Genomic DNA, 54,445 nt, shown 5'->3' on the forward strand with positions numbered 1-54,445 from the left:
TTATAGTGATTGATCCTGAAAAAATAAAAAAAACATATAATACTTTTGCTGAAATTAATAAACTAACAGCAGAGCAACGTGCATATTTAAATGATTTAGAGAAACAAAATCAGAAATTATATGACTTAACAACTAAATTAACTGTAGCGGATTTACAAAAATCAATGATTCTTTTCATGCAAAATGATTTGCATACATTTGCTAACCAAGTAGATGGAGAAATTGAGCTAATGAAACGTTACAAAGAGGATTTGGATCTAATAAATAATAGTATTACAAAATTATCGACTGAAGTTGATGCCAATAACACTCAGTCTCAAAAAGATACATTAAGACGATTAAAAAGTGTAACAACTCAACTCGAAGAACAAGTTTATAAATTCTAATATTAAGAACATAGGTTTATCAAAAAGATTATATTGCAACTGAAAATAAGGAGGAGATCAAATGATGAAATTTCCATTTAAGGTTATAACTTTAGCCACTTTAGCAACGGTTATAACTGCTACGAATGGTAGTACTATTCATGCACTTGCACAAGAACAGACAGCTCAGGAACAGAAAATAGAAAATTATGCGTTAGGACCTGATGGATTAAAGAAAGCGTTGGCTGAAACAGGCTCTCATATTCTTGTAATGGATTTGTACGCAAAAACTATGATTAAGCAACCGAATGTAAATTTATCCAACATTGATTTAGGTTCCGGAGGAGGAGAATTAATCAAAAATATTCACCTAAATCAGGAACTGTCACGAATCAATGCAAATTACTGGTTAGATACAGCGAAGCCAAACATTCAAAAAACAGCACGTAATATTGTAAATTATGATGAGCAATTTCAAAACTATTACGACACATTAGTAGACACTGTAAAAAAGAAAGATAAGGTGAGCCTCAAAGAAGGAATAGGGGATTTAATCGATACAATTCATACAAATTCAAATGATGTTACGGAAGTCATTAAGATGTTAGAGGCTTTTAAAACAAAGTTGTATACAAATACTGTAGATTTTAAAAATAATATTGGTGGTCCAGATGGACAGGGCGGATTGACGGCTATATTAGCGGGAAAACAAGCACTAGTCCCACAACTTCAGGCCGAAATTGAGAATTTACGTTCTACACAGAAATCACATTTTGATAATGTATTAGCCTGGTCAATTGGTGGTGGATTAGGAGCTGCTATTTTAGTTATTGGAACGATTGCAGGAGCGGTAGTAATTGTTGTGACGGGTGGTACAGCTACACCAGCTGTTGTGGGTGGTCTTACAGCTCTAGGAGCCGCTGGTATCGGTTTAGGAACAGCTGCTGGTGTCGAGGCATCTAATCATATGAATTCTTATAATGAAATTTCGAATAAAATCGGAGAATTAAGTATGAAAGCTGATCTGGCTAATCAAGCGGTTATTTCACTTACTAATACCAAGGATACTCTAACATATTTGTATCAGACAGTGGACCAAGCAATCATGTCTCTAACAAGTATTCAGCAACAATGGAATAAAATGGGGGCTAATTATAAAGATTTATATGATAATATCGATCAAATGCAAGAACATAAACTTTCGTTAATACCTGACGATTTAAAAGCTGCTAAACAAAGTTGGAATGATATTCATAAGGACGCAGAATTCATTTCCAAAGACATTGCTTTTAAACAAGAAAAAACAAACTAAAAATCAATATATATTCATAGGAGGAATTAAAGTGAATAATAATTTTCCTTATAAACTACTTGCTGTATCGACGTTTTTAACCCTGACAACAACTACTGTAGTTTCACCAGTAGCTGCTTTTGCAAGTGAAAGTAAAATAGAACAAACGAGTACGGAAGATATATCTCTTTCTGTAAACAGCGAAAAGATGAAAAAAGCTTTGCAAGATGCTGGGGTATTTGCAAAATCCATGAATGATTACTCTTATTTGTTAATTAATAATCCAGATGTTAACTTTGAAGGAATTGATATTAAAGGATATACAAATCTACCTAGTCAAATAGCACAAGATCAAAAGAATGCAAGAGAGCATGCTACAAAATGGGATGCGCACATAAAAAAACAACTTTTAGATACCCTTACAGGAATTGTAGAGTATGATACCACATTTGACAATTATTACGATACATTAGTAGAAGCAATTAATGAAGGAGATGCAGATACATTAAAAGAAGGCATTACAGATTTACAAGGTGAGATTAAACAAAACCAAGCATATACACAGAATTTAATACAAGAACTAGCTAAGTTAAGAGATAGTATTGGAGAAGATGTCCGAGCATTTGGAGGTCATAAAGATATCTTGCAATCGATTTTAAAAAATCAAGCATCTGGAATAGATGAAGATGAAAAACGCCTAAATGATGTTTTAGAGCAAATAAGACATTTTAAACAAGTAGAATCGGATGGAATAATAACTGTATCATATCCCTCAATCCCTACATGGATTGCTGGAGGTGTAATGATAGGGGTAGCAAGAAATAATTTAGGTACGTTAGAGCCGTTATTAGCTCAATTACGCCAAACGGTTGACTATAAAATAACATTAAATCGTGTAGTTGGGGTTGCGTATAATAATATTGCTGAAATGCAAAATGCAATTGGATCAGCTATTAATGCTCTTACCTATATGTCAGCACAATGGCATGATTTAGATTCTCAGTATTCAGGAGTACTTAATCATATTGATAAAGCATCCCAAAAGGCAGATCAAAATAAATTTAAATTTTTAAAACCTAACCTGAATGCAGCAAAAGATAGTTGGAAAACATTAAGAGCAGATGCATTTACATTAAAAGAAGGAATAAAAACATTAAAAATGGATCCTGTTTCTTCAAAAAAATAGGAAAGTACGGTTTTATTGTAAAGTTTGCTAAAATATAGAGACTTTAAAAACATACTGTTAAATTATTAAATGATTCGTTATATACTAAAAAAGGTGAAATTGTATCAAGAGCTTCACCTTTTTTTATTGTAGTTGAGTTGTAAGAGCAAGTTTCATCTTGTTTCAATTATGAAAGGGCTTCTTTGAGTCGATTAGTGTATATATAGCTTATTTTGCTATGTACATATTTAATCGACTTGAAGAAGTTCTTTTTGTGTTGCCTTCAAGTTAGGAATCACTTGTATATAGAACATCGGAGGCTAATAGTACACTAAATGAAAAAAGCACATAATTTGTGCTCGTTTTTCTTATGAAACAATAGGGGGTTATTTAAAGGAAACGATCTATGATTGCAATTGTATGGAATATCTAAACATTCAAAAGTTAAATACATCCGAACAAATTAAATTTATGCATAATGGACAAATGGTATTAAGAACATTACAAGACATATGTAATGCGAGAAAATTTACTATCATCGCTTGTACCGTAGTAAAGATATTAAAATAAATAGGCACGAGGGCTTATATTTAGATATTACAACTAAAAAATAATGTGAATAACTAGCACAGCTATTAGGCTTTTTTCATTTAGAAAAATACTATGGACATTATTAAAGATCATTATTATTAAATTTTTTTGATTAGATCTGACATTTTATTAACACTCATATTACTAATAATAAAATCTATTATAAATATATATCTTATATATTAAAAAGAAATAAAGATAAAACTATTATAGGTTATCAAAAATAGGGGAAACTCTACTCCCACAAGGGAAAATTTAATGTTAGCACGTAAAAAATCATAAATAGTAAAAAATGTATCCGTAGATTCAATAATTATAAGACTTTCAATTCTACAAAAAAGCAGAAAGAAAATCATATGTTTCTACATGAAATCGGAAAGGAATTGATACAAATTACTTTATATTTATCCAACTATGGAAATAGGCTTCATTTTCTTTATTTTGTTAAATAAGCAGTATTTAACGTTCAATTATCCACATTTTATTCAGAAAATGTAGTTATTTGTTAACATAACTCACTATTTACACATAACTCACATTATTATTGATGATTTTTATTAGATATATACAACAACACTAGTAGTTACAATGATGTCAGAAAAATACTATTCACATTCGAGTATATTTGTCCTCATATCCACTGTTTTTATAATTTTATTTTTGATTTTTTGTAGGTATTATGAGATAGGTTTTATTACATTAGAAGAATATTCCCTAGTACTATGTGGAGAGTTATATAGTGCTAGAAGAGAATTTGTATAGAAGTGCATAAAAAAAGGACTTCATTTTACATGAAGTCCTTCTGATTTTGTATTTATAAATAGAGTAGTAGAAAAGGAGTATAAATGAAACAACTACGAATAGCCCTCTAATTTCGATTTTTTCAAAAATAGAGAGCTCGTTACTATTATTTTATTTCCATTGCGTGTAGCACCTGATCTGGAGCTGTTATTGTTACACCAGCACGTACTAAACGTTCAAAGGTACGCATAAACTCTAGTAAATTAAACTGTTTTGGTAGCTCAATCACACGCAGTTGTTCTTGCGGTAGTTTATCAATTGCTTCAATAAACCATTCACGTACATCACTTGGAATTGTGCGTTCTTTATGGCCACGAACTTTTAGTTTTTCGCGCATTTCAATTTCTAAAGCGATATATGCATGGAGATTCACTCCCTGATCATATGCATATTTTCTAAATAACGTTTCTTCCTGGTATTTTAGATAATTACGGTGATAAGATTCTTCTGTTACTGGTACCGCAAACTTCTGCTTCAATAATGCATGCACATTTTTAAACATCTTTTTAATGTTACGAAGAGAGTACATAGAATAATGTAGGCCGAAATTAAAGATAGCTTGCTCACGGTCACTATTTCTCTCTTTTGGTATATGCTGCGCAATAAGAGGGTAGATACCTTCTTTTGCTGCTGTATCGAGAATTTGATATTGAGATGTTTGATGCAATAGTTTCTTCAACGTATATACAATCTTCGTTGGATATCCTTCTTTTCGATCAACCATGTCACGTAGTCCGCGAATTACACTGCGAATTTGACGATGACAAGTATGCTTTAATACATGAATGAATTTATTCATGTCTGCAGACAATTCACCGATATTCATCTCTTGTAGGACTGCTTCGATAAATTTCGCTTTTCGAGCATAGGTAGCTTTTGGTGTAAATGGATCCCTATGTTGTTCTTCTCCAGCTTCTTTCGAACATAAGAAGTCTGAATGGATAGACAGATATAATGTCGTATATCGTTTTGTATGCTTTACACCTTTTTGCATTTTGCAAATTTTGAATAGGGGATTCCCCGTACATGGTAATACAGTTGTTAATTCCTCGATAACCGCACGGATCTGATGCGGATATTTTTTATGTAAGAAACGATACATCCCACCGAAGTGAGTTTTGTTTCCTCTTTCGTCCTGCTTGTCCAAAGAACGCTTTAATGTTGTTTCCGTATGTTGTTGCATTGCGATGTCTAAGAATAGTTTCTTAGCTGCTACAGATAGCTTAAAGAAATCCTTTGTAAATACAACAGGGCTAATATATACGTACGGATTTGCTTTTTCTGTTTCCTCATTCATAAAATGAGTGAGTTTGATTGTATAACGGCCATCTACTCCATTTTCGATGGAGATAATGTTATGTAAGTTTAATTTCTTTAATGCGATATAGAATTGAGAGTGTTGGATATAAGCAAATTCTTCTTTATATTGCTTGTAATCTTCCCACATCATATGTATGGTTACATTTGGAATGACACCGTTTGTATAGCATTTTTTATGTAAGTACAAGAACACTTCAAGATCAGCATTCGTAATACCGTATAATTTATGTTTTCGTCCTGCTTTTTCTGCAAGTGTAGACATTGCTCGACGTGAAAAAGATGGTTTGGCTTTTTCGACAAAACCTTCTACATCCGCAATACGCTCTTCGTATGTCATGTGCTGCAGAATATCTTCTAAATATGTATCTTTATAGCTGTAGTATTTCTCCTCAAATGTTTCCACAAACTTTTGCCAAGATTTGAGTGTTACTAAAACTGCGTTTGTTGTTTTCCCATTTAAGCTACGTTGATTACGTATCACAAATGCTTTTCCCATCTTTTTCACCTCCGTTCTACAAATTCAGAAATATATGTCAAAATACTATAAAATATACCAATTTTGATTATAGCAAAATGAAAATTGCTGAAATGTGCTCCTTTAAGAAGAAAATTAGTAACTTGCAACAGCTTATGAAGCTAGTTGTATCAAGGGATAAGAGAATTTCATGATTTTTTTTTGTGTTAAGGATACCGCAAACGTGTTGCAAGTTGTTTGATATGTATAAAAGTAAGTGAAAAAGCAACTAAACCCTTGGTATATAAAGGATTATAGTGAAAATGGTAGGGAAGTTAGGGAAAGGATACCGCAAACATGTTGCAAGTTAGTAAACGTAATCATTAAAAATGAATTGTAATAATTACCCTTGATATAAAAGGACTTGTTGATATTTATAGAATGAAAGTAGGGAAAGGATACCGCAAACAGTGTTGCATCTTGTGAGAAAAATAAGGGCATGCATACCGCAAACGTGTTGCAAGTTGGATGATATGTATAAAAGTAAATGGAAAAGCACTTAAACCCTTGGTATATAAAGGTTTAGAGTGAAGATGATAGAAAAGTTAGGGAAAGGATACCGCAAACATGTTGCATATTATGTATGTAACTTATTAAAAATATGAGATAAATAGCTTAAAAACTTTAAAATGACATGATTTTTTTAAAATTACTTAGTTGAGAAATAAATTATACTGTTGCAAGTTGAAAGAGATAGGGAAAGGATACCGCAAACGTGTTGCAAGTTGATTAGAAATAGGTAAGAGAAAGAGCAAACGTGTTGTAAGTTGAGAAATATAAGGCAAACAAAGCGCAAAAAGAATGTAAGTAAGGGAAAATAGGTAAGAGGAGAACAAACTGTTGCAAGTTGAAGGGTTAAGGAAAGCAAGGCGCAAAAGAAATGTAGGAAGAAGAAATAGGGAAAAGAAAGAGCAGCATGTTGTAAGTTGAGAAATATAAGGCAAACAAAGCGCAAAAGAAATGCAAGTAGGTAGAAATAAGGAAGAGAAGGAGCAGTATGTTGCAAGTTAAAGAGTTAAGGAAAGCAAAGCGCAAAAAGTGTGCAAGTTGAAAGAAATAGGTAAGAGAAAGAGCAAACTGTTGCAAGTTAAAGAGTTAAGGCAAACAAAGCGCAAAAGGAATGTAAGTAAGGGGAAATAGGTAAGAGGAAAAACAACCTGTTGCAAGTTGAGGAGTTAAGGAAAGCAAAGAGCAAAAGAAATGCAAGAAAAGAAGAATAGGGAAAGAAAGAAACAAAAATTTGTAAATATCTGTTACAATAAATTAAATATAATAGTAGTTAAGATTTTTATACTGAGAATTATTTTATTGTGATCCATGGTTTAGGGAGGAAAAGAAAGTGGATAACTTATTACAAATGTTTCGAGATGCATTGTTAATCTCTGAGCCAATTTATAAAACTAACGAGCTAGTATGGAATAAGTGGAATGCATACTTTAAAGATGTTGAAAACAATAATAATAAGGTACTTACATCACCCCATGCTTCTCCATCATTTACTGCATTAGTATCTTGGTTAGAGAAAAAGCAAGAGTCCGGAATTACATTAGTACAAATTTATGCGAAAATTGATTCTTATAAAGAAGAAATATATAAAGAAATTGAATTATTTATAGAAAAAGAATTTCAAGATGTAGTACATTCTAATTCCGTGATATTGGAAAATGATCAAAATATAGATAAGCCAAATATAGTGAATCACGAGGATTATTACGAGGTAAATAACTCTGCTGTTTATTATAAATTAAGAGATGGGATTGCAAAGAATCAATTTGAAGAAGATGAAATAAGTAAGGTCTTACAATATCCCATTGAAACGAGGTCTTCTAATGGTGTAGCTCAACTTTCTTCACACAAAGATGAAGATTTAAGACTTACCAATATAGAAGAAGCAGCTCGATGGAATACCCTTGTAGATGACGTAATGAGTAATATGGATGATTTAACGGCAGATTGCTTAGATGCAATCACAATACAGTGGATTAATGAAGCAAAATCTCCAGATGATTTTATTGACTTTTCTTATGAACAAGTTTTAGAGATGTGCAATATTCCAAAAACAGTTGTTAAAAATAAAGAATACTATAGAGCGGAAGATAAAATTAAGATAGCAAAGAGAATTGCAGCTTTAGCAAGTATTTTTATCTATTTAAATGATGATAATGAAGTCGTTGTATTAAATGACCGTGATGATGAGGGGGAACGTTTAGAATTAAAGCGTGAAGTTATCAAAAGATTATTTGTATTAGATTCAGTTGTTTTATGGAGACATAGTGTTACTAATGAATACATGGGCATTGAATCTTGTCGTATTAAGCCGGGTAGCTTTTTAACTAATTATTTGTATGGATCAAATAATACAACAGCCCTATTGTCTAAAAAAGCACTTGAATACAATAGTTATAGACACAAATATCATAAAAGGTTAATTCGATACTTAACATGGCAATGGAGAATTAGACAAATGTATTCATCATTGAAAAAGCCATATTCTATAGGTGGGGACAAAGGACTACTAGCAGTAATGGATATCCCAAAAGATTGGAAGCCGAATCGTATTAGAGAACAGTTAGAAAATGTTCTAATGGATTTAGAAAATGAAAAAGTAATCTCTCATTGGGAGTATAGTGATCCACTGGATGAACAACAAATTGGGAAACGTAATTGGTTTAAAAATTATTACACTAACTTAGGAATAACGATTTTACCACCTGAAGAAATGCTACAGTCAATGGATAGGGTAATAGGAAAGAAGAGTATAGAGGAACCACAAGAGAAGTTACCGGAAGTAACAGTTGTTAAAGAAATAAAGAAGACTGTAGAATCAGTCGAACAAATAGAGAAAAAGATCCGTGACCAAATACTGAAAGTACACAATGAAAAAAAGGTAAGCATTCGTGAAATAGCAGATGAAATGAGTATTTCTCCATCGACATTATCTAGATTTTGTAATTATAAAACAAAACGTTTATCTAAAAAGGCGTTAGAAAAGTTAACGAAATGGTGTGAAAGACAAGAAATATTAGAAAAGATGTAACATAGACTAAATATTTCTTTTAATAATATTCAAATTAAAAATACACATACATTATGTATGTGTATTTTACTTATTATCACTAATAATAGTCTGAATTTTCTTTATTTATGGTGGTTTTGGCAGGTGAAGATCCTACTGGAAAGTCATTATAGTTATGCTGTTTAATCCACTGCAATTAAATTTCTTGTCTTATCGATATGGTTCAGTAAAATACGATACTCTTCTTCATACATAGTTATACGTTGTAGAAGAGATTGATTCTCTGTTTTTAAATCTTCAATTTGATTTTGTAACTTTGTCAATTCATTCACATCTTTATAATTTTGTAGAAAGAGAATAATATCATCTAATGTAATAGACAAAGATTTTTTTTCTTTTTCTGATGGGGAGAGGGGAATGTTGTTTCCCATTTTTCGGTCTTGTTTTGCTTGTTGTATTTCTTCTTGGTATTGTTTTCTCACATATGAATTCCAACGAAATCCACAAGCTGCGGGTGTTCTAGCTAGTAGTTTTGCTACTTCTTTGAATGCAGCTAACTGTGTTCCACCGTTACGAATATTCTGAAGTACTGTTGATGCGAGAAGTAAATCGTTATCATCAGTCCAGGAATCTTGTCTTGAGATTACCACGTTTTAACCCCCCTTATATGTTTTATATTATATATATGCAATTACTCAAAATGATAGAAGTTCAACTTCTCTTGAAATAATTGGGAGTAAGTTGGTAGAAGTATGTATGATTTTACATGCAAAATTGCATTTAAGGTTGACTATTCCACAAAGTGTAACTACACCGGTTACGGTAATGTAACTGAATTAATAAAGTTGTTGGTATGAATTGGTTGTATTAATGATGTATAAACAAATATTAAGGAATGAATGGAGTTGAAAATATAGTCCTACATATAAAACGTTTGTATAAAAAGAAATTAGATAATATACATTTTTTATAACTATATATTAATAAAAAGATGTGCACGTTTTGAAAATTTTTAAGGGAATTCTAGTTTCTTCAATTGCATTAACAGCATTTAATGGGGTAGGCGGACTACTTCCAAATGAAAAATCAGAAGTTGCCTATGCGGCTACTTACAATTATTCAAATAAGCAATTGAATTCTACTGTACATAAGCAAGTTACTAAACAATTAATTTTGAAATTTAAAAATGAAGCGAATTTACCATATCAGGATGGAATAGAAAAATTCATTAAAGAAGAAAAACAAGATCCTGAATTAATTGGAATTTTAGCTGAATATCCAAATGTAACTATAAATCGACTTTTTAATTCTTTAAATCCTAAAGAAATTAAAAATCTTGGTAAAGAAATAAAAGATTCCGATCTTATTTCTTCTAATTTGCTAAACTATTATATTGTTGAAACTCAAGATGATATTGATGTACAAGCATTACTTACAAAATTTGAAAAATCATCTCTTGTTGAAACGGCGTATTTACAGGAAGAAGAGGCGCCACCAGCAGAGCGTTTGCCAAACTTATCTGTTAATCCATATGATGAGCCTAGACTTACAAGACAAGGTTATCTTGAACCAGCACCATTAGGAATTAATGCACCTTATGCCTGGAGCATAAAAGGTGGAGATGGAAAAGGAACTACTTTCGTAGATATGGAGTATGGGTGGTTATTTAATCATGAGGATTTAGTGAATCAAAAGATTGAACTGATATCTGGACAGAATAAAAGCGAGCACCATGATCATGGTACCTCAGTCTTAGGAATTGTTTCGGCAGAGGATAATAACATAGGTGGAATCGGGATCGCACCGAAAGCTAAGGTAAAGGTTGTATCTCAGATTAGGGATAACGGAAATTATAATACAGCTGATGCTATTTTAAGCGCGGTTAACAATATGCAAGCTGGAGATATTCTTTTACTAGAGGCACAAGCAACTTACGATGGATATGGAGATAAGAACTATTTTCCTGTGGAAGTAAAACCAGACATATTTGATGCAATTCGTATGGGAACAAATAAGGGAATTATTATTATTGAAGCAGGTGCAAACGGCGGAAATGACTTGGATCAATTTAGAGACCGTAATGGTAAACAAGTTTTAAATCGTAATAGTCCTGATTTTAAAGATTCAGGGGCAATTATGGTTGGGGCAGCTTCTGCAAGGGTTCCTCATAAGCGTTCATATTTCTCTAATTACGGTAGTAGAGTGGATGTGTATGGATGGGGGAATGCAGTAGATACTACAGATGCTAAACCAAGTGAATTTATAACAAATCTATATACATCTAGTTTTGCTGGAACATCTAGCGCATCACCTATTATTGCTGGTGCTGCAGCATCAATTCAAGGAATTGCAAAAAATAATCAGGGGAGAGTATATACACCAAGACAGCTTAGGGATATTTTAAGTGATTCTAGCACCGGAACGAAATCCAATGATCCAACTTCTGATAAAATTGGTGTTTTACCTGACTTAAAAGCTATTTTATCTAAACTTGGTTTTTCACCAAACTTAGGTAATGATTCTTCCATTGTATTTCCTGAGGAACAAGAAATAAATAAAGGAAATAAGGGAAATGAAGGATCTACTATAACATTCCCGAAAGAAGATACCGCTAATAGTGGAGAGGACTCTAGCTTTATTTTCCCAGAATAATAGAAATACTTCCTATTAAGCATGGGGCAAAATAGTTTACTCAATAAGAACAAAGGATATGAATTCAATAGAAATATGAATTTATATCCTTTTTATTTTAAGCTGTTTTTACTACCTTACAAAAACGTAATGTTAGCGTAATGGAAATGAATTTTCGCAGCCAATAGATTAGGATATAATTTTTGTGAGAAAAGATATGAGGTGAATAATATGAAACGAATAGTGCTTATGTGTAGCATTTTTGTGATGTTTACTGTGTTGTTATCCGGGTGTAATTTAAATCGTCTTGGTACAGATACATATTATGTGCAAATTACCAAGGATGGTGAAAAATTAAAAGAGAAAAATGTAAATGGGGATACGACTTACGAATATAAATTACCTGGATTTGATAAGGATGGTAAAGAGAAAGAAATGGAGTTTACAGCGTTAAAAAACCTTCGTAAAGAAGCGTTTTTACGTATATATTACTCTGAGAAAAAAGGTGTGAAATCTTGGGAAGAAGTTAAAAAAGACGAACTCCCTACAAAGGTAAAAGAAAAATTAAAGGTGGATTAATATATAATGCTTTGTTAGAGCAATATATCCTCAAACTATTAGAATGTATATTGTGAAATAGGCTAACAGTTATTGTCAGTCTTTTACTTTTGCACGAAGAAAATATAAAAGGCATTTAACAGACAAGTGTTGGATTATTAACAATTATTTATGATCCAAAGCTACAATATATCTACTCCTGAACTATAATAATTTTAGGTCAGAAATAAGCTTCTAATTTTGTGAGGAGTTAAGTACTAAAAAAGCTTAATTTTGTTTACGTATTTATAGTCGTTTAAAGGATTTATGATTGGTTATGATATAATAAAATTCAAGTACAATAAGGGGGATTAATTAAATGATTTTTCAAAGCATGATAACAGCTATTATAGAAAAATTACAAGAGACGGTGAATCCCTATTGGATAATTGTGTTTGGATCAACGGCTGAGAATAGAGAACGAGAAGATAGCGATATTGATATAGCTTATGTAAGTGACACAACATTAGGGAACTATGAACGTTTTTTATTAGCACAGGATTTAGCTAACATTGTTCATAGAGATGTTGATTTAGTTGATTTATCCGAAGCTTCTACAGTTTTTCAAGCTCAGATTATACATACAGGAAAGACAATATTTTGTTCTGATGAAGAACGGAAAATCATTTTTGAAATGAAAACCTTAAAAATGTATTCAAAATTGAATGAAGAACGACAGATAGTATTTGATGATATAAAGAAAAGAGGTTCTATATATGAAGAATGAGGTTATTTTAAATAAAATTTCTACAATAGAGCGTTGTATAAAAAGAATCCAAGATGTATATGGAAATGACCCTGAAAATTTAGAGGACTTTACAAAACAAGATTCAATAATATTGAATATACAAAGAGCTTGTGAAGCGAGTATTGATCTAGCAATGCATATTGTTGCAGGTGAAAAATTAGGACTACCCCAATCTAGTCGAGAGGCCTTTGATTTATTGGTTACAGCAGGATTACTTAGCGCTGATCTAGCAAATAAGTTAAAGGCAATGGTTGGATTTCGTAATATTGCTGTTCATGATTATCAAAGTGTGAATTTAGATATTGTTCGTCAAATTATTGAAAAACATTTAACTGATTTTAAACTATTTACAAAAGAAGTAATGGGGATATTGGAATTTTAGGCAAAAGAACAGAATAATAGGGCTGAGAAAGAAAGTAATTCTATGATTCCCAAACCAGCTATTGAAACAATCACTTAATTTCGTAAGAAGAAACGCGGTCATAAGATGAATTTGTTTATGTTGTAGTGAGGCTTTGTATGAGATGTGTGTAGATAATAGTAGGAAAAATATCCATATACAATTTTATCAACAAATAAGTAAATATTTTTAAAACTAATTTTTATACATATAATGTATACCCAAAACAAAAAAGTTTCCTCTTGGAAACTTTTTTTGTTTTGGGTAAATTTATAACGATTAATTAATATTCAGTTTTTGAAAAAAATGATGAATCATGTCAAATCATCTTCATTTACACGAACATGAACGTAGTATAAAAATGAAGCATATCCAAAATAATTAAAGGGGCTGAAAAAATGATTAAAAAACTTATTATTGGTGCTATTGCTTTAGGCACAACAATAGGAGTGAGTAAATCTACATTTGCTGCTACAATACATTCTCCATCACAGTTTAAAGAAACTCGAAATGTTCATGTGCAATCCCTATATTCTCCATGGCAGTATTTAGGACAAACTTCAAGGAAACTTCAAATTAAAAGTAAGGATCCAAAAGTACTGGCTTTTGAACTAGCAAAAGAAGCACCATTTTATGAAGAAGAATTAGTAGACATATGTTCTGTAATTTTAGATGCAAATGTAGATATTGTATATTGGACAAGTAAGGAATGGGTCAGATTTGAAGAAGGAAATTATCAATTTAAACATGAAATTAAAATTTTTAGAGATAAAGAACGTCAGCAATTAATTACTGCACTAGAATCTTAGATCTTTTACAAAAAAGAAGCTATCTTTAGTATGCTATTCTCCCCTCATAGTAGATAGGAAAAAGAAAACACATTAACCTATTTATTATGGAGGGGATTTTTCTATGGGGTAAATTAGAATTACTTGCTATATAAAATGAAAGGAAAAGGAAGTTGGTTTATACTTAAAAGAAGATGTAAAACTGTTAGGAAAGAAATAGACATTTATTATCCAATTGTAAGACGTTAAATGAAATGATTCGAAACTTTAGGTATTAAAGAACTAGAAGAAGAACGTGGGAAAACAAAAGGGTAATGTTTAGGTAGAATGAAACCTAAAGGTTCGGGTACTAAGACTAAACGATTGGAAGAAGAGGATGGGATGTTAGAAAAATGAAGGAAAGTATGTTACGAAAGTAAAACTTTTAGGATAATGCACATAAAAAAGACTTCTTCATCTATGTTAAGTTCGCAAATATATACAATCTTATAACCATCAAAGATTTCAAGAGAAATTAAATAACCTGAGTCCATACAAATATAGACTCAGGTGGGCTTAGCTGCGCTTTGAAAATACTGTCTACCTGACAGGACCCCCTCTGTTTATTCTTCAAATAAACAAACTGAAACAAGACTATTTAGAAGTATTAGTGAATCCTCTCTTTAATTCTTATTTCGTGTCTCTTACCTTTAACAAGTACAAACAGAATTTATTAATTTATATTATCTTTAAAACATTTATAAATTTGATGCTATAAAAGCAATAGAATTATGTAATAAGTGAATCAAAAAAACAACCCCAAAAGCAGGCATTGTAACCTGATATTTTTCATTCTTTTTTTTATATACCCAATAAGCATAGTTATATAAAAGACCAATTATCGTTGTACCAACTAAATAAGTGATTCCATATCGATGATTTAATCCAAATATAATTGAAGCTATTAAAATGATAAGGTAATCGCGATTTTTAATGTAAGGAATCCAACTTAATAGCCAAAATAAAAATACTTGAAAAACTACTGTTTCATATATAGGTGCCGCTAATACCCCTAATAAAACTTGAAGAATAAGAGGTGCTTCTGTTATTGGGTTTTTTTGTATTTCAGGTAAGAATAGATCTAATGGTATTACAAATAAAAATGATCCTAATAAAATAAGAAAAATAAAAGAAATGGTAGGCAAAGTAAACATAAATCTATTTATTTTTTTGAGCATATATATTTCTCCTATAATCTTTTATTACATCTATACGAAAAGTAATAAATAATTGAGTCTCTTTTTGTTTGACATGTTTTCGTCTACTATTGATGAAAACCGTTCTGTAATTAAATTCTTGGCTTATATGTAGGTGTAGCAATATATTAAAACTATATTGTTAATATCAAAATATTAAAGAGCTAAGTGAGATATTAAGGTCACACCAATTTTAGGATGAATATAATATCAAGCCCGTTAAGGAAATATGCTGTATAGGACAAGCTTGTACTGTTTATTTTACTATATGAATATTTAAGTACATATAGTTATGGGAAAGTATGTATTTTTGCATTTTTTAATACAAAAGTTTTTTATTAAAAATTTACTTTCTGCGCTATCTCATATGAATTTAAGACAATTGAAGAGTAAAGGCCAAAAGAGTCTAAGTTTAATTTGTACAGGTAGATATTAAAATTCTATAGAAAAATAAGGGAAAAAGTTATAAAATAGGAGATTGGATTAAACTTTCCAATTTTTTTGTGCAAGATAAAGATGACTAAAGATGTGGCTCTTAAAAATTCTTGTTTATATATAAAACTAACGATAGTATAAAAAATCCTCAATGAAGGAACTTCAACAAATCTAATGTGAAAATTTTTAGGCGATAAATATGAAATTTAAAATATTCTTAGTAGTCCATTAAATATTATAGCAATTATTATAGGCAAACCCTTTAATATAATCGATTTAGAAGAAATCAGTACAAATAGAAAAGATGAAGTAGTAGAAGTATTACGACTTCCTTTTAGCTGGACATATAAAAGATGCAATTGTGAATGAAAAAAATTGGAACGTTTGGTTGAACGATTAGTATGCTATTTTAAAGTTTAAATTAATAACAGAAAGAGAACCTCTTAATATGTTACTACTTTGTTTTTGTATTGTTGAAAATAAGAAAGGTGAAATCAATGAAAAAATATTGGCATAAGCTATCGTTGCTTCAAAAAAATGTATTACTAACGGTATTAGTAATTCTGACCCTTGTTGGAAGTATGGGAGCGTTAAGTTTTAATATGTTTCAAAATAGTATGATGTCTATATTTGAGAGGCAGTCTTTTGAAACAGGTGATGCGGTATTAAATCAATTAGATCTAGAAATAGTAAGAGATGTAGCAAAAGACCCCACAGCTCAAAGAGTGAAGAAAGAAAAATTGACAGAGCAATTAGATAAATCTATAAAAGATATGAAAAGTGTTGGGCAAGCATATGTTACAGGAGCCAAGCTAAATGATAAAGCTGAATTACAAATAGTAGCTTTGGATACAGAATTAGCAAATACTGTTTCTGTAAAACCAGGTGAATACTATGAGCAGCCTACTTATTGGATGAAAACATACGATAAAGTAATACAAACAAAACAGGCACAAATGACAGAAGTGTATGAAGATGAATTAGGGTTCTGGGTAACAATTTTAGAGCCAGTTACAGATGAAAATAAAAATATAATTGCAATTGTTGCAGCGGATTTGGAAGCTTCTATTATTCCTCTTACAAAGAAAAACTTTATGATACAAGATTTACTATTTATTATAATTTCATTAACTATCGCAATTACAATTCAAATATTTATCTCACGAAACTCTCTATCGCCTTTAAAGGATTTACAAGAAGGGTTACGTAAAGTTGGTGAAGGGGATTTAAGTATTAAATTGAATGAAAGATCTGATAATATAGGGATAACCAATATCTATTTTAATAACACTATTAAAAAGTTTAATAGGATTATAGATAAAGTAAGGCAGACTGCTGAACAGGTTTCGACATCTTCACAGGAATTGTCGGTAAGTACAAAAGAGAATAGCATAGCCTTTAAAGAAATTGCAAGTGCTATTACAGGATTAAATTTAGGAGTACATTCTCATGAATATGTAGTGCAAAAATGTTTAGGGATTGTTCAAGAAATGGAAAGTAAGATGAAAGAAATTAAAGGAGCTGCAAAACAAGTTGGCAATGCTTTGGAAGACATGGAACAGAATTCTGTAGAGGGAAAAGATTTGATTAAGCAAATCGTGAATCAAATGAAAAGAATCCAAGATACAGTTCAGGATGTACCTTCTAGTATTTATGCATTCGAATCACGATCTAAGGAAATTCATGAAATTCTTACTGTAATTACAACCATTTCAAATCAAACAAATTCATTAGCTTTAAATGCTTCTACTGAATCCTCATGTGCTGGAGAGATGGGGGAAGAATTTTCAGATGTTGCGGACGAGGTACGTATATTAGCGGAAAGAACCGAGGCATCTGCAAGGGATATAGCTAAATTAATTGGTGAAACCCAGGCTGAAGCAGAGAGAGCTGTAAGATCCATACAGAAGAGTTCAAAGGAAGTAGAATTAGGAATAACACTTGTTCAAAGTAGTGGTGCATTCTTTGAAAAGATTTCAGAATCTGCACAATCTGTTACAAATCAAATTAAAGCGACTTCGAATCATTCAAGTGACATTCTAAAAAATAATCAAACTATTGTTCAGTTTATAAATGAATTATCACACATTGCAAATACATATGTGAATAGCAGTAGTAATGTGGAGAAAAGTATGAAAGAGCAAGAACTATATGTACAAGATATTGCAGAGTTAGCAAATTCTTTAAATTGGCTCTCGCAAGAGTTACAGGGGTTAATAGGGGAATTTAAAAGTAAGTAGGATAGAAGAAGGTATAGGTATAGGGTATGACCTATACCTTTATTTATTCCCACATAAGGGATGAAAGCTTAGGTATATATGTAAAATAGCTAAACGAATAATTTTTTTGCATATTTTGTTGGAAATAGAGCATGATATTACCAAATTCAACGGAGGTGTTTAAAAAATGCAAATTCGCGAAAATAATAATTCAAACGAAATCTTAATAGCAGCTGCAGCAAGTGCAATTGAACAAATGAAATATGAAATTGCTCAGGAGTTTGGTGTTACACTTGGACCGGATTCAACTGCACGAGCAAATGGTTCAGTAGGTGGAGAAATTACAAAACGTTTAGTTCGTATGGCGCAAGAGCAGTTATCTGGTCAATATAAAATTCACTAAAACTAAAGGTATATCCCATTGAAGGGATATACCTTTTTAATTTGTTTGTAAAGAGGATCGTTACATTTTTTATTATTGGTTAAGTTTAGAAACAGCAAATTTAGCTGTAAAATTCATCTTCTTCATGTACGTAGAATTTACACCTGCTTGAAATTGTACAGAAATATTACCGTCTTTTTGCGCTTTAAATACGCGACCATATGGGGAATTAGCATTGAATGTGCCAATTACTTGATTATCCGCATCAAAGACCGTATAAGAAATTGGGAACCCTGAATTTTGTACAAAGACTGTAAGTTCGTCCCCTTTTTTAAGATTAAATGATTCTTTTTGAGACACTTCATAGGAACTCATAGAGTAGTATTTTGTGACTTCTTGAATTTCTAAATTCGTAGTAGCTGCACTCGCTTTTGATGCCTCAGCCCCTGGTAAGTTCATACCTGAAAATACTGCAATTCCTAGTGCCCCTGCTAAAATCAATTTTTTCATAATAGTATTTCCTCCTTTAATATATTGTGAGATTTGAAACGAAAGTGAAAATTTCAATCCCTGAAACCATTATAGTTACAATGAGAATTATTTTCAATAAGGGTTAGTATGTAATTTTGCATATATAAAGTATTAACATAAGGTAATCAGTCAAGTTTTGAAGTATTCTTAACAGAAGGGAAAGAAAAAATTAAAAAATCATGAATGATATTGTAACCGAACTATATATCTTTTGAGCATATTCCGTCTGCATCAAGTGAATATATTATTAATTTTATTTGTATTTGTTTTTGTTTTTTATTATAAAAAATTTTAAGGTTGATAAAGTTTTATTTGGTGGAATTATTAAACAAAAATGATAAATTATATGGTATGATAAAAAGGCAATAAAGTACATCATCCTGACTTTATTGTGTATGTTTAGCCTATGTATGTCGTTTGTATTAAAAATAAGAAGTCTCTTAAAAAGAGACTTCTTATTTTTTGTATGGAGGGGGTATTACAGATGACTGATTACTATCAAATGTTTTTAATTACTATGGCAGGTATTGCCTTATTTTTTTATATACAACATGCTGGAAAACCAACGAAAAGAAATAAATGGAAGTTTTTAATTGTAGTATTTTTATTTTACCTTTTGAATTATTTATTTCTTAAATTCTTATAGATATATAGGGGATACGTTTATCATTCTAAAATATAAAAAAGGAAGGTGTAATCCTTCCTTTCATTATCCAGTATGTCCATGTGAATATTTAATAATATTTACAGTACTTTGAGTGCCTGTTGAAGAACTTGATCCAAAAGTTACTGTAACGACAATTAAGATACCAAGTAAGCTAACCGCTAATTTTTTCATTTTAATGCTCCTTTTTTAAAGTTTTTTTCATTGGCTTTACTAGCTTCATAAAAGTAATAGCTAGCTTTTAGATGATTATCTTCTTTGTAAAATTGGACTGCCAACTTTTCGGTATATTCATTTATATACTCATATAGTTCTTCTCGTTCAAAATAAGAAATTCCTTCTAAAACAGCTTTTTCTAAATCATTAGCACAGCTATGTAGATTTATTTTTTCTAAAATATTAAAGTGATGAATATAACCTTCAATTCCCAATTGAGTAGAGAGTTGGAGGCCCTTTTTTATTAATTCTTGAGCAATTTCATGTTCTCCTAATTTATAATGCTCTCTAGCTTCAATGAATACAGCTTTATAATCGCTAGGTAGTTTCTGATTAACTTCGGATAAATATCGTAATGCTACTTCAGATAGATTCTGAGTAGCGTACATAAACCCTAGATTGTGACGGACAATTAAAATATTGTATTCTAAATTTTCTTTTTGGAATGTATCCATAGCAGAGATAAAGTGTTCCTCAGCTAATTCCCATTCCTTTAAGTGAGTGCATGCTAATCCATATAAGTTATTACAGAAGGCAACTTTTAATTCATATCCAGGATGCTTTGAAAATATATCTTTAGCCTTCATTACATGATTAATACATAAAATTGATCTATGTGTATGACAATAGAAAATGGCTAACTCATAATGGAATTCAGCATGTTCAATCTCATCAGGAATTGTTTCTAATAGGTATTCAGCTTTATCGTAATGTATTTTTGCAAGGCTATGATTGCCAGTAACATTGGAATGAATGGCTTTAAAGAAGTGATAATAATATGAAAGGAAATCGTCTGTAGGAGTTTTATAAGCATCACTTTGTTTAAAGCTATCTTTAGAAATACTTAAACTATCAATTAAATATTGATGTCTAAAATCTAGTAGTGAGTAGTATAATAATATAGTTTGATTTTCCTCTATGGTATGGATTTTGTTTTCGATTTCTTGTTTAAGTAATTGAGCGGCGTCTACATGCCTAGCCCTAATTTCTTGATACCATTCATTTAATAAATGAGTTATTTGCTCGTTCCCCTGTATATGAACATTCATTGTTCAATTTCATCCTCTCCAAAGATATTATTCAGCAATTAGTATCATATCAGAAATTTCCTCTATCAAAATCTATTTAATAGCATTTATCAATATAAGACGGAATATTCTATTAATTTATATTTATTGAGATTCAAGTAGTGTGTATTATTGTAATTTCTGTAAAAATAACCTTTTTTGATTTGAAGATTTGATCAAAATATATTTTTTTAACAGGTGAAAAGGGAACCATACTTAAGTAATTATGTATAGCAATAATAGGAAAAAAGAAATAAATAATAAAGGGGAATTTGAAGTGTTAGAGTTAAAAGAAAAGCAAGAGAGAAAATAAATCTTGGAAGAAGATGTAGATGTATTAAAGGAAATGGCACATCCAGTACGGTTAAAAATAGTAAATGAGTTAATGTACCATAAGACATGTAATGGTAAACAGTTAATAGAGATTTTAGAACTTCCACAATCTACGGTTTCACAAAATTTATCAAAATTGAGAGGAACCGTACTTCGTGCAGAAAGAAAAGGATTAGAAATGCATTATTATATTGAGAATTCCAAAGCCCGTCAAATCGCTAGAGTTTTAAATATATAGATTGGAAATAACATCAAAATCTTCTGTATTAAAGCAGGGGATTTTTTTGTTTTTATTAAGCTGTAAATATTTATATTAGAGTAAAAAACTATTTTCTTATTATAGGAATGAGATAGGAATATCAAATGGGTTTTAAATAGTAAAAATATAGAAAAATAAAGAAAAATATGTTAATGTGATAATCGAAATATAAATTTATTCGAAAAGGAGTGAAGAGAGTATATGTTAAAAAGGGGTGTAATGTTATTATTCTTTATTCTATCTATCTCGACATTTAGTATGGTAACTCACGCTGCTAATAGTTCTGAGTACGTCAATCAATCATTCTATGGGTATAAAGAACCGTCATTTACTTCAGCTAAAACAAATGGTGGAACAGAGTACGGTGCCCAAAATGTAGGAGTCGTAGAAAAAAGAGATAATGGCTGGTGGAAGATTGAAACATGGGAAGGTCCAGTTTGGATTAACTTGAATGGGGAAGAACGTGTCATGGGAGATTTCTATGCATATGATGAACCTTCTTTCTCATCAAAGGTTGCGAATGCTGGAGCGAAGTATGGGCGACAAACATTTAGAATAGTAGATGGAACAACAGATGGTTGGCTGAAATTTAAGACGTGGGAAGGCGACAAGTGGATGAATCCTACGGCTGAACAAATTACTGTCAACAAAACAATCTATGCGTATAATGAGCCTTCATTTAATGCAAAGAAAGCAAATTATGGAGAACCATTTAACCCACAAAATTGGGGAGTAGTAGAAAAAAAAGAAAATGGTTGGATGAAGGTAGGTACTTATGAAGGTTATAAGTGGATTAATCCAGGTGGAGAAGAAAGATTCATAAACAAATCATTCTATGCGTATAACGAAGCTTCATTTAATGCAGCTAAAGCAAACGCTGGAGCAGTATATAATCCACAGAATTTTAGAGTTGTAGATGGAACACCTAGTGGATGGTTAAAGGTTAAAACATGGGAAGGCGAGAAATGGCTAAATCTAGATGGAGAAGAAAGATTCATAAACAAATCATTCTATGCGTATAACGAGCCTTCATTTAGTTCAGGCAAAGCAAACGCTGGAGCAGTATATAATCCACAGAATTTTAGAATAATAGATGGGACAACTAGTGGATGGTTAAAGATTAAAACATGGGAAGGCGACAAGTGGATGAATCCGCATGAAACAGATTCAGGTTCTTCTAAATATCAAATGCCTATCAAAAATCCAAATGTTAGCTCATGGTATGGAAGTCGTTGGGGGACAGTACATAAAGGTATTGATTTCTCAGCGGCAAAGGGTACACCAATAATGGCATCTAAATCAGGAACTGTAGAGTTTGCTGGTTTTGGTGTAAGAGGTCAAGGATTTGGTGGATATGGAAATGCGGTGGTTATTAGGCATGAAGACGGACTTTGGACATTATACGGTCATATGGACTCAATTTTAACTACTGTAGGGGCACATGTACAACAAGGTCAAGTAATAGGGAAAGTAGGTAGTACAGGCGATTCTACTGGGAACCATTTGCACTTCGAAATTAAGAATCAGTATATAGGTGGACAAGTAGATCCAAAACCATATTTACCATTTTAATAAACATTAAGTTTGAATAATTAATATACGATAAGAATAATATATTTATTGCATATTTAATAAAAGGACAGTTATCTAAGGATAGCTGTCCTTTTATAATTTATGGAATGGGTTACTCGTGGGTACCGTGATTGTCATTTTATTGGAACAGTTTTGGAAAGAGTAAAGTATTTATAGGCTTTTCATTTAGAAGAAAATAAAGAATGAAAATCAGCATTTGTAAATATTTTAAAATATCTTGATATAAACCTATGTATTTTGTAATATATAGGTTTATTGTTAGTTTATTTGATTCCGTTCATTCCCACACCTTATGTGTTGTGGTTGAGTTGTAGAAGTAAGTTTTTTTCTTACTTTAATTTTGAAAGGGCTTCTTTGAGCCGATTAGTGTAATTAGCTTATTTTGCTATGCACAATTAATCGACTTGAGGAGGCCTTTTTTGTTTGGGTTTAAACAGGTTTAAATATATATTTCTGTATAAAACAACAGATTAAGAAAGGAAGTTTATATAGGGGGAGAATACATATGAGTAATTGATTTGTTTATCAGGGAATTTGGAGGGATATGTAGTTTTTTAACGTTAAATGTATACACGGATACATGAAACTGTGATTTTAAAATAGATACATAATAGATTTACGAATTGCAGCAAAAATAATTATATAGAAGTTTTGTAGACGACATAAACGTACTCATTATAAGAAGGATGAATAGAATTTTACTGTGAATTTTTTAAGAAAACGTATCAATTGATACGTTTTTTGTTGTAATTCTAGTAAATATGAGGTACGATTTGAAAGGGGAAAGAATTTTAATGCATATTAGCTTTCAAAATAGGGAGACAAAAAAGCACACTAATTTTACAATCGGGGAGATTGAGCAGTACATATTAGAGTTTAAAAAATTAATTAAAAATAATCGATTTACGGTTTCTCGAAATGAAAAAAGGAAAGAGAATAGTGAATTTTTAGAGGCAAATAAGATTAACGCTAGTAAAGTGAAAGAGATTCTTCTTAATATAGGAGTACGTGATTTTTGTTATGCAGTTGATAATAAAAATCCAAATTTTGCTCATGAAAAATTGTATATCTTTTGTCCACAATATGAGTTAGATAATTGGGGACAAAAGAAGTCGATAGACATATATATTAAGATGAATCTAATTGAAAATAAGGACAGGAACAAATACATGATTGTTGTTTCTTTTCATAAAAGGAATAAACCAGTCACTTATCTTTTTAGGTAAAGATAAGTGACTAATGGTTTTAGAATGAGGGAGGATTTTTATGTTGGTTTTATGTGAGTTTTGTCGAGATATGGTAAGGTATTCTACTAAAGATGTTTCAAAAGTGACAGTCATTAGAGGGAAGCAATATCATTACGTAGGTAAAGAAGCAAATTGCGAGGAGTGTAAATCTGAAATATTTGTTCCTAACATTCATGATTATAATTTAGAACAATTAGATCATGCCTATAGACAACAGGAACAGTTAGTCACTATTTCTGAAATAAGAGAGGTTTTAGAAAAATATAAGATTGGAAAACGTCCATTGTCTTTACTTTTAGGTTGGGGAGAGGTTACCCTAACAAGGTATGTAAATGGAGATATTCCGACAAAGCAGTACTCGGATATATTGAAAAGATTAGGTAGAGATCAATCTTTTATGCTAGATATTTTGGAAAGAAATAAAGATTTAATTACTCAAAAAGCATATAGAGTTTCTAAAGAAGCAATCGCAAAGCTACAGGAAAATAGTGATATCCCTTCTACGCAGACTACGAAAATCGAGGAAGTTGCTAACTATTTGCTATATAAAAATGATGATATTACTCCTTTAGCTCTTCAAAAGCTGTTATACTATGCGCAAGGATTTTGTAAGGTGTTTACTGGAACATATTTATTTGAAGATGATTGTGAAGTAGGAAGTCATGGCCCAGTATATCGAGTTATTTTTAATAAATATAAAGTATATCAGTACGACAATCTTGAAGTTAATTATGTTAGTACAAATCAATTAACTCAAATAGAAAAGGAAATATTAGACTGTGTAATCAATACTTTAGGTTGTTATAGTGGGAAGAGTTTAGAAAAAATGATTCTATTTGATTTACCATGGGAAGTTGCGTATCTAGAATTAGAAGATAATGATCCCGGTAAACCTATTATGGAAAAAGAAGAGATAGATAATTGCTTTAATACAATGAAACAGGCATATAATTTAGTTACAATTTCTGATATAAAGAAATATGGCATAAAAGCATTTGATAATATAAACAATTCAATGTTGTAACTATATCATTTTTAATATGATTGATATATGAATTTTTTACTGTTAATCAGGCCTCTATAAAGGTATTAAAAGATAGTACTAATTACAAAGGGTTAGGATTGCTGAATATAAACATTATTAACACGATGTAAATATGCATATTAAATAAAAAGTAAAGTGAATTGATACATTATATGGTAAAATGATATATATGAAAACGTCTTATGAAGTAAATTTTACGCTTTGGACCTTTAGCTCAGCTGGTTAGAGCAAACGGCTCATAACCGTTCGGTCGTAGGTTCGAGTCCTACAAGGTCCACTTATAAACAAGGAGAAAGCACTCATTTGAGTGCTTTCTCCTTGTTTATAATAAATAAAGGGGATTGTGACATGAAAATAATTGATTTAGAGACAGAAAGAAAAAAGAAGGGGAAATTAATGGTAACTATTCCAATTATAGAAATAATATATGGAGAAAAAGGGGAAATTGAATTTAAAGTAGTGGGAAAAAAAGTTGTTCCACAATCCATGTTAGAGAATTAAACTACTTTCAATTCCTATAGGCTGTAAGGTCGTTAAGTGGGAGATTTCTAAGTACGGAAACCTCGTGGATTTTGATTGATTATGCTATCCCTGTAGTTCCTAAGGTTAAGAGATGAGTTTTCTCCGTTAGTATGGGAGAAAGGAAAGGACATAGCTATTGCGCTTTTAGATACGGGTTGCAATATTAATATAAAGACGTTATTCTTTCCTATGATTTCTCAGAAAGAATAACGCCTTTTTCATTTTAGAGAGTATTTTGTCTTGTTAGCTTGATAGCGATAGGGTAGCGCCATCAAAACGCAAATTTCGTACGCTAAGAGAATTTGGGAAGAGCTAAGGTTCTGATTCCCTTAAAGGACAAAACGAAAGAGAATTCCTAACAATAAAGTTGTATTCACCTAGGAAAATTAATATGCTTTGAACTAAGAGGTAAGATATTTGCCAACCTTCTTCATACTTTTTGTAGCTGGAGTTAAATACAAAATATTACAGAAGTAGAGACAACATTGATAATTAGATTTAGCCCACTGGTGCGTTGTAACTAGTCTAATAGTAATCTTTCTCGAAGCTCACTGTATTATCGAAAAGAATTGCGCATGCTAATGCATTCATTGCTTATTCTTTAGTTTATTGAATATAATGATCCTATTTCTAAAATAGAAGGATGATAGGATCAATTACTTGTCATTATAAATTTAATTAAAAAACAATTGTACTAACAGCATGTAGATAATTGTTCCACCTGCTATGGAGAGAAGCATTTGTCTCTTCCATATGTGGAGCATTATTACTACTCCTACTGAAATTAATTCTGGAGTACCATGATTGCTGGATAATAAGTTTAGATCCTTAAAACAATAAATAACTAAAAGACTTATGACAGCTGAAGGTAGTACCCTACCGAGATACTGGACATATTGCGGAGTAGGTTTATCTGATGGGAACACTAAGAAGGGAAGGAACCTTGTAATCATTGTGCCTAAAACCACTATACCCACTGTTATAACTTGTTGCAGTAAACTCATTGTCACACGGAAACCTCCTCTACGTTTTCTATTGTTTTTTTTAGGATAGTAAGTACTAATAAAATCATAATCATTGCAGGAATGATGAAATTGTTTCCACCAAAAATAATTAGGCTAAATATCGATAATCCCAGTCCTACAAGAGCGCTATAATGCTTTTTCTCCCTCATCCACTGTTCAACAAAAATCACAACGAAAAGTGCTGTCATAACGAAATCTAGTCCTTTTGTATTGAAGTGTACAAGGGAACCAAAAATACCACCAATTGCGGCTCCTATACCCCAATACAAATGATTAAGCAGTGTCACGAAGAACATAAACCAACCCTTATCAACATCTTTTGGAATATCAACAGTAGAATTAATAGAAAAAGATTCATCACATAGTCCAAAAATAAGATAAAACTTTTTCTTTCCAGTTCCTTTATACTTATCTAGCATAGAAATACCATAAAATAAATGCCGTGCATTCACCATTAAAGTAAGAAAAAGTGCATGAATTGGATTAAAAGCAACCAGTAATAAATTAGCTGCAATAAATTCCATTGATCCTGCGAATATGATTAAACTCATTAGAATTGGATATATTGCACTGAAACCCAGAGAGTTCATGTAAATTCCATAAGCAATTCCTAAAAATACAAAACCAGCAAAAATAGGTATTGTATAAGGAAAAGCTGCACAGAATGCGATTCTTATTTGATTTCTATTTTTCATATTATTCACATCCTTAATCAAGAGCTTTATTGCATACAAATTTAACACATAAAATCCATACAATGAATAAGAAAATTGTATGGATTACAATTTTCTTTAGAGGAAGTGTGTTATTCTAACTTTAAAATAATGCTGATTTTATATCCTTGTAATAATTTTCAAAGTTTATAAATCTTAATTTTAACTCTTAAAATTTATACTATAAAAATTTAATCGTAGAGGTGAAGCATGCCAGTAAATTCATTTGAAAATTACTCTATGTCTTGGAAACCTAATAAGGAACTATTAAAGCGTCCGTTTTATTCCTCTATTGCAGCACTACTTGAACATGATATTGTAAATGGTTTTTTAGCTCCAGGAACAAAATTGCCTCCACAACGAGAATTAGCAGATTTTTTAGATTTAAACTTTACAACAATTACCCGAGCTTACAAACTATGTGAAGTTAAAGGCCTAATTTATGCAATCACAGGGAGTGGAACTTTTGTAGCTCCTAATGCAACTCGTTCCATTACTATTTCTACAGAGGAAATCAGAAACTGTATTGATCTTGGATTAGTAGCATCATTTGAGCAAACTAATAGCATTGTCGCAGAGACTATTCAAAAGGTCGTAGATAAAAAGTATTTAGAGCAACTATTAAATTACAATGATCCAACTGGTCTTCCGCACCAAAAAACGGCAGGTCTCAATTGGATGAAGTCTTTCGGCATTAATGTGGATCAAGACCATATAGCAATAGTTTCGGGCTCACAAAATGCTTTAGCAATTACATTGACAGCGTTGTTTAAACCTGGAAACCGAATTGCAACTGATATATACACCTATTCAAATTTTATCGAATTGGCAAAAATGCTACATATTCAACTAGTACCCATTCAAGGGGATGAATTTGGAATGCTCCCAAGTGAACTCGATAAGCAATGTAGTCAATTAGACATTCATGGTATTTTTTTAATGCCTTCTTGCTCTAATCCTACTACGATTATGATTTCAGATTTTCGAAAAAAAGAGTTAGCAGCAATCATTCGAAAGCATCAAATAATTTTGATTGAGGATGATATTCATGCATTTTTGACAGCAGGGGTTATTTCTGATTATGAGCAACCAATGTTTAATTTACTTCCAGAACAAAGTGTTTATATTAGTGGAACTTCTAAGTGCATTTGTTCAGGATTAAGGGTTGCTTATATGGTATTCGGAGATGCCTTACGTAAGGATATTTTAAAGGCTATATTTAATGTCAATGTTAAAACATCTTCCTTAGACGTAGAGGTGATAACAGAGCTAGTGTTATCAGGAAAAGCTCATGAAATTGTTAAGCAGAAGAAATTTTTAGCGGAGTCTGCAAACGAAATTTATTCAGGATATTTTTCTTCCAACAATCCTGTCGGGCATCCTTTTAGTTTTTACCGTTGGCTACCTATTCAAAATCATTATGACGCATTTCAATTAGAAACAGATTTGGAGAGGCACGGCATTCGGGTTTTTCATTCCGAGCGCTTTATTACCGCACAAACCATGCCTAATCAGTATTTACGAGTTGCTCTATCCTCTACAAACTCATTAGAAGAGTTGAAAATAGGGCTAGAAATACTAAAACAATATCTCGGCTAGTTTAAAAAGAATACAGCAGACATTTACTTGAAATAAAGGAAAATGCTATTTAACAGTGAAGTCGTAGTAAAAACTCTTCTATAGCCAAGAAGAGTTTTTTGGTGAGTCTATAGTGTTCTGGGGAGATTAGTATTTTTATCATTAAAAACAATAAATAAATATATATAAATATAATGTATTTATGTTATTATGATTACGTTGGAAAATAAAGTATATTTTCATTCGTAAAAATAATTAGGAGAAGAAGGGGAAATAGCGTGAAAATGAAACAACTTTTTTAGGTACAGTATTTGCAGCAACAACTTTAATATCTTTAGCAAATCTACGGACAGATACAATCTTTAAAGATGTTCTTATTGATCATTTGGTTATATAAAGAAAACATAGATATAAAAAGGGAAAGTATAGTAGCTGGTTATGGAAAATGGTACATATGATTTTGGTGGATAGTATTACACGTGGTCAAGTTGCTAGATTACTTTATGTTCGTTTGATATAATTATTACTACAGTAGTATTACAGTAATACCTTGGGTATATAATAAAAGAAGAGATGCTCGATACATCTCTTCTGGTAACTGTTGCCGTAAGGCGGGTAGTTACTAAATAAATTTATTTTCTTTTTCTAGAACTTCCCTTTTGCTTCCGACGGCGTAGGGAGGTTCTTTTGCGTTTTGCTAATATTACTCACTAGCTTGTTTCCATAACCAATAACAATAATTCCTAGAAATACTTTCAATAAATTCTGTAGCAAAGACAGTAAATATTCCATCATAGGAGTCACCTACTTTCCCTCTACATAAAAAAGAGAAAGGACAGCACCCACCCTACGTCATACAGTTAAATCTATTCTATCATCCTAGTACAATCTCACCAATATAAACAACACCACCATTATTGATAGTCTTTTTAGGTAGATTTATAACAATTAATTACAATATTTTTATATGTTTTTTACTATATACATTCATATTCGCCTTATGATCTTAAGCATAACCTACTACATGGCATATGTTTTTTGTACCAAGCTTTGTTAATGCATTTCGCCTTCGTAGGTGTTGAAGGTTTAGAACTATCCTTTAGTATAGTCATATCATTAGAACATCCTGCGATATTTAGACAGAATGTAGCTAATAAACACGATAGTAATAATTTATTCATATAATCACTTCTAATTCTTTAATAGTTAACATTTTTTCATGAAATAAGTTTCTTACTAATTTTACATTATATTAAAGCTCAGAAAATATTCTTATACTCATAAGTTATTACATTTGAGCTAGTAAGATTTTGTTAATAATAAAAGTGATTCTAGTCGAAGCAAGGCATTTAATTGCTGATAAAGGTAAAACTGCTAGTTATCTAATTCTCTCAGTCATTATGTATTTGATCTATTTAACACATGAACTAATAGCAGAAAATGAACGGAAAGGTACATATAGCTAATAATGTAGGGCCAATCCACATGGCCATGTTTAAAAAATCAATATAAACTATGTGAATTCTTTCTTCCAAAGAATTCGATATCTACAGAAAGGGATTTAAGGTTATTGTAAGGTAACTTTCATTTACCTTACAATAACCTTAAATGGATTTTTGAAAATTCTGACCGATGCGAGGGAGAGTATGAAAAAAAATATATTAATCGTTGATGATGACAAAGATATTATTGATCTTTTAAAACTTTTTTTAGAAATGGAAAATTTTTTTGTTGTAGAGGCTTCAAATGGCGAAGTTGCCTTAAAGTGTCTAGAAGAAAATCATATTGATTTAGCTATTGTTGATATTATGATGCCCAAAATGGATGGTTATCAATTAATTAAAAAGATTCGTGAGACGTTACAATTCCCGATACTTATATTGTCAGCCAAATCTCAAGAAGTAGATAAAATTATCGGTTTAGGGATTGGAGCAGATGACTTCATTACAAAGCCATTTAGTGCTTTAGAAATTATAGCTAGAGTTCAAGCTCACCTTAGAAGATCCTATGAATTTAATGATAAGGCTGTAGAAGGTAAGGAGAAGCAAATTCATATGGGTGATTTAGTATTAGATCATCATTCTTGTATACTCTATAAATCAAGCGAATCCATTTCTCTCAGTGCTACGGAATATAAAATCTTAGCACTTTTTATGGAAGAACCAGGGAGAATATTTACTAAAAAACAAATTTTTGAAAGTGTATGGTCTGATTATTACTGTGCAGATGATAATACGATTATGGTTCATATTAGTAGACTACGAGAGAAATTAGAGGATTCTCCTAAGAATCCAGTTTATATAAAAACGATCCGGGGACTTGGGTATAGATTTGCTAGGAAGGAAGAACTTTATGAAAAATAAAGTTTTATATATCTTAATTAAAAATTACGTTATATTTGCACTAGCAATAGGTTTCACGGTGATAATCTTATTTATATTTTTGATGTACCAAACAGAAAAGCAACTAGGAGAGCTAAATAATTTAAAAGCAAGTGAAGTAGTGCGTGAAAACTTTGAAACTATTAATTCAGAATCAATAGAATCATTTGGTGGTTGGGTAGAAATTCTTAATGAAAATTTACAAGTTATCTATACCAAAGGGGAAAAGAAGGATAAGCTTTTATCATATTCACAAAGAGAATTTACTAATTTATTATTTGATAATGATAAGCTTCCTTATTATTCATCTGTAGCAACATTTGTAACGAAAAAAGGTGAAAGATTATATTGCCTTGTTAAGGTTCCTAAAAAAGCAATAAAGTATGAATATACGTTTTCTGATAAAAATGAGGAATACGTATATGTTTTTTATAAGATATTACTTACTACAATCGTTTTATTTTTTGTATTTTTCTCTATGAATGTATATATATTTAGTAGGCAAATTGCTAGGAAAATAACCAGGCCATTGGATAAACTAGCAACTGGATTTGAGGAAATTGCTAGTGGGAAATATGATAAAAGGTTAAACTATGAAACATATTTTGAGTTAATGCAAATACAGCATTCGTTTAATGTTATGTCGGAAAAACTCGATAAAATAGAAAAAGAGAAGAAGAGGTTGGAAGAAACCAAGCAGAAGATGCTTGTAGATTTGTCTCATGATTTAAGGACACCAATTACAACCGTTCAAGGTTATGTTGAAGCATTACAACTAGGGATCATTACTGAAAAAGGTGAAAGAGAAAGAACTTTGAATGTAATATATAATAAGATTCGAATCATTGCGGTATTAACTGAAGATATTTTTGAACTGTCTAAATTGGAGCATTCTGATTACCCTTTTGAAGTACATCCAACTGATGTATCTGAGTTTATTCGTGAATTGCTTGTAGAATATTATGATTTATTTCAAGCGAAGCGCTTAATCCTTCAATATCAAATACCCTCTAAAGAAATGATTGCTCCAATTAACAACAGGTTACTATACCGTGCTATCTCTAATATAATATCTAATGCTCTACAGTATAATACGGCAGGTACGACCGTGTTTGTATCGTTAATTGAGGATGAAAGCAAAGTATATATAAACATTATAGATAATGGAATTGGAATACCTGAGGATATGAAACAAAGTATTTTTGATGCATTTGTTCGAGTAGATGATTCTCGAGAAAATAATGGGGGATCAGGTCTTGGATTAACTATTGCTAAGCATATAGTAGAAAAACATGGAGGGAGCATAAATTTAGATAGTACAAAGAAAAAAACACATTTCTGTATTTCTTTACCTAAATGCAGCGTGTAAATATCTTATGAAAAGTGTTAGTAAGTTGAATGATTGAATAAAAATATTTGCTCCCCATTGCACCCATACCTGCTACTGGCATAACTTGCTTCGTAACTTCAGTATTTGTTCTAATAGTTCTATTTCAACTACATCTGTTGAAGCGATCCTTAATTGAAATTAGGTATGAAAAGCTTCATTCTTATCATTAAGAGCTATCAATTCCTTACTAGGTATATTTGATACATTGAAATATTCTTACATGGTATAATTTTCTTGATGATTTTGGAACTAGAAGGGGTTTAAATGATGGGAAACTTTCAAAGTAATTTTCAAACGGCTACACAAATTGCTACACAAATGAAAAATGCATCGGATACAATTCAAGGTGCGACAAATCGTTCTATAACAAAGGCGAGCCGTACTACACTATCTGTTAATGCTCAGGCGCAAGAAGCGAATCAACAAATGCTAGATTTGACTAGACAATTTTGTGGGGCCTTTCAACAAGCAATTGATAATATTCATTTAGTAGCTAAGGATTTTGAAAGAATGGATAACGAACTACAAAAGACATTTCGCTAATGTGGCAACCTACGGTAAAGGGAGAAGGGTAGGGAGAATAAGATGAGTCAAGATGTAGAAAAGCAAATAAATGAACTTAATCATGAATTACGGATAGTATTTGAAAAACAGGATCGAAATCAAACGGAGATTCAAATCCAGGGACAAGCAGAAATGGACTTTCACGAATTGAGAAATCGAAATAATCGTTTATTTAATAGAATTTTAGAAACATGGCATGGTGATAAAGATGTTTCTCGTTTTTTTATGAATAAGCTTCAAGAGTCGCAACATATTGAGCGGAAATTAACATTGGAATTGGAAAATCAAAAAGAAACATTACTTAAAGAAAGACGCAATCTTATTGATTTAGAAACCGACCTTATCTATCGGCAACAGCGATTAAAAGGGGTGGACAAAGCATGAGTTTAAATATGTATTTAGGGGAAGTACAAAATCAGACCCAAAGCATGAATGCTGTATGTGTCGCTACTATCCAAGCTATGGAGCAAGCAATCCAATCAATTGATACCTTTGCAACTGATACGGTTTTGCAAGGACAAACATATAGTAGTGCAAAAATATTTTTTGTCCAAACTTTTCGTCCTTTAGCGCAAGGGATCATTTATTTATGTGAAGAATTAATCCGTCAAAATGATGCATTTCCAAGCGATTTTCAATCACAAGTTGCTTCCACAGATGTCATTGAACAAGAAATAAGAGAGCAAATTCAAGAAATTAATCGAATGATCTCAAGTATAGAATCGATTAGTATTGCTACAGTGTTGCCTGGAATAGATGCTATGGTTATTGTTTTAGTGGAGATGAGAAAAAAACTGCAAGAAAAATTAGAGCATCTATATGAATTTAACTATACGTCCAGTAATAACTACAACACAGCTCTTCAACTAGTGGCTAGTATTACTGCCGGCCTTGCTGAAGTCCAAAGTGGAAAAGGCTTTAGTCCTGTAAGTGGTACGTTTAGTACACAAGGATTAAATATGGATTGGACCATTTCGATCCAAGAAATTGCTGATGAAAGAAAACGTCAAGTTGATAATCTTTTAAAGGAAGGATTAATAGAAGAGGGAGCGGTGTGCAAGAAACTTCCTGAAAAATCTACTTCTGAAAAAATTATAGATGGTATTTTAGCAGGTACGGGTCAAGCAGTTGAAGATACAATAGATGGTGTTGTGGCACTTGGTAAATGGGAAACATGGGAGAACATGGGGTACGCTTTTACTCATTTAAATGAAACCTTACCTGCTATGTGGAACACATTATCAGATTCGTTTATTAATGATGTAATAAATGGAGACGCTGAAAGTCGTGCTAAGTGGGGAAGTTATGCTTTTACACAAATTGGACTTGGACTTATTGGTGATAAGGGGATAAGTAAAGTAACTACATTAGCAAAAGGTGCAAAATTCTCTACAGGAATGTCTTCTTTCGCAAATAAATTGCCACTGACGGATCGGTTGGCATTTGCAGGTGCAAGTGGATTTGGAAGCAATCAAATAAAAACATTTGAAGTTTTACGCAAAGCTCGTGAAACATTTATGTTTTCTAAAACTAGTGGAAGAAGTAAAGTTAAGGATATACAAGAAGTAATTCAGGACTATGCAGATAAAGTTTTTGATAGAGTTGAGATGAAAAATGAATATCCCGATTCCTATTCAGCATCTCAAAAACTGCGTGCAGAACTTAAAGATGCAGGAGTTGAAACACCGCCATATCCTAATGCAACACATCATATTGCACCTTGGAAGGATAAAAGGGCGAAACAAGTGCAAGAGCTATTAGAAGAGTTTGAAATACACCATGATTCAGCGGCTAATGGAGTATTTTTGCCCTATAAAGTGAACGATTATGTGACTACTGAAGCGCTACATATAGGTAATCATAGTCCAGAGTATATAAGGGAAGTATACAGAGTATTAAGTGAAGTGAAACGCTTTGGGGGTAATCAAGAAGATGCAGTTGCTGCCTTGCATAGTATAAGAGAGAGGTTATTGGATGGTAGTTTAAAACTAAATTAATTTAACCAATCACAGATACTTAATAATTAAATTCTGAAGGAGTAAAAAGGTATGAAAATTTGGCAATTAAAAAGCTTATTTGATAACTATCAATCTTTTCAGCTACTAAATTTAAAAGAAGACCGTAAAAAATATTTTGATGGGAAAATTGATTTGGCAATAAAACTGTCTGATTCGTGGGGGGGAATTTTTATTGAATGTGTAGAAGGTGATAAAAAAAGTGACTGTCCTATGTTCTGGGGAGAACTTGGTACACCAATGATTAGCAGAAAAGCAAAAGAAATATTAGAGCCTCTAATCTGTAATAATGTTGAGTTCCTTCCATTAATTCATGATGTTACAAGTGAAGTTTATTACCTAATAAACGTTCTAAATACAGTTGATGCAATTAACTACAATAAAGCAGTTTTGGAAAAACTAAGTACAGGGTTAATAATAGGGTTCGAAAAATACGCATTTTTAGCCAATAAAGTTGAGGGGCAGATAATATTTAAAACATTTTTAAATCAAAGATTACATTCTTCTACTGTCTTAGTATCTGATGAATTTAGAAATAAAGTTTTAGAAAACAATTTAAAAGGTTTCGAATTTGTTGAGGTATGGGATTCAAAAGATCGTGCGTAAAGAGATCTAATAAAATTAGTTTACTGATGTAAATTTATAACCAAGAGAGTAATAAATGTAATAGAAGAAGCTTATGTATTTGCATAAGCTTCTTCTTAGAATTAAGCGCGGAAAGGTATAGTAATTAATATTTACTATATATTTTGGCTTCACAAAATAAGTTATTATCCTGCTTCAGGAAATAAAAATATGTCAGCTGATAATTAAATACAATTGGCATCATTCTATACAACAAAATGAATGGACTGTAAAGGATGATGAGAGTGTTGTAACGAAAAGAAAGCTCAAACGAAACCTTTACTATCAAGTTCTGGTTTTCCTCAGGTGAAAATTTCTGCTATGTAAAGAAAGCGAAGAAGACTTGGGTGATATGCTACTGATATAACTTATAAATTTAATGTAAACTATAGAAAAATAATTGAGGCAGTGGGGAAATGATAAATTTATCTAATGTTTCTGGTTTAATAAAAAATAAGCCAGCAAATGATATTGAAATTCAAGAAATAGAAGATGTAATGAAAGTTGAATTACCAAATGTACATAAAGATTTATTGAAGTATACAAATGGTTTTTCTATAGGGGGAGGATTAATAATTTATGGTACTGATGATATTATAGAAAGAAATGAGACTTGGGAAGTAACAGAATATGCAAATGGTTATGTTGCTATTGGTGATGATGGTAGTGGCAATGTTTTTTTAATGTCGCAAGGTGCAGATGTACGAGAAGTAAGAGCTGTTGATTCTGGTGATATGAATCCAAATCATGCCACTGTAGTTACATTAGATTTTATTGAGTGGGTAAATACGGGTTGTTTGAATCAAAAAATACAGAAAATAAAAGAAGAAATCCCAGATACGTGTAATATAGTGTTAATAGAAATTCCTAATGGAGGATTAAAAGATTTAGTAAAGATAAAAAGTGTACTAGCACTTGATATTTCAACAGGGGAACTATTAAAAGGATTGAAAAACCTTCCTTTTACATTAGTAAAAGGAGCTCCATATGGTAAAGCAAAAAAAATAATTGAAAAATTAGGATCTATTGGTTTAGCACTAAATATAATACCAATGGATAAAAATAATTAATGTTAAACATAATTTGAAATTCATTTTTAACTTCTTTCGGTTTGGCGGAGCCAAAAGGCTTTGCTTTTTATTTTTCCTCTGATAGAATCAGTCTTATAAAGAATAAAGGTTGGTATATCAATGAAATTAGATAATAATAATCATTCGGTGTTCTTGCTATATTATCACCTTGTATTGGTTGTGAAATACAGGAGAAATGTGTTCAATGATGATATATCAGACTATGCAAAAGACATGTTTGTCAGGTTATCTGAGAATTACAACATAACATTGATAGAGTGGAATCATGATGTAGACCATGTTCATATTTTGTTCAAGGCTCATCCGAATACAGAAATGACAAAATTTATTAATGCTTATAAAAGTGCAAGTTCTCGACTCATCAAGAGAGACTTTCCACGAGTGAAAACGAAACTTTGGAAAGAGATGTTTTGTTCAAGAAGTTTTTGCTTATTAACTACTGGGGGTTCTCCAATAGACGTAGTAAAGAAATATATTGAAAATCAAGGCGAAAAGCGAGGTGAAATGATATGCCAAAGCACAATAAAGTATATAAATTCCATTTGTATCCAACAGAAGAACAAGCATATCTTATGCATAAAACCTTCGGTTGTGTACGTTTTGTATATAATAGAATGTTAGCTGAACGAAAAGAAGCGTACGAAAAATACAAAGATGATAGGGAGCAACTAAAGAAACAAAAGCCTCCAACTCCCGCGAAATATAAAGCAGAATTTGAGTGGTTAAAAGAAGTGGATTCATTAGCTTTGGCAAATGCTCAACTAAACTTGCAAACTGCCTATAAGAATTTCTTTAGTGGTCAAAATGACTTCCCAACATTCAAAAGTAAAAAAGACAGAAAGTCTTATACAACGAATGTAGTAAACGGAAATATTTTGTTGCTGAATGGTCATATCAAATTGCCAAAACTCAAAATGGTACGTATCAAACAACATAGAGAGATACCACAAGATTATAGAATCAAGTCATGTACGATTTCTATGACTCCTACGGGTAAATACTATGTGTCCATCTTGACTGAATATGAAAAAGAAATTGTACAAAAGAAGTAGAAACAGTTGTGGGGTTAGACTTTGCGATGGATGGATTATACGTTAGTTCTGAGGATGAGAAAGCCAATTATCCTAATTTCTATCGTAACATGTTAGACCAGTTAGCAAAGGCACAACGAGTATTATCAAGGCGTAATAAAGGTTCTGAGCGTTGGCATAAACAACGTATTCGTGTAGCTAAGTTACATGAGAAAGTAGCTAACCAACGTAAGAATTTCCTTCATCATGAGTCTAAAAAGTTAGCTACTCATTTTGATGTCGTAGCTATTGAAAATCTTAACATGAAAGGAATGTCGCAAGCACTTCATTTTGGAAAAAGTGTCACTGATAATGGATGGGGTATGTTCACTTCTTTCTTAGCTTATAAACTAAACGAACAAGGAAAACAACTTTTGAAAATAGACAAATGGTTTCCTTCCACCAAAACATGTAGCAATTGTGGAAATATAAAAAATATGACTTTGTCTGAACGAATTTATTCTTGTATATGCGGTGTAAATCTCGATAGAGATTATAACGTAGCTATTAATATCAAAAATGAAGCAATACGCCTATTAGCGTTAGGATAAATTGCAATAACAAAAACTTTGGAACAAGGGAGTTAGCTCGGCTGTCTAAGGACAAATTCGTTAGCTATCAAAAGTAATGATTAACCGAGAAGCCTCCACTTCAAACAGTCCGTTAGGACGTTAAGTGGCGGGTAGTTCACTTGCCTGATATTAATTTAATGATTTATTAAAAACGAACTAACATTTTAAAGGTTAGTTTGTTTTTTATTTTTTTACAAGAATTAAATAAGGAATGTGAACCCAGAGAGTGTTACATGGATAAGAAGAGATTTATTAGAAGGCAATTTACGATTAAATGAACCCAAGAAATAACTATATAAATGGTAATAATAAAGGGGAATATATATGAAGATTTGGCAATTAAAAAGCTCGACTGATGATTATGAAAGCTTTCAATTATTGAACTATGAAGAGGATAAAAAATATTTTAAAACTAGTTTTAATTCTATGGTGAATTTGTCAGATTCATGGACGCCTAAGTTTATTGAGGTAAAAGATGAAGGGAAATTAAGCGATTCCCCTATTTTTTGGGAAAGTCTGGTGTACAAATAATTAGTGAAAAAGCCAAGAATGTTTTAGAACCTATAGTAGGAGAAAATATTGAATTTTTACCATTAATTCATAAACAAACAAAAAATACTATGCTATGCATGTTTTAAGGGTGTTGGAAGCACTTGATACTAATAAAACAATCTTTGATAAGTTAAGTTCAGGTTTAATAATAGGATGTAAAAAATTTGTATTTATTCCTTATGTTGTCCAGCACGAACCGATTTTTAAATTGAACATAAATGGGAAGGTACATCCTAACTATCTTTTAGTATCAGATCAATTCAAAAATGCAATTTTAGAGAGTAAATTAAAAGGTTTTCAATTTACTGAAGTGTGGGATTCAGAAGAGGGTGCGTAAAGAAATCTAATTTAATTAGATTAGTAATGTGAACCCATATCTAATAGGGTAAAAAATAAAAAGCTTAAGCACATTGAAATGAACTCGAATATTAGTACATGATAAAAACATCAACTGAATTCGCATTCTAATCTTTCTCGTTTTATTTTTTTGCAACGATGAATGAGGAAGAATGCTTATCATGTTTTAAATTAAAATTATATTGGCTAACGTAAAGAATACCAATCATTTACTTCTCCCATCAGCACAAGTAAATGATTGGTACTTCTTGTTAATATCGCTAAGTATTAACTACGAGCAGAATACTTTATTTCATTCTTTTTTCCCTTACAGTTTGATCTTGTAATCGCTGTTATTCTTTTATCAGTCATTTCTACATAAGCGTTGGATATTTTGCAGGTTTGTCCAAACTGAAAAGAGCTTATTAAACCATCTATTATTCACGTTCTTCTTCATATATTTGTACCACAATTATTTTTTTGCTGTTAAAACTAGTTTTTAAGCAGCATATGCTTTAGCAACTGCAGAAATTCTGTATCACTTTTATCATCTTTTATATAATCCTGTTCGTAGTTAAAAATCATTCGTACTAACATAAAAGCTGTAAGTGGTAATGGTACCTTATGCAAAGCTCCTTGCTGATAACCTTTTTCGAGCAAATTACTTATCATGTTAATTGCTTCTTCTTCAGATTGTTTAAAACAAGTTGTAATTTCAGGTGAATGGTACTCTTTATATTCTTGAAATAGTGTAGAAACAAACGGATCTTGATGATATTCTAGGCTGATATAATGAAGAATTTTTTGTATTCGAAGTAAAACATCTTTTTCTTCTTTATATAAATTAAATAATTGTGAGCGTTTGAGCTGAATATGACGCATATAGCAGTCGCATAATATTTCAGTTTTATCTGTATAGTAATAATAAATAGTACCTTTACCAACTTTAGCTGTCTTTGCAATTTCATCAACTGTTGTGTTACGGACACCACGCGTAGAGAACAGTATTGTGGCAGATTGAATGATTTTCATCTTTTTATTTTCTTTTTCTAATTTGATCATTGTCTACACCCTATCCTTGAAATATTTAGCGAAGTTTTCTGTCTTTACATTCTGTATCAGTTCATTTGTAATTTTGTAACTCCTAATAGAAAGTCCTTTATTTGCTTCTTATAGAATAACATACACCATTTTTATTTCTAGTATATAACTATAATAGAATGCACCTTTATAACCTAGGGATAAAGGTGAAAGTTTGAGTTAATAATTTTTATAATTGGACGATGAGAATTCAAATGAAAGGGGACAGTGACTTCTTTCTCGATTGAATTATTTGATTTTTTATTCAATTCATTTTATTATATAAACATGACTAAAATATGGTTTTAGCCGGATTTTTTTACGGAAAACCGACTGATATTCGATTTTAGTCGGTTTCTATACTATTTGAGAGAAGGTAGACACTATGTGTGGAATTGCAGGGTGGATAGACTGGTCTAAAGACCTGTCTCATGAACAAGAAACGTTAAAAAAAATGACAGATGCTATCATTCACCGAGGGCCTGATGCAGAGGGGCATTGGTTTTCAAAACGAGCGGCATTAGGTCATCGACGTCTCATCGTCATTGATCCTGAAGGTGGCCTTCAACCTATGCTGTATAAAGATGGAAATGATACGATTGGCCTTACGTTCAATGGAGAAATTTATAACTATCAAGAATTACGTAAAGAACTTGAGGAGAAAGGTCATGAATTTCAGACCAAGTCAGATACAGAGGTATTACTACATGCTTACTTAGAGTGGCAAGAAGATTGTGTTCAACACTTAAATGGGATTTTTGCTTTTGGTATTTGGGATGAAAGATTTGGGAAATTGATGCTTGGTCGTGATCATCTAGGTGTGAAGCCTTTATTTTTCGCTCAAAGGGGAAGCGCAATTCTCTTTGGTTCAGAGTTAAAAGTTTTACTTTCGCATCCGCTTGTAGATGCAGAGGTAGATAAAGAAGGACTTTCTGAAATATTTTGTCTTGGACCAACACGTACTCCTGGTCATGCTATTTTCAAGGATATACATGAAGTGCGTGCTGGGCATTATATGACTTTTACCTCTAATGGCTCGACTACGACACAGTATTGGAAACTTGAAAGTAAAAAACATGTAGATGATATTGATACAACAGTTGAAACAATCCGTTCCGTTTTACAAGATACGGTAAAACGTCAGTTAATTGCTGATAAACCAGTGGTATCTATGCTTTCCGGAGGTTTAGATTCCAGTGGTTTAACAGGTTTAGCAGGAAACGAATTTGGGAATAAAGGGAAACGTCTTCATACATATTCCCTGAATTTCATCAATGATGAAAAAGACTTTGAGCAAGACTTCCTTCGTTTTGATCGTGATGAACCTTGGGTGAAACGTGTGGCTGAATATGTAGGAACAAAGCATCATTCTATAGAGTTAGGATCAGATAGTTTAATAGAGCATTTATTAACTCCAATGCGAGCGCGTGATCTACCTGGAGTTGGAGAACTAGAAACGTCTCTTTATTTGCTATTTAAGGAAATGAAAAAAGATGCAACAGTTGCACTTTCAGGCGAATCCGCAGATGAAGTATTCTCAGGATATCCATGGTTCCATCAAGAGAAGTTTCTAGATGCAGAGATATTCCCTTGGAGTGTTAATTTATGGTATAGTAAAGAAATTCTATCAGAGGATTTTAAAGCAAAGATTAGCCCTGACAAATATCAAAAACAAAAATTTGAAGATGCAGTTGCTGAGGTTCCCTTTTTAGAAGGTGAAAGTGATCTGCAAATGAAGCAACGTCAAATGTCTTACATGTTTATTACACGTTTCTTGCCTTTTATGCTGGAACGAAAAGATCGCACAAGTATGATGAATGGCTTTGAAGTACGAGTTCCATTTTGCGATTACCGGCTTGTAGAATACTTATGGAATGTCCCATTCGAAATGAAAAGTATAGACAATATTGAAAAAGGTATTTTACGTCGAGCTTTTGAAAATGTACTTCCAGAAGATGTACGTTATCGCAAAAAAAGTGCATATCCAAGCACAAAGGATGCCTCTTATCTACAAGGTATTAGTGATTGGATGTTACATGTGTTGAATAATCCTGAATCACCTATTTTGCCATTAATTAATGTAGAAAGAGTTCGTGCTATTGCAGAAGGAAAAGACGAAGTAATTTCAGGTAATGATGCACGAGGTATAATAGATTATTTACTTCAAGTTAATAGTTGGCTTCAGGAATATAATATTAAATTAGTATGGTAGATGTAATTTTCAAATAAAGAGAATAGCTGAAACATCAATGACCTAAGTGAACCGCACCTCCAATGTATTAGATAGTTATCTAATAATTGGAGATGCGGTTTTATTATCTTGATTTGCAATAACGCTAATCCTTTAAGGTTGCCTTTCTATTTTTTAGAATTGTTTTAGTAAATCAAAATTAAAATTCTGTATACATCTTTTGTACTAGTAGAACTAAGTCTTAAAGTATGTACAATTACACCATTTGACTAATGGGTAAACTTTACAACCTGTTATATACTAGTATTGTGTCTTGCCTTTATAGGTGTAGTACACAGCCGGTGATTGGCTAGTGGATGTCCTTCCATTTTGCCAGTGCCGGTTTTTTGTTGGATAATAGAGAAAATGAAGTTTTTATAAGGAAAGAAGGGGTTGTTTTGAAAGATGTAAATTCTATCTTTATGAGAGAAAAGATTGCTAGTTCTTATCTTTATTTTATTTCTTTTCTTGGTTTGGTTACTATAACTATATCTTTACTTGAAATTAAAATCCCTTCTCATCCAACAATACTAATAGTGTTGTTACTATTTATGGGGATTGCAGAGTATTTTCCTGTAAGATTTTGGAGAGGAACTAGCTCGCTTACCTTTCCGATAATTTACGCTATGAGTTGGCAGTTTGGAATCCATATAACTATTGTTGCTATTGTACTCGTCACGCTAATTATTCACCTGCATCGTCGTTCACCGATACAAAGAATGTTATTTAATAGTACTCAGCATGCACTTAGTTTGTTCTTGGCCGAATGGTTTTCAGACAAATGTATGTCCTTAATAGTTAATAAGATAGGTATGTCAGTTCTGTATGAGAATTTAATATCTTTGTTATTATTTTGCGTGATTTTTTGTTTTTTCAACAATCGCTTTTACGATTTGTTAATGATACTCCTTCCGCAGCCATATTCAATCTATCAGTGGTATAAAAAAACTGTAACGGTATTTCTTTGCGAAACTTTTGGTTTCTCTTATGCGGCACTAATGCACGTATTAATTAGTACATATAGTGTGGAAGTAAACGAGATTACAGTACTGTTTTTCTTTTTTCCACTTGTAGCAACTTCCATTATTAGTTCTTTTTCTGTACGGATAAGGATGGAGAAGGAACGATTATATGAGTTATTTCTTATTACGACCGAAATTAGTCGAGGATTAACCGGAGGAAACTTGAAGCATATTAAACAAGCACTTAAAGGTTTTTTTGGTATACAAGCATATGTAATATGGACAAAAGATGATGGGAACTGGAATATTCTATTAAAAGATGGAAAAGTCCAATCTGATATTTCTGATCATTTAGAAAATTTTCAAGCGTTTGAGGAACTTTCTAAGAATATTGTATTTAATGATTGGAAAATTGGTACGGCTCCTGGAGATGAAATATTTGATAGTGTCATACGCTCACTTGTATATTTTCCTCTTATTGTAAATGATGAACTAGTCGGGATGTTTGTTGCAGGGAAGAGTAGAAATGCGGGTTTCTTCCCAGAAGATGTACAGTCGTTGGCTACATTTTCTAACCAATTAGCTAATGTAGTTAAAACAAGGATATTGATTTCTGAACAGGAAAAAAGAATGATTCTAGAAGAAAGAAATAGAATCGCCCGAGAAATTCACGATGGTATTGCGCAAACATTAGCCGGGGTGATATTCCAACTAGAATCCGCGCAGAAAAAATACCGTGATAAACCAATAGATATGCAGCAAGTAGTGGAGAAAAGCATAAAAGATTTAAGAGGAAGCCTAGGAGAAGTTCGCTATTCTATTTATGCTTTAAAACCATATCCGACACAACAATTAGGCCTTAAGCAGGCGATAGCAAGTAAAATAAAATCTTTAAAACAAGAATATGAACTAGATATTACATATCATGAAAGAGGTCATGCACGTGCGCTGAGCTTTTCCAAAGAAAGAGTTATTTTTGACACATTGCAAGAGAGTTTGCAAAACATTGTAAAACATGCACAAGCGAAAAAGACTGATGTTTTACTCAGTTATCAAAGTGAGCACGTGCTTTTAAGAGTTAAGGATAATGGAGTTGGCTTTTCACTGTTTGAGTCTATGGTTAAAACAAAGAATGAGCCACATTATGGTATATTACATATGAATGAACAAGCTGAACAATTAGGGGCTACTTTACAGATTGATAGTTCTGTAGGGAAAGGGACAGAAATTACACTGTTAATTCCAGATTCACAAACAAGGGGTGCGTAAAATGATTAAAATATTAGTAGTAGATGATCATGCTTTTTTACGAGATGCAATTCGGAGCATACTAGAGGATGAATCTGATATGAAAGTGGTTGGAGAAGCTAGCTCGGGGGATGGAGTATTGGGAAAAGTAGAAGAATGCGGACCAGATTGTATTTTGATGGATATTAATCTTCCAGGGAAAAATGGAATTGAAGCTACAGAGTTAGTGAAAAAAAATATCCGAATTGCCGAGTACTTGTGTTTACAATGTATGAGCATGATGAGTATTTAATGGATGCACTCCAGGCCGGTGCTGATGGTTATTTATTAAAGGATTCATCCTCAGAGCAGGTAGTAGCAGCGATTCGAATGTTATATCGAGGGGATTCCGTTATTCATCCGCGTATGACTAAAAAGTTAATTACATATCATCAGCAAAAAATGAAAGTAGAATCAAATGAAAATGAACTGACGGAACGTGAAAAGGAAATTCTCTTTGAACTAGTAAAAGGACTTAGTAATAAAGAAATTGCTGAGGTTCTATATATTAGTGATAAAACGGTTAAAATTCACATCAATAAAATTTTTAAAAAACTAAATGTGAAAAGTCGATCGCAAGCAGTGATTTATGCAGTTCGAAATCAATTGGTTCCGTTGGATTGAATAAGACGTTTTTCAAAGAACTATCATGTTGCTTTATTCTGTATCACAAAGAATAAAGGGCAAGATAGTTCTTTTGTACTATGTAGGCATAGAATCCTTAGAGAAAAGATACTCCTTTTGTTTAATTTTCAGAATAATCAAAATGTGAAATAATAAAAATAGAATTACATTTTAACTTTGTTAATAATTCATTTTGTGAAAATCCTTTGTTGGAAATAAATGATGGAGGGCTCTTATAGAAAGAGAAAAGTGAGTAATTAGCTATATGAGGTATGGGGATGGTTGTAGTGTTGGAAATCTTTCATGATACACAAGATTAAGATTAATAGAGTTTCCAACGCTAAATGGGAAGTTAAGAATCAATTTGTTTCAAAAAATAATATTAATAATGGGGAGATGCAATATGAAACGAGGGAAATTTGGAAAGATTCTTATTGGAACGTTAACAGTTGGAATGTTATTGTCTCAAGGAATTCCATATAACGTTTTAGCTGAAGAGGTAAATACATCTACTTTAACTGGAATTGATGATGCAAATGCTGTCTTGAAAAGCCTTACAAAGGAACAACGTAATGCCTTAAAAACGTTAGATACAAAACCAGGTTTTGTTATTTCGCCAGGTATCAATACAGCAAGTCCTAATAATGTGAATGTAATTATAGAGTTTAAGCAAGCACCTAGCAAAATCGAGGTATTAAAACAAGCGGCTAAAGGGAAAAAGGTAGCTCTTTCAAATGCGGAACTAAAGGTAGAGGCATCACATAAAGGGTTTAAAGCAGAGCTTGAACAGCTTCAAAAGAATAAGGAGAAAGGGACAAATTTAAAATCTGCAAAAATTACAAGAGAATATAAGAATGCTTTTAATGGTGTAGCGATTTCGTTACCCGCAAACATGATTGAAGACTTAGTTCGTACCGGTATCGTTAAGCGCGTATGGGAAGATCATGAGGTTAAAATAGATTTGCCTAAAGAAACAGCTAAGACTGCGGTTGAACCAAAAATGGCAGATAGTGTACCGCAAATTGGTGTGGACAAGCTGCATGATGAAAAAATAACAGGTAAAGGAATTAAGGTAGGTGTACTAGACACAGGTATTGATTACAACCACCCGGATTTGAAAGATGCATATAAAGGATATCGTGCAAAGCAAGGTGAGGATCCAAGCAAAATAGATTCGAACTCAATAAAAGGATGGGACTTTGTTAATAATGATGCTGATCCAATGGAGACAACGTATAAGGATTGGCAAAATTCTGGAGGATATCCTGAGATTTATGAGGGGAGTGCATATTATACATCCCATGGTACGCATGTAGCTGGGACAATTGCTGCAGATAAACAGAATAGTGTGGATTATGCAGTGAAGGGCGTTGCTCCAGATGTAGATTTATATTCATATCGCGTATTAGGTCCATATGGAAGTGGACAAACAAGTGGTATTCTTGCTGCGATTGATAAAGCAGTGAAAGACGATATGGATGTTATCAATTTATCACTAGGAGCGTCTATTAATGATCCTTTATATCCTACTTCTGTCGCAGTGAACAATGCGATGTTAGCTGGTGTTGTTACTGTAGTAGCAGCAGGTAATAGTGGTCCGGAAGAAGGTACCATTGGATCACCTAGTGCAGCGGCACTTCCCATTACAGTTGGAGCCAGTGACGCTGCAATGACTATTCCAACGTTTTCCGCCGATGCAGGTGATGTACATGTAAATAAGATGATGCTACTTGGAAAAAGCTTTACTGATAAGATTGAAGATTTGAAAGGTCAATCCGTATCAGTTGTATATGCAGGGCTTGGGAAATCAGGTGATTTTACAGGGAAAGATGTAAAAGGGAAGTTAGCTCTTATCCAACGTGGTGAGATTACATTTGATGAAAAAATTAAAAATGCTAAGGAAGCAGGCGCAAAGGCGGTAATCGTATATAACAATGTAGATGGTGAAATTACAAGTTACCTTGGGGAAAGTACTTCATCTATTCCATCGTTCCGCTTAACAAAAGTAGATGGTGAGAAATTACAAGCAAAAGCTGTACAAGGAGATGTGTCGTTAGTATTTGGGGAACTAAGTAATATAAAAACAGAGGGAGATCACTTAGCTGATTTCAGCTCCCGTGGTCCTGCAACTAAAACAGATGATATTAAGCCAGATATTGTAGCACCAGGTGTGTCTATTTTCTCAACTGTTCCTGAATATATTAATGATCCAAAGGATGGAGAAAATTATCCGGTTGCGTATGGACGTATGTCAGGTACTTCTATGGCAACTCCTCATACTGCAGGGGTAGCGGCACTCATTTTACAAGAACATCCAAACTATAGTCCATTTGAAGTAAAAGAAGCACTTATGAATACTGCAGTTGACTTAAAAGAGGAGCGTTCTGTATTTGAGGTGGGCTCAGGACGAATTGATGCATATCGTGCAGTTCATGCAGATACATCTATCGAGGTTATCGATAAAACATCAAACGTTGTAGATGATGAAGAAGTAGAAATTGAAGAAAAAACAGGTTCTATTGCATTTGGATATAAAAATCAACTAGAAACTGGGCCTATTAAAGATAGTCGAAAAGTCTTAATTAAGAACAGCAGTAAAACAGATGGGAAAGAGTTTAAATTAGAAGTAGAGTTTTCACCTACAAGTGTAGGTGTGCAAGATGCAGCGAAGAATGGTGTGAAGCTAAACGTACCAGAGTCTATTAAAGTAGCTCCTGGTACATCGGAAGAAATTAGCCCTGAAATTATCATTCCAGGAAACGCTGAATTTGGTAGATATGAGGGATATATTCATATTGCAAATAAAAACAATGAAAAAGAAGTATATCAAGTACCATTTGCAGTTAAATTCACAGAAAAAGGGATTGCGTCTGTAGATTTACTGAGAGATGCAATGGCAACAGATGCTTCTAAATTTCATCCGTTTATGGAAAGACCAAGTTCGCCGTTGACATTTAAATTGAATAGTCCTCTTGAAACCATTGATGCAGTTGTGAAGGACCGAAAGACTGGGAAGGCATTAGGAGTCGTTGGTACACTTAATGCAAGTAGTCTAACACCGAATGTTGAATATATGATGTTTTCTGGTATGGGAGGGTATGTACTTCCATTTACAGGAGATCCAGCTCATCCAATTGCGGATAAACCTGTTATGTTGCCTGATGGAGATTATGAATTAAACTTTGTTGGATATGATAAAGAAGGAAAATCGTATACAAAAGGCGATAGCATAATCATTGATAATGTAATACCTGAAATGAAATTTAAGGATGTACAACCTGGTATTCACGAAGTTAATGATTCTATGTTTAAAGAAGAAGACGGCCAGCGTGCATTATGGGTGCATGGTAATATTTATGATTCTACAGTAGATGCATTAAAGGCAAAAGGCTTGCAGTATGATCAAAAAGCGAATCAAATCGTTTATTATCAAAACTCAGCCTTCCCATCAGGTTGGTTGAATACAATTCAAGCAAATGGTGATTTTAAATTTGGGGTACTTCCAGAGGAAATAAATGAACCGTTAAATTTAAAATTATTTGGATATGACCTCGCAACTGCAGGGAATATGGCAACTGGATATAAAGATTATGTCTTTGTAAAGGAAGGGACAGAATACGTTGTTCCAAGTTATAACAAAGATAGAATTAAATTAGGAGAGAAAATTACGTTAACTTTGAATCTTAATAATGTAAAACAGCTTATGTCAGGTACATTTGAAATCCCTTATTACAAGCAGCTATTTAAATTTACAGATGTGAAACCAAATCCAGCACTTACGGAATATGTAAAACAACATGGACTGAACCTTAAATTAGAAGATCCGAAGATAAGTGAAGAAGGAGCTTGGGAAAACAAGGTGAAAGTTGGCGCATCATTAGAAGGAAAAGAATTTAAAGGATTAGATGGAGATACACCATTTTTAGATGTTACATTCGAGATGACGAACGATGAATACTTTAATGAGTTAACTGCATTTGGAGTAGATAAGTTCTCTTATACAAAAGCTGGTGCATCAGAAGGTATTGAGATTCCTGCGTTTAAAGATAAATCTTTTGCTATTGTTTCAAAACATTCAACGGTTACAGGATATATTGGCCCGGAAGCTTTCTTGAATGAAGAGGGATATTTAGGTAAGAAAGACTATACAAAACTAGGAGCAAAAGTGTACGCAGTTGGCAAGGATGGAAAGAAATATACAGGAACGATTGGTGATAACGGGCAATTTGAAATTCATAGTGTTCCAGTAAGCGATCAAGAATATGATATTTTCGTAGAAATGCCAGGTCATTTAAATAGTAAATTAACAACAAAAATAGGGAAAATGCAGGATGGAGAATTAGTGGGACAAAACTTTAGAGCTGACATGGATGACAACCTTGCTGGTGATGTAAACGGAGATAAAATGGTGGATATTCAAGATGCTAGAATAGCAGCTCTATCATATGAAAAAGGAAAAGTGTCTGTTAAAGATGGTGACGTGAATCAAGACGGTGTTGTAAACGAAACTGATATTCGTTTTATTGAGAAAAACTTCTTGAAAAAGGGTCCAGATGCTAAAGAAAATCAGAAACCGAAAGAAAATGTAGGGCCAGTGACGTTAGATAAAATCTTACGCTCTATCGGTTTAGAGCCAAAAAAATAAGTGGACAAACTGCTAGAGTAAATAAAGTAATCAGATAATGAATAGTAAATGAAATGAGATTGGCTAACAAATGACCGGTAGTGATTTACGGTAACATTACCGGTCATTTTAAGAGTAATAGTTGTTTGGGTACATGAAGTAGCTAGTTTAAGTGAGCTTGCTTTCATTATGGGACAAGGTAGTTGCTTAATTATTATTGTTGTTTGTGGGATGGAAATAAGTTTTGTAATTTGACCTTTAAAAATAGGGGGACTTGTGAAATGAGTATGAAGAAAAAACTTGGTATGGGTGTTATAACTGCAGCGCTTGGCTTATCTTTAATTGGCGGGGGGACATATGCGTATTTTAGTGATAAGGAAGTATCACAAAACACGTTTGCAGCGGGTACTTTAGATTTGAGTGTGAATCCTGAAGTTGTTATTAATGTCGACAATTTGAAACCAGGCGATGAAATGGAGAGCGGTTTTCAATTAGTTAACAAAGGAACCTTAGCAATAGGTGATGTTAAACTCCTTACAGATTACAGTGTAATCGGTGCGAAAGGGGATAATGGAAATGCTGATTTTGGTGATTACATCCGTGTTGATTTCTTGTGGAATTTGGATAAAAATGAGGTTCCAATTTGGTCTACTACATTATCTGAATTAAAGGTAGCTACGCAAAATGGAAGTATTCCGGATCTTGTACAAAAAGGTGTGGTAGACCGAGAAGGAAATGGACTTGCTCCTGGTGATGATGATACATTTTATGTAATGTTTACATTCGTAGATAGCGGTGAAGACCAAAATGTATTTCAGGGAGATGCATTGAAATTAAATTGGACGTTTAATTCCATGCAAGCAAGCGGTGAAGAAAAGTAAGCGTAGTAATTTGCATACTATATGTTTGAGACGTATAGTATACGAATGATGAGACTTTTTTATCCATACAGAAAAGACACCCTAAGGTGCCATCCTTTCACTTGAACCATCTTAAAATTAAGATGGTTCAAGTGAAAAGAAGTATAAAGTATTAATAGGGATGCAAATTTCAAAATAAAAATACGTTAAGTAAACTTTTATTCAAAAATTTACATTAAGCAATAATGTTTGAAAATTAGGTTTATAAAAAATAATAATATGTTTATAAATGTAAAACCTACGGGAACTTTTCCTGTGGGCTTTTTAAGTAGTTTTTACGAAATTATGAGGGTTTTTTATTTTGTATTTCAATAAATTCATCTTGTATCATTTTTATATAATATTCTTTTTCTGTTAGTTCAAATATAAATAATGCTTTTTTCCAGTTATAAACAACATCTTCTACATTGTGTTGTTTTATCTTTAATAAACACTGACCTTTTAAATAGAATAGTTCTCCTAATAGGTATAAAGTATTTAGATTAATTGCTAATTTGATGCCCCTATCAATGTATTTTATTGCCTCTTCATGTTGATATGTGAAGTCTAAACATTTTGCTAAATTGAAAATGATTTTTAATTTAATTTCTTTATCTCTAGGAAGATCTAACTTATTAAAATTAGTTAAACATCTTTTTAATATCGTAATACTTTTTTCATATTCTTTGTTTTCTCCATGAAATATAGCCATTGTCTGCATAATATGCATTTCTCTTTCTGATAAAAAATCAGAATTGGTTAAAGTTAGTTTTAATGCATGATTTAAAAGAGTTAAAGCAGTTTTTGTTGATCTATTTACCTCAAATATAGCGATTGCTTCATGCCATATTAGAAATTGTTTCTCTTCTTTTGTTTGAAAATTATTTAAGTTTTTCTCTTTTTTTACTATTTCATAAAGTTCTTTATATTGTTTTTGCTTTAAGCAATCTTTTATTACGTATTTTACATTTTCTGTATATTTTAATCTTTTGTTTTGAGTTAGTGCAAATATATGATTCGGATCAATGCCAAGTCTTTCTGATAATTGATATAACAATATGCTAGATGGATAAATCACACCTTTTTCGATCTTGCTAATTTGACTTTGTGAACAAATTCCATGACACAATTCGGATTGTGATATGTTTTTTTTTATTCTAAGTTCTTTAATGGTAATACCCAAATCGTTAAATTCCATTTTTTAACCTACTATTTAGCACTGTATTAGTATAAGAGCTTTCTCTAACTTTTAATGTAATGTAAAATTAATATATTTACAATTATTATTTGTTTTAAAGGAATTACCGTTTCCATAGGATGGTGAGGCTTTTATTATGTACAAAAAAAGACACCCTAAGGTGCCTTCCTCCGACTTGAACCACGTTCATTTAGTATAAACTTATCCGTATTATCCCTTTGTTATACGTGTAAACACACCCTATAAAACAGAATCGTCTATATACACCAGATTGTTAGTTTACAAAGTACAAGAGATTTGAGATCAGTATTAGAGTGACGCGACACCTTCTATAATGATTGGTATGTTACGCCTTTCAAAAGAATCTGCTTTATAGAATGTATCCACGTTTATTATTTTACTATATATAAAATTCATTCGGTGTATTTTTTTCAGATATGTATAATTGCATAAAGTTGATGAAAAAATCAGAGTATAATTTGGATTGTGTAATAAAGATAATGCCCACCTACGGAAATAGGTGGGTTTTTGTTGGGTATTACTATCTCATTGCACACAAGGGAATTGCTATTAAAACCATAGCATATTTTTATAGCTCTTATATTGAGAAATAAAGAAAAGACACCCAAATAAGAGTGTCTTTTTCCATAGTTTTTTATGTAAAAGTAATTGCATCCAATAATGATTAAAAGTATAAAGAGTAAAACGAGTAAAAGTAGCTAGAATTCATGAATACATGACGAATGTTAGAAAAGATTATTTGGACAAAATCTCAACTGAAATCATTAAAAGCCACGATATTTTCGGTATAGAGGATTTGCAAGTATTGACTATGTTAAAGGATCATAAGTTAGCAAAAGGACAAGCCCTGTTATTATGAGGTTTGTTCTTTTGATGTTATTTTCCTGTTAATAATGAAGATTATAGGTAACAGAGATAATCATTAAACAGCTATATAAGCTAAGGTTTTACACCATCCATTAAGTGAAAAAAAGCGTTATCTTTTCTTATGATTCTACAGAAAGAATGGCCTGTTTTTATATTTGTAGGATAGTTTTAGATACAAAAACACAGGAGTTTGCAACCTATACATGACTAAATGTAAAATATATATTGCATTTAAGTTGTTAATAATTTAATATATAAAATATAAGATTTATGGTGTGAAGTTATCTTTACAAGTGAGGTGTATTTAATGTCTTTAAGTAAAGTGAAGATTGCAAGGGTTGAAAAAGGTCTGACCCAACAAGGGTTGGTCAATATTGTAAATGTTACACGACATAACATTAGTATTATTGAAAGTAATAATTATAACCCTTCTTTAAAACTTTGCATTCATACAGCTAAAACACTAGATAAAAGTTTAGATAAATTATTTTGGGAGGAATTTTAAAATGGAAAAACTAAAAAAATGGTTTTCACTCAGTACACACCCAGATGAAAGAATCCAACAAATTGAAATGAAAATTTGGGCTCAATCTGGAATTATTGTCCTATTTATAGCTTTTGTTGATTTTATAATAAGAGGAGCATATCTTAAAATGTACCCTATAGAATAGACACTTGAAAAAAGTCTATTCTATAGGGTATTTCTTGTATAATAAAAGGAAAATTGGGATCGGAGAATGTTGAAAATGACAAAAAAACTATTTACA

Annotated in this window: 41 protein-coding genes, 1 tRNA gene and 5 pseudogenes (1 of these 47 only partly in view); 37 read left to right on the forward strand and 10 right to left on the reverse strand. The window is 32.0% G+C overall.

Features of this window, described 5'->3' with window-relative positions:
• The 3 genes from hblC to hblA form a co-directional block, all read left to right on the forward strand.
• A protein-coding gene (gene hblC / locus CGQ22_RS19165) for a hemolysin BL lytic component L2 (RefSeq protein ID WP_089149168.1) crosses the window boundary here: on the forward strand, nucleotides 1-386 show its end. It extends 931 nt beyond the left edge of the window; the window shows 386 of its 1,317 coding nt (coding positions 932-1,317); its start codon lies off the left edge, out of view; it ends in the stop codon at nucleotides 384-386.
• Nucleotides 387-447: 61 nt separating this feature from the next.
• Nucleotides 448-1,677: a hemolysin BL lytic component L1 gene (hblD, locus tag CGQ22_RS19170; RefSeq protein WP_089149169.1), complete on the forward strand. Its 1,230-nt coding sequence runs from the start codon at nucleotides 448-450 to the stop codon at nucleotides 1,675-1,677.
• Nucleotides 1,678-1,708: 31 nt separating this feature from the next.
• The gene (hblA, locus tag CGQ22_RS19175; RefSeq protein WP_001063467.1) at nucleotides 1,709-2,842 is read left to right on the forward strand and encodes a hemolysin BL binding component B; all 1,134 of its coding nucleotides are present in this window, start codon (nucleotides 1,709-1,711) and stop codon (nucleotides 2,840-2,842) included.
• A 1,477-nt stretch (nucleotides 2,843-4,319) separates the two neighbouring features.
• Here the strand turns inward: hblA and CGQ22_RS19180 are convergent.
• Nucleotides 4,320-6,029, reverse strand: a complete 1,710-nt coding sequence (locus CGQ22_RS19180; RefSeq protein WP_061884953.1) for a hypothetical protein — start codon at nucleotides 6,027-6,029, stop codon at nucleotides 4,320-4,322.
• Between the two features lie 1,357 nt (nucleotides 6,030-7,386).
• Here CGQ22_RS19180 and CGQ22_RS19190 point away from each other — a divergent pair.
• On the forward strand, nucleotides 7,387-9,084 hold the full coding sequence (locus CGQ22_RS19190) for a helix-turn-helix domain-containing protein (protein ID WP_000369380.1): 1,698 nt from the start codon (nucleotides 7,387-7,389) through the stop codon (nucleotides 9,082-9,084).
• A gap of 161 nt (nucleotides 9,085-9,245) precedes the next feature.
• On the opposite strand, the gene CGQ22_RS19195 is transcribed toward CGQ22_RS19190, so the two are convergent.
• Nucleotides 9,246-9,713 carry an RsfA family transcriptional regulator gene (locus tag CGQ22_RS19195; protein ID WP_089149170.1) on the reverse strand — a complete coding sequence of 156 codons (468 nt, stop codon included), beginning with the start codon at nucleotides 9,711-9,713 and terminating at the stop codon, nucleotides 9,246-9,248.
• Between the two features lie 352 nt (nucleotides 9,714-10,065).
• Between CGQ22_RS19195 and CGQ22_RS19200 the strand changes: the two genes are divergently transcribed.
• The 5 genes from CGQ22_RS19200 (at nucleotide 10,066) to CGQ22_RS19220 (ending at nucleotide 14,248) form a co-directional block, all read left to right on the forward strand.
• Nucleotides 10,066-11,715, forward strand: a complete 1,650-nt coding sequence (locus tag CGQ22_RS19200) for a S8 family peptidase (RefSeq protein WP_089149171.1) — start codon at nucleotides 10,066-10,068, stop codon at nucleotides 11,713-11,715.
• 210 nt (nucleotides 11,716-11,925) lie between these two features.
• Complete coding sequence (locus CGQ22_RS19205; RefSeq protein ID WP_000822911.1) at nucleotides 11,926-12,273, forward strand: YxeA family protein; 348 nt, start codon at nucleotides 11,926-11,928, stop codon at nucleotides 12,271-12,273.
• A gap of 337 nt (nucleotides 12,274-12,610) precedes the next feature.
• Nucleotides 12,611-13,018, forward strand: a complete 408-nt coding sequence (gene mntA / locus CGQ22_RS19210) for a type VII toxin-antitoxin system MntA family adenylyltransferase antitoxin (protein ID WP_000577224.1) — start codon at nucleotides 12,611-12,613, stop codon at nucleotides 13,016-13,018.
• On the forward strand, nucleotides 13,008-13,421 hold the full coding sequence (gene hepT / locus CGQ22_RS19215; protein ID WP_089149172.1) for a type VII toxin-antitoxin system HepT family RNase toxin: 414 nt from the start codon (nucleotides 13,008-13,010) through the stop codon (nucleotides 13,419-13,421). The genes mntA and hepT overlap by 11 nt, the downstream gene beginning before the upstream one ends.
• A 416-nt stretch (nucleotides 13,422-13,837) precedes the next feature.
• A complete protein-coding gene (locus CGQ22_RS19220) occupies nucleotides 13,838-14,248 on the forward strand; it encodes a hypothetical protein (RefSeq protein WP_089149173.1) in 411 nt (136 codons plus the stop codon).
• Nucleotides 14,249-14,964: 716 nt separating this feature from the next.
• Here CGQ22_RS19220 and CGQ22_RS19225 read toward each other — a convergent pair.
• Nucleotides 14,965-15,444, reverse strand: a complete 480-nt coding sequence (locus tag CGQ22_RS19225) for a CPBP family intramembrane glutamic endopeptidase (RefSeq protein WP_074790503.1) — start codon at nucleotides 15,442-15,444, stop codon at nucleotides 14,965-14,967.
• Between the two features lie 950 nt (nucleotides 15,445-16,394).
• On the opposite strand from CGQ22_RS19225, the gene CGQ22_RS19230 reads away from it, so the two are divergent.
• Together CGQ22_RS19230 and CGQ22_RS19235 are read left to right on the forward strand one after the other, a co-directional pair.
• Complete coding sequence (locus CGQ22_RS19230) at nucleotides 16,395-18,137, forward strand: methyl-accepting chemotaxis protein (RefSeq protein ID WP_089149174.1); 1,743 nt, start codon at nucleotides 16,395-16,397, stop codon at nucleotides 18,135-18,137.
• A gap of 166 nt (nucleotides 18,138-18,303) precedes the next feature.
• Nucleotides 18,304-18,519 (forward strand): alpha/beta-type small acid-soluble spore protein, encoded by a 216-nt coding sequence (locus CGQ22_RS19235; RefSeq protein ID WP_001167047.1) that lies wholly within the window; start codon nucleotides 18,304-18,306, stop codon nucleotides 18,517-18,519.
• Nucleotides 18,520-18,591: 72 nt separating this feature from the next.
• On the opposite strand, the gene CGQ22_RS19240 is transcribed toward CGQ22_RS19235, so the two are convergent.
• On the reverse strand, nucleotides 18,592-19,008 hold the full coding sequence (locus CGQ22_RS19240; protein WP_000733521.1) for a hypothetical protein: 417 nt from the start codon (nucleotides 19,006-19,008) through the stop codon (nucleotides 18,592-18,594).
• Nucleotides 19,009-19,513: 505 nt separating this feature from the next.
• On the opposite strand from CGQ22_RS19240, the gene CGQ22_RS32075 reads away from it, so the two are divergent.
• Nucleotides 19,514-19,675 carry a hypothetical protein gene (locus tag CGQ22_RS32075; RefSeq protein ID WP_175423379.1) on the forward strand — a complete coding sequence of 54 codons (162 nt, stop codon included), beginning with the start codon at nucleotides 19,514-19,516 and terminating at the stop codon, nucleotides 19,673-19,675.
• Between the two features lie 63 nt (nucleotides 19,676-19,738).
• Here CGQ22_RS32075 and CGQ22_RS32530 read toward each other — a convergent pair whose 3' ends face one another.
• Nucleotides 19,739-19,867 carry a hypothetical protein gene (locus CGQ22_RS32530; protein WP_000732005.1) on the reverse strand — a complete coding sequence of 43 codons (129 nt, stop codon included), beginning with the start codon at nucleotides 19,865-19,867 and terminating at the stop codon, nucleotides 19,739-19,741.
• Complete coding sequence (locus CGQ22_RS19245; protein WP_089149175.1) at nucleotides 19,864-20,958, reverse strand: Rap family tetratricopeptide repeat protein; 1,095 nt, start codon at nucleotides 20,956-20,958, stop codon at nucleotides 19,864-19,866. Before CGQ22_RS19245 ends, CGQ22_RS32530 begins: the two co-directional genes overlap by 4 nt.
• Nucleotides 20,959-21,292: 334 nt before the next feature.
• Here CGQ22_RS19245 and CGQ22_RS19255 point away from each other — a divergent pair, with 334 nt between their 5' ends.
• The 6 genes from CGQ22_RS19255 to CGQ22_RS32080 all read left to right on the forward strand — a co-directional run bounded on the left by CGQ22_RS19255 (nucleotide 21,293) and on the right by CGQ22_RS32080 (nucleotide 25,954).
• On the forward strand, nucleotides 21,293-21,547 hold the full coding sequence (locus tag CGQ22_RS19255) for an ArsR/SmtB family transcription factor (protein WP_089149176.1): 255 nt from the start codon (nucleotides 21,293-21,295) through the stop codon (nucleotides 21,545-21,547).
• A gap of 222 nt (nucleotides 21,548-21,769) precedes the next feature.
• On the forward strand, nucleotides 21,770-23,140 hold the full coding sequence (locus tag CGQ22_RS19260; RefSeq protein WP_089149177.1) for a M23 family metallopeptidase: 1,371 nt from the start codon (nucleotides 21,770-21,772) through the stop codon (nucleotides 23,138-23,140).
• 815 nt (nucleotides 23,141-23,955) lie between these two features.
• The gene (locus CGQ22_RS19265; protein WP_175423385.1) at nucleotides 23,956-24,387 is read left to right on the forward strand and encodes a hypothetical protein; all 432 of its coding nucleotides are present in this window, start codon (nucleotides 23,956-23,958) and stop codon (nucleotides 24,385-24,387) included.
• A gap of 40 nt (nucleotides 24,388-24,427) precedes the next feature.
• Complete coding sequence (locus CGQ22_RS19270) at nucleotides 24,428-25,432, forward strand: type II toxin-antitoxin system antitoxin SocA domain-containing protein (RefSeq protein ID WP_089149179.1); 1,005 nt, start codon at nucleotides 24,428-24,430, stop codon at nucleotides 25,430-25,432.
• Between the two features lie 224 nt (nucleotides 25,433-25,656).
• Nucleotides 25,657-25,730, forward strand: a tRNA-Ile gene (locus tag CGQ22_RS19275).
• 71 nt (nucleotides 25,731-25,801) lie between these two features.
• Nucleotides 25,802-25,954: a hypothetical protein gene (locus CGQ22_RS32080; RefSeq protein ID WP_175423378.1), complete on the forward strand. Its 153-nt coding sequence runs from the start codon at nucleotides 25,802-25,804 to the stop codon at nucleotides 25,952-25,954.
• A 695-nt stretch (nucleotides 25,955-26,649) separates the two neighbouring features.
• Here the strand turns inward: CGQ22_RS32080 and CGQ22_RS19280 are convergent.
• The gene (locus CGQ22_RS19280) at nucleotides 26,650-26,985 is read right to left on the reverse strand and encodes a branched-chain amino acid transporter permease (RefSeq protein WP_089149180.1); all 336 of its coding nucleotides are present in this window, start codon (nucleotides 26,983-26,985) and stop codon (nucleotides 26,650-26,652) included.
• Nucleotides 26,982-27,695: an azaleucine resistance protein AzlC gene (gene azlC, locus CGQ22_RS19285; protein ID WP_089149181.1), complete on the reverse strand. Its 714-nt coding sequence runs from the start codon at nucleotides 27,693-27,695 to the stop codon at nucleotides 26,982-26,984. Before azlC ends, CGQ22_RS19280 begins: the two co-directional genes overlap by 4 nt.
• Before the next feature lie 228 nt (nucleotides 27,696-27,923).
• On the opposite strand from azlC, the gene CGQ22_RS19290 reads away from it, so the two are divergent.
• The 11 genes and pseudogenes from CGQ22_RS19290 to CGQ22_RS19350 all read left to right on the forward strand — a co-directional run bounded on the left by CGQ22_RS19290 (nucleotide 27,924) and on the right by CGQ22_RS19350 (nucleotide 39,887).
• A complete protein-coding gene (locus tag CGQ22_RS19290; RefSeq protein WP_089149182.1) occupies nucleotides 27,924-29,312 on the forward strand; it encodes an aminotransferase-like domain-containing protein in 1,389 nt (462 codons plus the stop codon).
• 1,625 nt (nucleotides 29,313-30,937) lie between these two features.
• Nucleotides 30,938-31,654 carry a response regulator transcription factor gene (locus CGQ22_RS19300; RefSeq protein WP_000739374.1) on the forward strand — a complete coding sequence of 239 codons (717 nt, stop codon included), beginning with the start codon at nucleotides 30,938-30,940 and terminating at the stop codon, nucleotides 31,652-31,654.
• Complete coding sequence (locus CGQ22_RS19305; RefSeq protein ID WP_089149184.1) at nucleotides 31,644-33,041, forward strand: sensor histidine kinase; 1,398 nt, start codon at nucleotides 31,644-31,646, stop codon at nucleotides 33,039-33,041. The genes CGQ22_RS19300 and CGQ22_RS19305 overlap by 11 nt, the downstream gene beginning before the upstream one ends.
• Nucleotides 33,042-33,326: 285 nt before the next feature.
• On the forward strand, nucleotides 33,327-33,605 hold the full coding sequence (locus CGQ22_RS19310; RefSeq protein ID WP_000971917.1) for a TIGR04197 family type VII secretion effector: 279 nt from the start codon (nucleotides 33,327-33,329) through the stop codon (nucleotides 33,603-33,605).
• A gap of 42 nt (nucleotides 33,606-33,647) precedes the next feature.
• Nucleotides 33,648-34,010 (forward strand): DUF3958 family protein, encoded by a 363-nt coding sequence (locus tag CGQ22_RS19315; RefSeq protein WP_089149185.1) that lies wholly within the window; start codon nucleotides 33,648-33,650, stop codon nucleotides 34,008-34,010.
• Nucleotides 34,007-35,623 (forward strand): AHH domain-containing protein, encoded by a 1,617-nt coding sequence (locus CGQ22_RS19320; protein ID WP_089149186.1) that lies wholly within the window; start codon nucleotides 34,007-34,009, stop codon nucleotides 35,621-35,623. The genes CGQ22_RS19315 and CGQ22_RS19320 overlap by 4 nt, the downstream gene beginning before the upstream one ends.
• A gap of 51 nt (nucleotides 35,624-35,674) precedes the next feature.
• Entirely contained in the window at nucleotides 35,675-36,247 is a 573-nt protein-coding gene (locus tag CGQ22_RS19325) for an imm11 family protein (protein WP_089149187.1), read from the forward strand.
• Between the two features lie 434 nt (nucleotides 36,248-36,681).
• Nucleotides 36,682-37,335 carry an SMI1/KNR4 family protein gene (locus CGQ22_RS19335; RefSeq protein ID WP_089149188.1) on the forward strand — a complete coding sequence of 218 codons (654 nt, stop codon included), beginning with the start codon at nucleotides 36,682-36,684 and terminating at the stop codon, nucleotides 37,333-37,335.
• A gap of 120 nt (nucleotides 37,336-37,455) precedes the next feature.
• Nucleotides 37,456-37,851 (forward strand): annotated as a pseudogene (gene tnpA / locus CGQ22_RS19340) (IS200/IS605 family transposase); the annotation flags it as partial.
• 14 nt (nucleotides 37,852-37,865) lie between these two features.
• Nucleotides 37,866-38,977 (forward strand): annotated as a pseudogene (locus CGQ22_RS19345) (RNA-guided endonuclease TnpB family protein).
• Nucleotides 38,978-39,322: 345 nt separating this feature from the next.
• Nucleotides 39,323-39,887, forward strand: a pseudogene (locus tag CGQ22_RS19350) (imm11 family protein).
• A gap of 491 nt (nucleotides 39,888-40,378) precedes the next feature.
• Here CGQ22_RS19350 and CGQ22_RS19355 read toward each other — a convergent pair.
• Nucleotides 40,379-40,948 (reverse strand): TetR/AcrR family transcriptional regulator, encoded by a 570-nt coding sequence (locus CGQ22_RS19355; protein ID WP_000593069.1) that lies wholly within the window; start codon nucleotides 40,946-40,948, stop codon nucleotides 40,379-40,381.
• Nucleotides 40,949-41,351: 403 nt separating this feature from the next.
• On the opposite strand from CGQ22_RS19355, the gene asnB reads away from it, so the two are divergent.
• The 5 genes and pseudogenes from asnB to CGQ22_RS19380 all read left to right on the forward strand — a co-directional run bounded on the left by asnB (nucleotide 41,352) and on the right by CGQ22_RS19380 (nucleotide 51,574).
• Nucleotides 41,352-43,178 (forward strand): asparagine synthase (glutamine-hydrolyzing), encoded by a 1,827-nt coding sequence (gene asnB / locus CGQ22_RS19360; protein ID WP_089149189.1) that lies wholly within the window; start codon nucleotides 41,352-41,354, stop codon nucleotides 43,176-43,178.
• A gap of 416 nt (nucleotides 43,179-43,594) precedes the next feature.
• Nucleotides 43,595-45,427, forward strand: a complete 1,833-nt coding sequence (locus CGQ22_RS19365; RefSeq protein WP_089149194.1) for a GAF domain-containing sensor histidine kinase — start codon at nucleotides 43,595-43,597, stop codon at nucleotides 45,425-45,427.
• 1 nt (nucleotide 45,428) lies between these two features.
• Nucleotides 45,429-46,069, forward strand: a pseudogene (locus CGQ22_RS19370) (response regulator).
• A 403-nt stretch (nucleotides 46,070-46,472) separates the two neighbouring features.
• The gene (locus tag CGQ22_RS19375; RefSeq protein ID WP_089149190.1) at nucleotides 46,473-50,714 is read left to right on the forward strand and encodes a S8 family serine peptidase; all 4,242 of its coding nucleotides are present in this window, start codon (nucleotides 46,473-46,475) and stop codon (nucleotides 50,712-50,714) included.
• Between the two features lie 260 nt (nucleotides 50,715-50,974).
• Nucleotides 50,975-51,574 carry a TasA family protein gene (locus CGQ22_RS19380; RefSeq protein ID WP_089149191.1) on the forward strand — a complete coding sequence of 200 codons (600 nt, stop codon included), beginning with the start codon at nucleotides 50,975-50,977 and terminating at the stop codon, nucleotides 51,572-51,574.
• 322 nt (nucleotides 51,575-51,896) lie between these two features.
• Here the strand turns inward: CGQ22_RS19380 and CGQ22_RS19385 are convergent, their stop codons facing one another.
• Nucleotides 51,897-52,790 carry a helix-turn-helix domain-containing protein gene (locus tag CGQ22_RS19385; protein WP_089149192.1) on the reverse strand — a complete coding sequence of 298 codons (894 nt, stop codon included), beginning with the start codon at nucleotides 52,788-52,790 and terminating at the stop codon, nucleotides 51,897-51,899.
• A 703-nt stretch (nucleotides 52,791-53,493) separates the two neighbouring features.
• Between CGQ22_RS19385 and CGQ22_RS19390 the strand changes: the two are divergent.
• From CGQ22_RS19390 to CGQ22_RS32085, 3 genes and pseudogenes are all read left to right on the forward strand, one after another.
• Nucleotides 53,494-53,649, forward strand: a pseudogene (locus CGQ22_RS19390) (transposase); the annotation flags it as partial.
• 336 nt (nucleotides 53,650-53,985) lie between these two features.
• Nucleotides 53,986-54,183 carry a helix-turn-helix transcriptional regulator gene (locus CGQ22_RS19395; protein WP_016083073.1) on the forward strand — a complete coding sequence of 66 codons (198 nt, stop codon included), beginning with the start codon at nucleotides 53,986-53,988 and terminating at the stop codon, nucleotides 54,181-54,183.
• 1 nt (nucleotide 54,184) lies between these two features.
• Nucleotides 54,185-54,349 carry a hypothetical protein gene (locus tag CGQ22_RS32085; RefSeq protein ID WP_175423376.1) on the forward strand — a complete coding sequence of 55 codons (165 nt, stop codon included), beginning with the start codon at nucleotides 54,185-54,187 and terminating at the stop codon, nucleotides 54,347-54,349.
• The last annotated feature ends 96 nt before the right edge of the window (nucleotides 54,350-54,445 follow it).

Origin of the sequence: Bacillus sp. M13(2017), from assembly GCF_002218325.1 — a bacterium.
Taxonomy (GTDB): domain Bacteria; phylum Bacillota; class Bacilli; order Bacillales; family Bacillaceae_G; genus Bacillus_A; species Bacillus_A thuringiensis_K.

Coding starts and splice junctions, on each gene's coding strand:
- hblD (WP_089149169.1), top strand. CDS start 448: ATGATGAAATTTCCATTTAAGGTTATAACTTTAGCCACTTTAGCAACG.
- CGQ22_RS19180 (WP_061884953.1), bottom strand. CDS start 6,029: ATGGGAAAAGCATTTGTGATACGTAATCAACGTAGCTTAAATGGGAAA.
- CGQ22_RS19205 (WP_000822911.1), top strand. CDS start 11,926: ATGAAACGAATAGTGCTTATGTGTAGCATTTTTGTGATGTTTACTGTG.
- mntA (WP_000577224.1), top strand. CDS start 12,611: ATGATTTTTCAAAGCATGATAACAGCTATTATAGAAAAATTACAAGAG.
- hepT (WP_089149172.1), top strand. CDS start 13,008: ATGAAGAATGAGGTTATTTTAAATAAAATTTCTACAATAGAGCGTTGT.
- CGQ22_RS19220 (WP_089149173.1), top strand. CDS start 13,838: ATGATTAAAAAACTTATTATTGGTGCTATTGCTTTAGGCACAACAATA.
- CGQ22_RS19225 (WP_074790503.1), bottom strand. CDS start 15,444: ATGCTCAAAAAAATAAATAGATTTATGTTTACTTTGCCTACCATTTCT.
- CGQ22_RS19230 (WP_089149174.1), top strand. CDS start 16,395: ATGAAAAAATATTGGCATAAGCTATCGTTGCTTCAAAAAAATGTATTA.
- CGQ22_RS19235 (WP_001167047.1), top strand. CDS start 18,304: ATGCAAATTCGCGAAAATAATAATTCAAACGAAATCTTAATAGCAGCT.
- CGQ22_RS19240 (WP_000733521.1), bottom strand. CDS start 19,008: ATGAAAAAATTGATTTTAGCAGGGGCACTAGGAATTGCAGTATTTTCA.
- CGQ22_RS32075 (WP_175423379.1), top strand. CDS start 19,514: ATGACTGATTACTATCAAATGTTTTTAATTACTATGGCAGGTATTGCC.
- CGQ22_RS32530 (WP_000732005.1), bottom strand. CDS start 19,867: ATGAAAAAATTAGCGGTTAGCTTACTTGGTATCTTAATTGTCGTTACA.
- CGQ22_RS19245 (WP_089149175.1), bottom strand. CDS start 20,958: ATGAATGTTCATATACAGGGGAACGAGCAAATAACTCATTTATTAAAT.
- CGQ22_RS19260 (WP_089149177.1), top strand. CDS start 21,770: ATGTTAAAAAGGGGTGTAATGTTATTATTCTTTATTCTATCTATCTCG.
- CGQ22_RS19265 (WP_175423385.1), top strand. CDS start 23,956: ATGCATATTAGCTTTCAAAATAGGGAGACAAAAAAGCACACTAATTTT.
- CGQ22_RS19270 (WP_089149179.1), top strand. CDS start 24,428: ATGTTGGTTTTATGTGAGTTTTGTCGAGATATGGTAAGGTATTCTACT.
- CGQ22_RS32080 (WP_175423378.1), top strand. CDS start 25,802: ATGAAAATAATTGATTTAGAGACAGAAAGAAAAAAGAAGGGGAAATTA.
- azlC (WP_089149181.1), bottom strand. CDS start 27,695: ATGAAAAATAGAAATCAAATAAGAATCGCATTCTGTGCAGCTTTTCCT.
- CGQ22_RS19290 (WP_089149182.1), top strand. CDS start 27,924: ATGCCAGTAAATTCATTTGAAAATTACTCTATGTCTTGGAAACCTAAT.
- CGQ22_RS19300 (WP_000739374.1), top strand. CDS start 30,938: ATGAAAAAAAATATATTAATCGTTGATGATGACAAAGATATTATTGAT.
- CGQ22_RS19305 (WP_089149184.1), top strand. CDS start 31,644: ATGAAAAATAAAGTTTTATATATCTTAATTAAAAATTACGTTATATTT.
- CGQ22_RS19310 (WP_000971917.1), top strand. CDS start 33,327: ATGATGGGAAACTTTCAAAGTAATTTTCAAACGGCTACACAAATTGCT.
- CGQ22_RS19315 (WP_089149185.1), top strand. CDS start 33,648: ATGAGTCAAGATGTAGAAAAGCAAATAAATGAACTTAATCATGAATTA.
- CGQ22_RS19320 (WP_089149186.1), top strand. CDS start 34,007: ATGAGTTTAAATATGTATTTAGGGGAAGTACAAAATCAGACCCAAAGC.
- CGQ22_RS19325 (WP_089149187.1), top strand. CDS start 35,675: ATGAAAATTTGGCAATTAAAAAGCTTATTTGATAACTATCAATCTTTT.
- CGQ22_RS19335 (WP_089149188.1), top strand. CDS start 36,682: ATGATAAATTTATCTAATGTTTCTGGTTTAATAAAAAATAAGCCAGCA.
- CGQ22_RS19355 (WP_000593069.1), bottom strand. CDS start 40,948: ATGATCAAATTAGAAAAAGAAAATAAAAAGATGAAAATCATTCAATCT.
- asnB (WP_089149189.1), top strand. CDS start 41,352: ATGTGTGGAATTGCAGGGTGGATAGACTGGTCTAAAGACCTGTCTCAT.
- CGQ22_RS19375 (WP_089149190.1), top strand. CDS start 46,473: ATGAAACGAGGGAAATTTGGAAAGATTCTTATTGGAACGTTAACAGTT.
- CGQ22_RS19380 (WP_089149191.1), top strand. CDS start 50,975: ATGAGTATGAAGAAAAAACTTGGTATGGGTGTTATAACTGCAGCGCTT.
- CGQ22_RS19385 (WP_089149192.1), bottom strand. CDS start 52,790: ATGGAATTTAACGATTTGGGTATTACCATTAAAGAACTTAGAATAAAA.
- CGQ22_RS19395 (WP_016083073.1), top strand. CDS start 53,986: ATGTCTTTAAGTAAAGTGAAGATTGCAAGGGTTGAAAAAGGTCTGACC.
- CGQ22_RS32085 (WP_175423376.1), top strand. CDS start 54,185: ATGGAAAAACTAAAAAAATGGTTTTCACTCAGTACACACCCAGATGAA.